This window comes from Aquificaceae bacterium, assembly GCA_037481935.1.
GTDB lineage: Bacteria > Aquificota > Aquificia > Aquificales > Aquificaceae > Pampinifervens.
On sequence record JBBFKQ010000010.1, the window covers coordinates 1 to 51,477 of the forward strand.

Below are 51,477 nucleotides of genomic sequence, written 5' to 3' on the forward strand. Positions count from 1 at the left end.
ATAGCTGAAACTTCTCTTTCCTTTTCAAAGGACTCCTCCAGTCATGACAACAGGAATTTTTCAGGAGCATAAATTAATCCCTCCTCCAGATACTGTCAAGTAGCGTCTATGGTTTTTCATCATTTATAGCCTCCTTCTGTTACTATCTTGCTAAAATCCGCAAACCTGTTGAAAAGTTTTTTTATTCTGTATAAGAGGGCAAGCCTGTTTTTCCTTATTTCCTCCCTGGGGTCCATTACCAGCACTTTATCAAAGAAGTTGTCTATGGGTTCTTTCAGAGCTGAGAGACTGAGCAAATCCTGCGTGCCCTCAAGCCCCCTTAAGGCTTCCCAGAGCCTTTTCTCTTCCTCTTCAAGAAGCAGCCCTTCTTTCACCATACCTTCCCCCCATTCTGGAGGCAGTATCCTCACTACCCTCCTGTAGGCTTCAGCTATATGTTTAAATTCTTCCTCCTCCCTCAGGCTGGCAAGGGTTTTTACCGTGTTTATCACTTCGTAAGGTCTCAGCGGATTTTTAACTTCAAGAACTGCCCTCACAAGGTCATAGCCATAGGGGTCAAGGTAAGCTTCAAGCCTTGCTTCAAGAAACTTTCTAACATCCTCATGGGACCCTTCAAGAAGTTGAGAAAGGTCCACATCCCAGCCAAAGGCATCTATTATGGCAAAGAGCCCATGGGCAAGTCTTCTCATACCATAGGGGTCTGAGCTTCCGCTGGGAGACTCACCCACAGCCATGAAGGTGCTAAGGCTATCAAGCCTGTCCGCAAGGGAGAGCACCGCAGAAATATGGCTGGAGGGCAGTGGGTCTGTTGGACGCACAGGAAGGTAATGCTCATAGATAGCAAGGGCAACCTCAGGGTCTTCGCCCTGCCTCAAAGCGTAAACATACCCCATGTATCCCTGAAGCTCATCAAACTCCCTCACCATCTGCGTCAGAAGGTCTGCCTTGCATAGCTGGCTTGCCCTCTCTATCTTTCTCTTCTTTTCTTCAGACAGCCCAAGGAGGTCCGCCAGCTTCATGGCAAGGGCTCCAACCCTTCTTACCTTCTGGAGCATACTGCCAGCCTTTGGATGGAAAAGGACTTCAGAAAGCCCGGGAACAAGCTCCTCAAGGGGCCTTTTGAGGTCCTCTCTGTAGAAGAAGAGGGCATCCTCAAGCCTTGCCCTAATCACCTTCTCGTAGCCTTTTACTATCACCCCATCCCTGGGATAGTTGTTGCTTATGGCTATGAAGTAAGGTAGGAGTTTACCCTCCTTCTCCACACAGAAGAACCTCTGATGGTGTGCAAGGACGGTCATTATGACCCTGTCTGGAAGCTCAAGGTAGCTTTCATCAAACTTCCCTACCACCGCAAAGGGGAACTCCACTAGGTTTGTTACCTCCTCCTCCAGACCCTCGGGATATAGAGGCCTTCCGCCAAGGGCATAGGCTTCATCCTGAAGGAAGGCAAGCACCATGCCAAGCCTCTCCCTGTAATCTGCAATCACGTAGTTGTTCCTTAGAACCTCCATATAATCTCCTGCCCTCTTCAGTTCTATTGGTCCTGGGGATAGAATTCTGTGGCCGAGGGTGAACCTGCCTGCCTTTACCCTTCCAAAGGAGAAGGGCAGAACTTCATCACCGTAGAGGGCGCATATCCACCTGATGGGTCTTGAAAATCTGAGGTTTGAGGAATCCCATCTCATGGTTCTCGGAAAAGGGGCAGACTGGAGAAGCTCCTCAAACTGCTGAGAGAGTCTTTCAAGAGGTGAGACTTCCCTTACCCTTCTCCTTATGGCGGTGTAGAGTCCCTCACCTTTATGAAGTTCAACAAGGTCCTCCATGTCTGCCCTGTTTCTTTCAAGAAAGGCAAGGAGCGCTCTTGTGGGCTTTCCCTCCTCATAGGCCACCTTGACGGGTGGACCGTAGATAATTTCCTCTCTCTCTGGGGCAATGTTTTCAAGGTTTTTTACAAAGAAGGCAAGCCTTCTGGGTGTTGCGAAGGCCTGTATATCGTGCCTGTGTAGAATCTGGGAAAGCCTCTCCTTCATATAGTTCAGAGCAGACAGTATAACACCGGCGGGCAGCTCCTCAGTTCCTATTTCTATAAGAAGGTCTTTCATACTATTCCCCCATAAGAGAAAGAGCTTGTGCAATGTTGGCAAAGTAAGTGTTGGGGAATTTCTCCTCAATCTTTTTCAGAAGAGCCTGTGCTTCCTGCGTCCTTCCCTCTTTCCTGAGCACCTGTGCCTTGAGCAGAAGGGCGCTCACATAGTTAAAATCTTCTTCCCTAATACCTTCCAACTCTCTAAGAGCCTCCCTGTTTTTGCCCTTCTTGAAAAGCTCATAGGCATACCTTTCCCTGTATAGGGATTGGAGCTCTCTGTCCTTCAGGCTCTTCACTACTTCATGAGCAACAGCCTCTTCATTAACCTTCACATCCTTTGTGTGTTCTGCCATGTATAGCTCGTAGGAGAGGAAAAGAGACCTGAAGGAGCTATCCTTTGAGGAAGCTGAATCTATCAGCTCCTTTGCCTTCATGTAGTTCCCCGCTTGCAGGAGTTTTCTTATTTCATACTCCTTGTATGCAAGCTCCTGAAGTTTGCGATTTGTGTAACTTTTCCAGAGAAGGAAAGCGCCCACAAGAATAAGGGGAAGGATTAAGAAAGCACCTACTCTGAGAATTATATCCCTCATTAACAAAATTATACACTCACAGGCTGTGGTCTGAGCCTGCTCTTAATGTCAAAGACCAGTGCGCTGGCCACAAAGATAGAAGAGAGCGTGCCCACCACAACGCCCACCACAAAGGCAAACATTATGTTGGAAAGGGCAGGACCTCCAAACAGGAAAAGGGTAAGGGATACTACAAAGGTGGTAAGGGAGGTCATCAAGGTTCTCGCAAGGGTCTGGTTTATGGAGGTGTCTATAAGCTCTCTGAAAGGTGTTCCCTTTCTTATGCGCAGGTTTTCCCTTATCCTGTCAAAGACAACCACCGTATCCGATACAGAATATCCTGCCACTATGAGGAGTGCTGCCACCACATCAAGGTTAACCTCCCTCTGGGTTATGGAGTAAGCTCCCACCACTATAAGCACATCATGAGCCAGAGCAACTATGGCGCCCAGTGCCCAGAGAGGCTCAAACCTGTATCCAAGATAGAGGAGTATGCCACCAATGGCTACAAGCATTGCCCATATGGCTTTCTGACGCAGTTCTGATGTTATTATACCCCCTATGCTCTCAGACCTTATGAGTTCATATTTAGAAAGCTTTTTCAGTTCCTCAAGGGCTCTTTCTGAAGGGTCTCCGAGCCTGAGCTTTACAATAACCGTCCCCTGAGCGGTGTCCTGAACCTGAAAGTGGGAGTAGCCCGCACCTTCCAGAAGCTTTCTCACATCTCCCACCTTCACAGGCTTTTCAAACTTCACCTCAAGAACACTTCCTCCTGTAAAGTCAAGCCCCAGGTTAAGGCCCCTGTAGGCAAGGGATAGAAGGCTCAGTAGCAAAAGGAGGAGGGAGACAAGGTATGCATAATACCTGAGGCTTATGAAAGGTATGCTTTTCATGTTTATAATTGTAGCATGCTTTATCTTCTGGCTCTGCTGGTGCCAGTTCTCTATTTTTTTAATCTTGGTGCCTTTCAGGTCTGGTCTCCCAACGAAGCCTTCTATGCAGACTCTGCACGCAGGATGCTCCAGAGTGGAGACTTCATAACACCCTACTACAACGGAGAGCTGAGGCTCAACAAGCCACCCATGACCTACTGGCTTGTGGCTACTGGATACTCTCTTCTGGGTGTTAACGAGTGGGGTCTCAGGCTCATGCATGCTCTCCTCGGACTGGGGACGGGGTTGATAACAATGCTAATGGCGAGGGAGCTCACAGGGAGCTGGAGAATTGGGCTTCTGAGCTTTCTTGTCCTTACCCTTTCTGTGCAGTTCTTTGCCAACTCTCAGTATGCATCTCCGGAGGTGCCCTTTACCCTCTTCATAACACTGAGCCTATACTTCTGGCTTCTATACTACAGAAGGGGGGTTTTCCTCCTTCTCCCTCTTGCCTTTCTTTCTTCTTCCCTTGCCATGCTTGTGAAGGGTCCTGCTGGCTTTGTGCTGCCAGCTGGTGTGGTCTTTTTTTACCTGCTCTTTACAAACCCTGGGGAGCTTCTCAGGCTCAGGTATTATATGCTTAGCCTTCTGGCCATAGTGCTGGGTCTGTGGTGGCATGTATATCAGATATTTACAAAGGGAAGCCTGTTCTGGGAGGTCTTCTACAGGGAAAATCTCAGGCGTGTGTATCATGGTGATGAGCCTTTTTACTTTTATCTTGCTGACCTGAATGTGAGCTTTCTGCCCTACTCCATACTCTTCTTCCCCGCCCTTGTATGGGTAGTCCTCAGGGTGAGGAGAGAATACGCTTTTCCTCTTGTGTGGTTTGCCTTTGTGTATGGACTTTTCAGCCTTGTAGCCCAGAAGATACCCGTGTATGTGCTTCCTGCCTTTCCTGCCCTTGCCATAATCACCTCTGGCTTCTTGATTTCTGAGGAGTGGGGAAGGGTTAAAAAAGCTCTGTCTCTGTCTGTTTCAGCCCTTGTGGTGCTCTTACTTTTTGCTGGCGTGCTTTTCTTCTCGCTCAGTCCTCTGTTGCTTCTTCTATTGCCCCTTCCTCTTCTTCTATTTCTGAGAGATTTCAGACTTTCTCCGGCAATGGCAGGTCTTCTGTTGATAGTATTTCTCAAGCTGGGGCTTCTGCCAGAGCTCGAAGAGAAAAGATGGGTCAGAGAGCTTGGAGAGTTTATAAGGAGGCTTGACCCTTCTGCAGTTAAACCAACTTACGAGGTGGGGCACTTTCACCATAGCCTACCCTTCTATGCGGAGAGAAGAATAATAAGGGACAGACAGCCAGAGGCAGGCTCGCTTGTAATTTTCAGGCTTGGGTCCTTTGAGGGCTGTAAGCCAGTAAAAACCTTCAGGCTCTACACAGGTTCAGAAAGCAGGCTCTTCAGGTTCCTCATGGATGCCCGCGGGGATAAAAGATTTGAAGACTTTGGCGTCTGCCTTTACTGACCGGGCACCTGAATCACTATAAACTCTGCCCTTCTGTTGGTAAGCCTACCAATGGGTGTGGCGTTGTCCGCTATGTATCTTTCCTTTCCAAAGCCTGCTATTTCTATCCTCTCTGAAGGTATACCAGCTTTAATAAGGTAGTCTCTTACAGCCTGAGCTCTCCTTAGAGCAAGCCTGTCATTGTAAGCCTTTGGACCGATGCTGTCGGTAAAGCCCTCTATCCTTACTCTCACGCCAGGGTTTTCCTTGAGAGCTTTAACCACCTCATTAAGAAGCGGTATGTATTCCCTCTTTATGTTGTGTTTATCAAAATCAAAGTGAACCCTTGCGGTCACCATGAGGAGCTCTTCCTGAGGCTGAGGTGGCTTGGGAGCTGGAGCGGGAGGAGGAGCTGGTTCAGCCTTTGCAAGCTCCGGAAGGAAGGGCTTACCTGTGTAGCATTCAAGGTTTCCGTCCCTGGCTATGTTTACTTTCTGTATGGCAGTGTTTATTTCAGTCTGCGCCTTTCCGTAAAAATCCACAACCTTTGTAATGCTTGGCTGGGGTTTTGAGAGCTCGTAAGCCATGGCATCATAATAAACCTCAGCCCTTGCAAGCTCGGCGGGTGCACAGCTAAGAGCCCTGTTCTCTCTTGCATACTTGAGGCTTGAATTGAGAGAGCTTATGTCCAGCCCAAGACTCTTTTCATACTCAACCCTTATTCTTGAGCCTTCCTCCTCATCATAGTATAGTGGCTCACCATACTCACCGTATTCAACCTTCTTAACCCTCTTTACCTCTGCCTGCTCTATGAATTCAATGTTATCAAGCTCCACCCTTCCTGCCCTTGCCTTTGAAAGGGCACTGAAGCTCTTTACCATAAAGAGCCTTGAGCCAGCCTCATCCAGACTGGAAGCAAGGGAGTTTGCCACATCTCTGCTTGTCCTCGCCTTCTCAAAGTGATATGGGTCTTTGAGGTCAATTTCTGCTCTCTTTGCAAGCTCAATGCTTCTCTGGACCTGATTTACACCATCAAGAATCCTCATGTTAGAAAAGTCCTGTGCATAGAGGAGTGCAGAGCTCATGAGTAAGAAACCAAGCTTTTTCATGCTTCCCTCCTTTCTCCTTATTCTACAATAAAATTTTACACCATGAGGGCTGTTCTGCAAAGGGTAAAAGAGTCAAGGGTTCTTGTGGATGGCTCGGAGGTTGCACGCATAGGTGAGGGGCTCAACATACTACTGGGGGTTGGGGTGGGTGATACTGAAGATGACGTTAAAAAGCTCGTAGAAAAGATAATAAACCTGCGTATCTTTGAAGGCTCCTCCGGAAAGTTCAACCTTTCTCTTCTTGATATAATGGGCTCTGCACTTGTTGTATCCCAGTTTACGCTCTATGCCAACATAAGAAAGGGCAGAAGACCCAGCTTTGAGCTTGCAGAAAAGCCTGAGAGGGCAAGGGAGCTCTATGAGCTCTTTGTAGAAAGACTCTCGGAGCATGTGCCCACCCAGTGTGGTATGTTCGGTGCCATGATGGAGGTTCATATAGTCAACTGGGGACCTGTTACCATAATACTTGACAGCAAGGAGATTTAGAGTTCTATTTCTAAAAGCATGCTGAAGGGCACGGCTATACCGCTCAGGAAAAGGTGACCCGGTTTGAGGGTGGGTAACAACCTGACCTGGTCTTCGTAGGGATATTCAAAGAACTGTGAAACTGCGTTTATGTCATTCTGCGTTATCAGCCTGAAGATTGCCTGAGTGTTGAGTTGAGAGAGCACATACTTGCTCAAGTTTGCAGGTCTCTGAGAGACAGCCAGAAGACCAACTCCAAACTTTCTTCCTTCAAGGGCTATCCTCTTTGTCATACTTATGGCCAGGTTCTCCCTGCCTGCAGGAACCTCCGTGGCTCCCCTCTCTGGAGCAAAGTTGTGAGCTTCTTCAAGAACAAGGAGCCTTCTTGAAGGTTTTGACCTGGCAATGGACATTATCTCTCTGAGAAGGAGCCCCGTCATGTTTAGCCTGGTGTTTATGTTCACCACATCCCTGAGGTCTATTATGACCACATCAGCAGGTGAGCTGAGGGCTTCACCCAGCAACCTGAAGACTTGTGGTTGATTCTGGAGGACCTCTTCACCCATGTCTTTTGACAACATACGGAGCACTTCAAGCACCTCCTTTTTCAGTCCACCCTTAGAAGCCTCAAGGAGCATGTCTCCCAGGCCTCTTTCAGCATAAGCGGAGAGTCTGAGGTCCGGTTTTATGTAAGTCCTCATGTGGGTGAGGAATGTCCTTTCCTCCTCACCTTTCTCCTGAAGTAAAAGTCCATATTCTCTAAAGAGCTCCTTTATATCCTCCACCCATAGAGGAAGAAGTGTATAGGGTATTCTTACGTGGTGAATTCTGCTCTCTTCAATTCTGAGCTTCTGCCTGTACTCTCCGAACAGGTCAAAGACAAAGGTTTTGCATACAGCGGGTGGCGTGTTTTCAATGAGCCTTGCCACAAAGGTGGTCTTTCCAGAGCCTGTGGTCCCGAGGATAGCCATGTGCATGGAGCTTATTTTTGCAAGGTCCACATAAACTGATACTGGCCTTCCCACAAGGTTTCCAACCCTCACAGGCAAGTCCATTGAATAGCCAGAGAGGTTTGTTTTCATAACCCTCTTGAGGTCCTCATCCCCCTCTCTTACAGGAAGAAGCTGGTCACCCGGACGAAGACCGGAGAGGGGTGTGCCAAAGTAGCCCTCCTCTTTTTCTCTGAGCTCAAGGAGCACCCTGACCTTTCCCATAAGACCAGACGCCCTGAGAGAGGTTCTGAGGTAGGCAACAGCCCAGACCCTGCTTTCAGAGGGACCCTCTAAGGATTCTGGCTGACCTGTATGGGTGTATACCTTTGTGAGCTTGCACAGAAGCCTTCCATGCTCCCTTTGAGCCCACAGAAAGGACTGCTCTGGGAGGTTTTCAAAGAGAGCCACCACCGCCTCTGTGGAAGATTCAACGGACAGAACAACCGCCACCGTATCCTCAAAGAGTCTTACAGACCTTCTTTTGTAGTCCTCAAAGAGCTCAAGAAGCCTCCTTGCCTCCTCTCCATGCAGGGCGACCATGACCTCTAAATTGCCATCCTCCTCAAGTCCCGGTCTTGTGAGGTTTGCAGAACCCACAAGGGCTAGTCTGTCGTCTATCAGTATGAGCTTCGCATGAAGCTTTTCGTTTATGTATAGCTCAGCACCATACCTTTCAAGAGCTTTAAAAGTGCCCTCTCCCGTTATGCTCAAGTCCCTAAGCTCCCCGGCTCTGAGTATAACCTCAAGCCTCACACCTCTAGGAAGCACCTCGAGGAGTTTTTCAAGCATGCACTGGTCAATCCAGGGAGAGGCTATCTTCAGGCTCTTGCTGGCTGTTGCCACTTCCCTTCTGAGTATCTCAAGATATTCCTTCATTCTGAAACTCCACCCAGTTTCTGAAAACCCTCACAAGCTCAAGTGTTCTACTTCTAAGGTTATCCAGAGTTCCCCTGTTCTCCAAAATAAAGTGGGCGTATCTGAGCTTTTTCTCTGGAGGCATCTGATTTTTCCACCTTCTTTCAAAGTCTTCAGGACTGTAGCCAGCTCTCAGGGCTCTATCTCTGCATACCTCATAGGGTGCATACACCAGAAGAGTTGCATGGTAGTTTCTGTAGGTGCCCTTTTCCACGAGAAGGCTTGCCTCAACAACTACCACACCCTTTTCTGGAATTTTCCTGAACTCCTCTTCAAGCCTTTTGTAAAGGGCTATGTGGGTTATATTCTCTAAAAGCCTGAGCTTTTCAGCGTCCTTAAAAACCATGTCAGCAAGCCTTTTCCTGTCAATTTCTCCACCTTCATCAAGTATTTCACTGCCAAAAGCCCTTACCACCTCTGTGTAGACCTCACCCCTTTCTTCGTAAAAGCTCCTTATAATCCCATCTGCATCAAAAACCTGAAAGCCCGCTTCCTGAAAAAACCTTCCCACAGTGGACTTGCCCGAGCCAAGGTTTCCCGTCAGGGCTATCTTTAGCATTAAGGGATATTTTAAACTGGAGGTGCTGACATGAAGAGGCTTTTTGCTGTGCTATTTCTTATAAATCTTAGCTTCGCTGTGGAAGGAGAGCTCATTTTCAAAAACTCCTGTATGAGATGCCACACCGATAAGGACAAGAAGCCACTGGGCTATCTGAAGGAAAAATATAAAGGCAAGCCGGAGGCGGTTGCGGAGCTCGCCAGAAGGTGCCCATGGGGTCAGGGTCTGTCGGAGATGGAGATAGAGCTGGTGAGCAAGTGGCTGGCGGGTGTTAAGTAGAATGCGTTAATATATTCTCCATGCTAACACCTTACGAGGATGCACTGGAGCTGCTACTCGAAAACACAGAACCCTTGCCCACTGAAAAGATTTTCCTGTGGAATACCCTTGACAGAGTGCTTGCAGAGGACATAAAGGCGGATACAGACAAGCCTCCCTTTGACAACTCTGCAATGGATGGTTATGCGGTCAGAAGTGAGGACATCTCAGAAGTCCCTGCAAGGCTCAGGCTTGTGGGAGAGGCTCCGGCGGGTGGTGATGCGGACATAAGAGTGGAAAAGGGCACAGCGGTAAGGATATTCACCGGGGCTCCCATACCAGAGGGTGCGGACACGGTGGTGCCCGTGGAGTTTACAAAGCTTGAAGGAGAGTATGTGCTTGTGGAAAAGTCCCTAAGAAAGGGTGCCAATGTAAGACTGAGGGGTGAAGAGATAAAAGGAGGTGAGGTAATCCTCCAGAGGGGGACAAGAGTCAGAAGGTATGAGGTTAGTCTTATGGCTTCTGTGGGCAGAGTAATGGTGGAGGTCTTCAGAAGACCGAAGGTTGCCATCCTCTCAACGGGGGATGAAATAAGGGAGCTGGGAGAAGCCCTCGAAAGGCCCTCTCACATAAGAAGCTCCAACAACCATGCCCTGTATGCGGGGGCTTTAGAGCTTGGGTGTGAAGTGGTTCACTTAGGGATAGTGAGGGATGAGCCTGAGGAGATAGAAAGGGTGCTCAGGGATGTGGAGAGCTTTGACATATTTGTAAGCACGGGAGGCGTGTCTGTTGGTGATAAGGACTTTGTGCAGAGGCTCGTAAAGGAGATGGGCTTTGAGGTCCTCTTTCACAAGCTCAGGATAAAGCCTGCAAAGCCAGTGCTCCTTGCAAGAAGGGGCAGGAGCCTCTTCTTCGGTCTTCCTGGAAACCCTGTTTCCTGCATCATGGCTTTTGACCTTCTTGTAAAGCCTGCCATAAGGAGGATGCAGGGATTTCAGGAGTGCAGACCGCCTCTATACAGGGCGGAGCTGGTGAGGGGCTTTTCAAGAAAAGATGCGGAAAGAAGGGAGTTTGTGAGGGCAAGATTCTGGCAGAGAGATGGAAGGCTCTTCTGCGACTACTCCCCAAAAACCCAGTCCCACATGCTCACCTCCTACGTGGATGCCAACTGTTACATGGTGGTATACGAGGACGTGCATGAGCTTAAGGCAGGGCAGGTGGTGGACATAATCCCCTTTGACTGGTGATGGGAAAGAAGGAGATAGAAAGGTTAAGAGGGCAGGTGCTTCAGACTCTGGGAGAAAGGCTAAACATGGAAAAATGCCTTCTTCTGCTGTATGGCTCAACCGCTCTGGGAGAGGATACGGAGCTTTCCGACATAGACCTTGCACTGGACTGTCTTGAACCCCTTGATGACAGGCTGTTCCTTGAGATTGTAGAGGAGCTGAGTCTGAGAGTGGATACACCCAGAAAGATTGAGCTGGTGGAAATAAGAAGGCTTTCGGAAGAGTTCCTTGAAAGTATCATAAAAGGAGCGGTGCTATGGCATGTGGGGAGAGACTACTTAAAAAGCTGGTTCAGACAGAGAAGGCTCTGAAAAAGCTGGAAGGGGTAAGGGCTCTTGAGGAAAGGCTTGAAGAGGAGCTTCTCTACGAAGTGGCTACAAAGAGGTTTGAATACACCTTTGAAAGCCTGTGGAAGACAATAAGACTTTTTCTGCTTGAAAAGAAGGGGCTTGAGTGCAACTCACCCATGGATTGCCTAAAGGGCTTTTATTCGGTGGGTCTTCTCAGCAGGGAAGTTGCGGAGAAAATCGCAAAAACGGTCAGGCTCAGGAACGAAGTGGTCCACATCTACGACTTTTCTCTTGCGGGGAGAGCATATGTAGACATAAACTCAACCGCACTGCCCCTCTTCAGGGCGGTGGTTGAAAGAATAAAAGAGGAGTGCCAGAAGGAGGATTAGAGCCTTATAACAGTCTTTTTCCTCTCCATGTAGCCCTTTCTCAGCCTGTAGCCCTCCTCAGGATAAAGCCCATAAAAGAGGTTCTGCACATGGTTTCCTTCCACAAAGAAGCACCACCTTTCGAGAAAGCTCCCCACCACGAGGCTTGCAAAGGTTATGGCGTAGAAGGTGTAGTTATAGTTGCCAGTAATCCAGGAGTAGAGCACCAGAAAGAGGGGAACCACGAAGGTGAGTATGTATGCAACGGGAAGAACAGAGCCCAGAAGGTCTTTCCCTTTTTTGTAGTAGAACTCCGTGGTGCAGTAGTTATCGGTGGTGCTACCCGTGTCAAGAACCCTGATTGGTCTGTTGTGAGGAAGGTTGAGGGCTTCGTTTATGGTGGGTCTTGATATGAGAAACTGTCTTATGTTAAAGGCTATCCTGAAGGCAAGACCCAGGGACAGGAAAAGGAAGGTAAGGAAAAGGTAGGCGGGAATAAACTCCGGTCTGTAGTGGTAAGTAAGAGCCAGAAAGGCTGAAGAGCCAAGCATGAGATACATATTGAGGTAGTAAAGAACTGTGAAAGATGTGTTCCACTCAAGCACGAACTTGTTGCTGGCATATATCATGGCAGTAGAGAGGGCTGAAAGCCAGCCGAGGATAAAGGTTGTTATTCCAAGCAAGTGCTGCAAAAAGGGCTGTGCGTTAAAGTAGTAAGAAAGCCCATACAGAAGTAGGGTAAAACCATAAGCCCCGCTGAAGACTGCCTCCCTTGAAAGCCAGGAGGTGTGAAAACGTCTTATTGCCTTCCACGCTCTCAACTTGTGTCCAAGGTGAAAACTTGCCCCTATAGCACCCAGACCTATGAGAATGAGAGAAATGATGAGAGATATAAGAACCGCATTCCTGGGCATGGCAGTGTTTCTGCCAAAGAGAGTGAGAAATTCCATAAAGTAGGTAAAGGTAAAGAGGCCTATAGAAACACCGGCGGTAAGGAAAAACCATATAAGAGAGACTGGTGGGTGCATGCTTAACCTCCTACATGATGTCTTCTTAAAACTTCAAGGAAGAGCGGGTTATCGTGCTTTAAGAGGTGTTCATCCACATGAACCTTTGTTTCTGTCCTTGGTAGATAGTGATTGCCGGGGTTTGTTCCCATATCAGAGAAGAGCACGAAGCCGTTTCGCTCCTTTATAACTCTGTATACTTCACTTTCTGGGTCTTCTATGTCCCCAAAGAACCTCGCCCTTGCAGGACAGGTAAGAACACAGGCAGGTCTTCTATGTTCTGGTGGCAGGGACTCGTCGTATATCCTGTCTATGCAGAGGGTGCACTTTTTCATCACCTTGTCCGCTTCATCAAACTCCCTACAGCCGTAGGGGCATGACCAGGAGCAGAGTTTACAGCCTATGCAGTCATCGTAGTTTACCAGCACTATACCATCCTGCTCTCTCTTATAGCTGGCTCCAGTTGGACAGACAGGCACACAGGGCGCATCCTGACAGTGCAGACAGGACTTGGGAAGATGAAAGACCTGCGTGTTGGGAAATTCACCCATCTCATAGCTCATTATCCTGTTATACCATACGCCCTGTGGTTCCTTTCCATAGGGGTCAAAGTCGGAAAGGGGACCAAAGGCAGCTTGAGTGTTCCACTCCTTACAGTTGGTAGCGCAGGCATGACAGCCAACGCATGTGTTTAGGTCTATTACAAGGGCAAACTGTGCCATGCCTAAGCCTCCTTATTAATTAGCTGTTTTAGAGATAAAAGTTTTTGAAAAAGTTTAGTTGACAATTCTTTCATTCTCTTAAGGTTTTCCGCATCAGTTTCCTTCCTGTTTTCTAAATCTATTTGCATGCTAATCTCATGAAATTCACAGTGAATACTCTCTATCTCTTCCAATACAGCCATTACATCTTCTGGAAGTTCCCCCTTTACTGGAGCTACCAACTCATCCCACCTTTTGCCAAAATTACAGCTATGGCAGTCCTTGTGCTCAAAGGGTTTGCCTTCCTTTATAGCTCTTTCCAGCTTGTTTATGTAAAGAGCGTGCTGAGATATGTAAATGTCCGCATCCTTTACCAACTCAGAAAGCTTAGTCAAAGGCATCGCTTACACCTCACCAAATACTTCTTTCAGGTCTAAATCTATACCCAGAAGTTCAGACTTTACAGAGCCCTTTTCTTTTGCTTTGGATATGAGCTTAAAGCCTTCTTGGGAGTTGGCGTAAACCTCAAAGGTCTTTCTTTTTGGGTCTACAATCCAGTATTCTTTAACGCCTGAGCGCTCATAAACTTCTTTTTTCTCCGTCAGGTCATAATAGGCTGTTGAAGGTGAGAGTATTTCCACAACAATGTCAGGTGCTCCTTCTATACCTTTTTGGCTTATCTTTGCTTTTGAACCTTCAAGCAACACCACTATATCAGGCTGATAGGCGTTCTCTTGGTCAAGGTAGACATCAAAAGGAGCTATAAAAACTTTGCCTTTTTTTGTCTTTTCCACAAGCTCGTATAGCTTAATAAAAAATCTCTTCTCTGTTTCTTGATGCTCATAACCTGGCGCTGGGCTCATGATAAGCTCTCCCTCAATAAGTTGATAAGGGCTACCCTCTGGCAAGCGCTCGTAGTCCTCAATGGTGTATCTTTTCTTTTCTACTACCTTCACGGCTTATACCTCAGGACGGGCACCCACCTTTCTTCTATATAAGGTAGAGGTTTTACCTCAAACTGGGGTGCGGTTTCTGGCGTTTGGTCTTGAGCTTTATAAACCTTTACCTTTGTGTCAAACCAGGCAAGGTGGCCAGTGATTGGGTCTCCGTAGTAGATTTCTTTTCCTCCTATCTTTATGCTGTGGGGTATAACATGGTTCAACAAAAAGCCCTCATGGCCCTCTTCGGCCTCTGGCTTGAGGCCCCAAGCTCCCTTCATTTTACCTATGGCGTTCCAGGTCCATACGGAGTTGGGTTCTGTGGTTTCTGTCAAAAAGACCTGGCATTTTACCTTTCCTATCCTTGACTCTACCCAAACCCAGTCTAGGTGCTTTATGCCAAGCTTTTCCGCCGTTTTTGGGTTCATGTAAAGGTAGTTCCTTGAAGATATTTGTCTTAGCCATGCGTTTTGTGAGTCCCAAGAGTGGTACATCCATTGGGGCCTTTGTGTAAAGGCATAAAGGGGGTAGTCCTTTCCGGAAACCTCTTCCTCAAAGGGTGGATACCAGAAGGGTAGAGGGTCAAAGTACTTTATAAGCCTTTCCCTCAATATGGGGTCGTTGGGTGGTTGGTTTTTGCCCTCCCATAGGCCTTGGCCGGCAAGCCTAAAGGTCTGCAAGGTCTCAAGGTAGAAGTTAAAGATTATGGGCGCCACCTTTTTCATAAAGCCTACGCTTACTGCCCATTCTTGGTAGTCTTTGTTAACATGCCTGTAATATCTCATGTTTTCCGGGAGCTTGTAGTAGAAAAAGCCCTTATTCTTTATGTACATTTCAAGCTGGTTGGGGTTTGGTTCTCCTACAAAGTGCTTGTCTCCGTTTTTGCCACGCCATCCTGCCAAGGCTCCCACTCCCGGCCTTATCTGCCAGTTTATAAGAAAGTCCTTAAAGTCCTTATACTTCCTTGAACCATCTGGGTTTACAAAGCCAGGAAGCTTGAGCCTTGAGCCAAGCTCTACCATCACATCTCCCCAGCCTCTCACGTCGTAGCCGTTTGCCACAGGGTCTATAATAGGATGCCTGAGGGCATCCACTGGACCATCCACCGCGGAAGGCGGCCTGTCAAGAAGCGAAAGGGAAAACCATTGCTCAAGGTATGTGGCATCTGGGAAAACCAAGTCGGAATAAGCCACTTGCTCGCTGTAAAAGGCATCTATGGTTATCACCTTTGGAATTATGTAATTGCCAGCTGGGTCTGTGGCGGTTAAGGCTTCTATTATGTAAGGAATATTTTGGGAAGAGTTCCAAGCCATATTTGCCATGTATATCATCAAGACTTCTATGCCGTAAGGATTTCTTTCATATGCAGCAGGGATAACGTTTTGAATACAGCCATGTGCTGTAAGTGGGAACCACCAGCTATAAGCATGGTCTATTCTAACTGGGTTGCCTTTCTCATCCACTAAAAGGTCATCTGGGCTTTGTGGATATCCAAGATGCGGTCCTGGGTAAACCTCTCCATACTTTATCTCATCGGGCCTTGTGATCTTATAAGGCTTCGGTAGGTCCTCAATGTGCTTTGGATAGGGTGGCTTGTTGAGGAAGCCTCCGGGCACATCTACCACTCCTAGCATCATCATAAGAAGGAAGATGGTCCTGGCCGTCTGAAAGCCGTTGGTGTGGGATGCCACTCCTCTCATAACATGGAAGGATACGGGCCTTCCTATAACCTTTTTGTGCTTTCTTCCCCAAACATCCACCCACTCTATAGGAAGCTCTATGGGGTGGTATAGGGCTATGGTGCCCATCTCCTTGGCTATCCTTTCTATGTCCTTGGCGGGTATGCCCGTTATCTTCTCTACTTTTTCTGGGCTATAGTCTTTTACAAGCCTCTCTGCAAAGATCTCAAAGGCTGGTCTTACCCTGTAGCCCTCTGGCGTGGTAAATTCACCTATAAAGGCAGGGTCTAAGTCCTCTGGCACTACCCTGTCTGCAGGCTTAAAAGACTGGGACTTTTTGTCAAAGACCATGGGCTTGCCTTCCTGGTTCCTATAAAAGAGTCCATCCTTTGGAGTGCCGGGAGCCTGAATTACAAGCCAAGATGCGTTGGTATATTCTCTTAGAAAATCCCAGTTTACCAGGTTGTATTTGAAAAGCGCATGCATTATACCCATAAAGAAGGCGCCATCTGTGCCCGGTTTTATGGGTACCCACTCGTCCGCTACAGCTCCATAACCCCACCTTACGGGGTTTACCACCACAAACTTTCCACCCTTTCTTTTCATCTCTTGAATGCCAAGCTTGAAGGGATTGGAAGAGTGGTCTTCGGCCACACCTATAAGCATAAAATACTTGGTGTTTTCAAAATCCGCTTCTCCAAACTCCCAGAAGGAACCACCGATAGAATAGAGGCCCGCTGCTGCAATGTTAACAGAGCAAAAACCACCGTGTGCTGCCCAGTTAACCGTACCAAGCTGGGATGCAAACCAGCTGTTTATCTGTTGCATTTGGTCCCTTCCTGTGAAAAAGGCTATCTTGTAAGGTCCCTTTTTGCGAGCTTCCTCAAGCCACTGGGTGGCTATCTGAAGGGCTTCTTCCCACTCAATCTCCCTGAATTGCCCGGAGCCTCTTGGACCAACTCTGAGAAGTGGTTTTCTTAGCCTTGCAGGGCTGTATTCCTTCATTATGCCAGAGGAACCCTTGGCACAGAGAACACCTTTGTTGGTAGGATGGTCGTCGTTGCCCTTTATGTATGTCACTTTATTATTTCTTACATATACCTCTATACCACACCTGCATGCACACATATAACATGTGCTGTAGGCTTTTCTGTCATAAAAGCTACCGCCTATCTCCATGGTAGACCTCCTGTGAAGTTATAAAATAAAACTTTTTCACAGTCTTTCCCTTTCAACCTTCTTATATGTTTATAAGCCCGGCTTATTACTCCTATAAGCCTGTCTTATGTAGATATTAAACCCTCACCTCCTTTACCCACCCCCAGTTCTTCAGAGTCCATTCCACAGTCCTTTTTATACCCTCCTCAAGGCTCACCTGAGGCTTCCAGCCAAGAAGACTCTCAGCCTTCTGAATGTCCGCCCATGTGGCTTTCATATCAGCTTTGTGGAAATCTTTTAGCTCAAGCTGTGCCTTTTTGCCCGTGTATTTTTCTATGAGACCTATAACCTCCAGTAGAGTGTGGGGGTTGTTGTTGCCCAGGTTTATTATCTCGTAGCCTAGGGGCTTTGTGGCCAGTATGGTTCCCTCTGCAATGTCGTCAATGTAGGTAAAGTCCCTGCTCTGGGAACCGTCGCCAAAGACCTCAAGTGTCTTCCCTTCCAGAACCCACTTTATGAACCTGAAGATGCTCATGTCAGGCCTTCCTGCAGGACCGTAGACGGTAAAATATCGAACCACAGACACATCTATGCCATACAGGTAGTGGTATGTGTAGCACAGCACCTCTGCAGACTTTTTGGAGGCAGCGTAGGGCGATATGGGTGTGTTCACCGGCAGGTCTTCCCTGAAGGGCATGGGCTGTCCTGCATAAAGGGATGAAGTGGAAGCGAGCACAAACTTTTTTATGCCCCGCTCCCTGCAGAGCTCAAGGAGGTTGAGAGTTCCCAGCACATTGGTGGTAAAGTAAACTTGGGGGTTTTCTATGGAATACCTGACCCCTGCCCTTGCCGCCTCGTTTATCACACAGTCAAAGGAATGCCTTTTAAAGGCCTCTTCCAGTGAATGCCTGTCCTCAATATCCATATGGTAGAAGGTAAAGTTCTCATACTCCTTCAGAAGCCCCAGCCTGTATTCCTTCAGCCTTGTATCGTAGTAATCGTTCATGTTGTCCACGCCAACAACTTTAAAACCCTTTTGAAGGAGCTTCTCTGAAACCTTCCACCCTATAAAGCCCGCACAGCCGGTGACCAGAAAGCTCTCCATGGCTTAGAATTTTAACATGCCCCTTGAAATCTACGAATTTTTGCTGAAAAAAGGCTTAGAGAGAAGACCTGTGCAGGAAAAGTTCTTCAGCATTGTCCTGTCAGCCATAGAGGAGGGAAACAACTGCGTGAAGGTCATTCAGGCACCTACAGGAACGGGAAAGACCTACGGCTATCTCATACCCCTTATGGAAAAGGGGCAGAAGGCCATAATCTCCACGGGAACAAAGCTCCTTCAGGAACAGCTACGCAGAGACATAGAAACTCTGAGGTCTTGTTACTTATACATCTTCGGCAAGGAGATAAGCTATCTTGTTATGAAGGGCAAGAGCAACTATCTGTGCCTTGACAGGTATTACGATCTGCCTCTGGAGAAAAGACCGGCTGAGCTGGAGATGGCTGTGGAGGGGAGCTGGGATGGAGATTTTGAATTTGTGAACCTTGAGACAGAGCTCAGAGAGAGGCTGTGTGTGGATGATGACTACTGCACGCCCCACTACAGGCAGACATGCAGTTTCAGGCAGGATTGCTACTACTGGGGAAGGTTAAAAAGGCTTGAAAGGCAGGCGGACCTTCTTGTGGTAAACCATGCCCTCCTGAGCCTGAAGGAGTTTGAAAACCCTGAAGAAAGGGTGCTGGTGCTTGACGAAGCCCATGAGCTTGACAGATACATAACCAGCAGTCTCACATCAGGGGTATCCCTTTATACCCTCAGAGTGGACATAATGGGCAAGGTGCTTGATTTTCTGAAGGAGGCAAGGTTTGAGCCGGAGGAATTTTTCATAAAAAACTTTGAGAGGCTCTTTAAGGAACAGAAGGAGGAGCTCCCGCTTGAGAGCCTTCAGCCTTATGCAGAAGCCTTTGAAAAGAGCATACTCTCACCACTGCTATTTTTCCACAGGACCATAAGGGAGAACCTTATATCAGAGCTCACAGGCTTTATCACAGACAGAATTTTTGTGAGCCTTACTTTTAAGGATTATCTTCTCAAGAGCGGTCTCGTTGACTGGGAAAGATACCTTGACCTGAAGGCAAACCTTGAGAAACCAACTGAAGAAGAGGAAAGGTGGATAAAGAGGCTAAGAAACTATGAGCTTCTCACAAGAAGACTGCAGAAAGTCAGAGAATTTTACAGAATCATGAAGGAAGACCCTCCCGGTATGGGATACCTTGTGGGCAGGCGATTCAGTAAAAGACTTCAGACTTTCAACTACTGGCTGGAAGTGTTCCCAGTTTTTCCGGCGGGACATGTAGATTTCACAGAATACAGGGCTGTAATAATAACCTCTGCCACCGTTGAACCCGAGGATATAAGGCAGACTCTCGGAATAAGCGGAGAATACTACGAGCTGGAGCATACCTTTCCCTACGAGAGGGTCAATTTTCTCCTTTACTCTGCAGACCCGAGAAAAAAGGAAGAGTGGGAGAACTGCCTCAAAGACGCCTACAGATACCTGAGAAGTTTACATGAGAGAGTGCTTGTGCTTCTTACTAACAGAGAACACATAAAGCTCTTTGAAAGGGAGGAAGGGGTTGCCTTTCAGGGGGATGAGCCCCTGTCCGGTCTTCTTGAAGACCTGAGGTCCGGAAGGATAAGTGCACTGGTCGGTCTTGACAGCCTCTGGTTTGGGGTTGATGTAAAGGGTGAGAAGGGGATCCTCATGGCAAAGCTGCCCTTTGAGAGCCCCGAAGAGCCAATAACCTTTCACAGGATAAGGTTTCTGAAATCTGCGGGACTTGACCCCTTTGAATACCAGAAGAGAAAGGCTCTCATAAAGTTCAGGCAGGGTATAGGCAGGCTCATGAGGAGCAGGGAAGACAGGGGCACCATAGTGCTCTGCGACAGGAGAATATTCAGGTTCAGAGAGTTTCTCAGGGCTCTGGAGGAGCTGGGCATCAGGATTAAGCATATAAGCACATAAATATGCCTTATCTCCTGCTCCAGAGGTTTTATAGCTCTTCCAGACTCGCCCCTTATATTTTTCACAAGGAGGTGCGTATATGGACAGAAGGGGCTTTTTCAGATGGTTATCCTTGCTTGCTTCCGTGCCTTTAATTAACAGAGTAGGACAGGCAAGCCCGCAGAGGCTTGACATGTCTCAGGTAAAAAGGGAGGCAGAGGTTGGAGTTATCTACCACTGCGACTTTCCTCAGGAGGACAGGTTCAGGACCATGCTCAGAAATATAGGCAACCACCTTTCTGTCTATGACTTTAACCCTATGAAAATAAAAATCGTGGTGGTAGCTCACGGACCTGGAGTGAAGTTCTTTATGAAGGACCTGTCGGGCAGTCCATGGGAAAAGGAAACCATAAAGATTCAGGAGCTTTACGAAGAGGAAAAATCCCTCTCCATGTATGGTGTAGAGTATCTCATATGCAACATAACCCTTCAGAGGCTTAAGCTGGATGCCAGCAAACTACATGAATTTACGAAGATAGTGCCATCAGGTGTCGGCATAGTAGGACACCTTCAGGCTGTTGAAAGATTTGCTTACATAAAGGTGCAGTAGCCTAAAAGCCGAAGGTCATGGGGATGTCCATGTTCACATCCTTGACCTCTTTTATGTCAGGAAATTTATTCCTGAGAGCCCTCTCTATGCCTGCCTTGAGCGTAAGCACGGACATGCCACAGCCTGAGCAGGCCCCCACCATTCTCACAAGCACAGTGCCATCCTCCTTTATGTCCACCAGCTCCACATCACCCCCATCAAACCTGAGGGCTGGCCTTATCTCATCAAGAACCGCTTCAACCTCTTCCCATGTGGGCATTGCCATCTTTTTCCTCCTTTAAAAAGTGTATAAACTATAAGAGTATGCAAGGGGATAAGTCCATCAATGAGGAAAATCAATATGTGGTGATAGGAAAGGTGCTTGACACGTACGGTCTGAAAGGAGAGCTAAAGGTGCAGACTTATCTGGAAAGAAGGCACTGGTCAAAAATAAAAAGGGTTTTTCTCAAGCGTAAGGGAGGTGAGTATGTGCCCTTTTCCGTGGAATACACAAAGCCCCACGGCAAGGACCAGCTTATTCTGAAGTTTGAAGGCTTTAATGCTATTGAGCAGGTGGAGGCCTTCAGGGGGGCAAAGATTTTTCTTCCAGAGGAGGAGCTTCCCAAAAAGAAGAGGGGAGAATACTATTACTTTGAGCTTGAGGGGCTGGAGGTTCTTACAGAAAGTGGGAAGCAGGTGGGAAGGGTTTCGGGCATCATTGAACAGAAGCCTTACGACCTTCTGGAGGTGGACGGAGGAAGGCTTTACATACCTTTCGTGGAGGCGCTTGTGAAAGATGTAAGGTTAAAGGAGGGGAAGGTCATAGTAAAGGATATACTGGCTGAGCTCTAATGCCTCCTTGCCCATGTTATGGGACCAAAATGCACCTCCATACCTGCCTGACCTATGACCTCTGAAAGGGATGGGTGGGAATACATGGACTTGGAAAGGAAGTCCACCCTTAGGTCTGCCTTCATGAGGTGAACAACCTGATGGAGAAGCTCACCCGCATGAGGACCAAGTATATGACATCCCAGCAAGCGTCCATCTTCATCCACCACAAGCCTTACAAAACCCTCGTTCTCCCCGTCATCCATAGCCTTTGGGTTTGACACAAAGGAGACAACGCCAACCCTTACCTCGTGCCCCCCTTCCTCCGCCTGGTCTTCTGTGAGCCCCACGCTGGCAATCTCGTAGGCGGAGTATATTATCTTTGGAACAATCCTTTCATCCCTGACCATGTCCTCCTCCCCCAGCATGTGGCTTATGGCTACCTTTGCCTCATACATGGACTTGTGGGCAAGCATGAGGGGTGAGGTTATGTCTCCGCAGGCGTATATGTTGGGGATGCTCGTCTGACAGAACTGGTTTACCTTTATAAAGCCTTTGCTGTCTTTCTGAATACCCACCTCTTCAAGTCCGATACTTTCCGTGTTTGGCTTCCTGCCCACCCCCAGGAGGATAAGGTCTGCACTCACTTCTGAACCATCGGAAAGAACAGCCCTGATACCACCCTCCGAAGGCTCCCAGCTCTCAACTGTAGCTTTCAGCTTTATCTCCACCCCAAGCCTTTTTAGCTTCCTTGCGAGGTATCTGGAGGATTCCTCGGGAATATCCGCAGATGGAAGAAGCCTGTCTTTCAGTTCCAACAGAAGCACCTCAGAGCCATACATCCTGAATATGTAGGCAAACTCCACACCCACTGCACCACCGCCCACTATCAGGATTTTCCTGGGAAATTCCTCAAGGGACCATATCTGGTCTGTGTCGTAGACATACCTTCCATCGGGCACAAGGTTTCCCAGGGAGGAAGTAGAAGAGCCCGTTGCCAGCAGGATGTATCTCCCTCTGAGTTCAATGCCCTCTGGCTCCACCACCACCGTATGGCTGTTCTTGAGAACTCCCCTTCCATAGAAGATGGGAATTTTGAGATGCTCTGCAAACTTTTTGAAGTTTTCCCTTATGGTGACCACCACCCTGTCCCTGCCCTTTTTGAGTTCCTGCATACTGAGCTCGTATCCCTTTAGGAATATGCCATATTCTGGAAGCCTGTGAAACTTATCAAGCATGTAGGCTCCATGCCTCATATACTTTGAGGGTATACAGCCCCTGTTGAGGCAGTTCCCTCCCACTGTCTCTGGGCTCAGCTCCACAAGGGCAACCTTCATACCCCTTCTGTGGGCATACAGTGCCCCCTCGTATCCACCGCTGCCTGCGCCCACTATAACAAGGTCATACATCCTTTCTCTTCCTCCTTTCCCTGTATACTGCCTGCCTGCATTGCCTTATTATGGTGCGATACTTGTAGTAAACGGAAGGGACCTTTATGGGCAATCCGTAATACCTCTCCAGCATAAGCATAATCTCCTCTGTGGTTACATACCTGTGGTTTCTTATCAAGCCCTTTATGTATTTCACTATACGGGTTTCCTTCATGGGTCCTTGATATTTTAACAGGCTCTGGTATACGCCTTGATGAGCTTTGTCATTGTATGCCTCTGACAGAGGGCATAAAGTCTCAGGAGTATGACTCAGGAGCAGTGGGATTTTGTAAATGTGCTCGTAATAGTGGCAAGGTTTGTTCAGGTTTTTGGTTTCTTCTTTGCCATACTCATGCTGGTAAAAGAATTTCCCCTTGGGCACACCTTTCTTGTTTTCGCCATAAATCTGGTAGGCTTCTTTGCCATACTGACTGGTGTGCTCATAAAAGCTTTCTCCCTGCCAGAAGTTCTTATGGCGGATGCGATAATTATTGGTCTCAGCCTTGCTATATTCATGAAGGCTTACAGGGTAAAGAGGCTCAGGGAGAAGTTTCCACCACCGCCCAGACCCCACACCCGATGTCCAGTATGTGGCAGTTTTGTAAACCCTGAAGGAGATTACTGTGTGCTTATGGACAGCAAGAGTCTTCTTTACTTTGATAGAAAGGAACACATGGAAGCCTTCATAGAAAACCCCCAGCTTTACAGGGTTTCAAAAGAGATTAACTACGATGGTGTGAGAAAGATATGCATAAACAAGGAAGAGGGATGGAAAGAATGGGGGCAGAGCCCCCAGCGAGTTACTTCACAAAATCCCTTAGAGCTTCATAGGCCTTCATAGCCTTTTCAAATCTTTCGTTGATAACCTCCCAGTTGAGGTTCTGAAGAAAAGCATCAATGTAAGGGGGTCTTTTGTTCTTCTGGTCCACGTAGTAGGCGTGCTCGTAGGTATCAAGAATTATGATAGGTATGAGGCCTGTGTAGTTATAAACGTTATGAGCGTCAAGGCCATTTATTACTAGCCTTCCGGAGAATATATCCAGACCAAGAAGAGCCCATCCCCTGAAAGCTATGCCCGTTGCCTTTATCTCCTGAATACAGGCATCCCATGAACCAAAGTCCTCCTCTACCTTCTTCTTGAGGGCTTCTGATGGCTGTCCTTTTGCACCAAGATGACCGAAGTAGAGCTCATGAAGCACAACTCCCATGTAGTTGAAGGTTTCCTCCACTTTGAGCTCTCTGAATTCAGAGTAATTCTGGTTTGCCTTGCTTCTGTCTGAAAAGCTCAGATCTGCCAGCTTTTCCTGAATTTCGTTGTATTTTGCCACATAGCCTTTGTAGTGGGCTTCAAAGTGTGGCTCTATCTGCTCGTTGGAAATTCCGTTGAGGTTTGCTGGTTTGAGATGGTCTTTGGGCTGCACCTTATGCACTGGCATGGTTCACCTCCTTAAGGGTTTTTAAGAGATTATAACCCTTCTCTGAGACCACCTTCTATGAGAAAGCTCAGTATCCATGCCTGTGCTGGTGCATTTGACCCCCCATTCCTTTCCTTACAGGTGCCTGCACCTTCACTTCACCGGATTTTTCAAACTTGAGAGTGAGCTCTACCGTGTCGCCCTCCTTCAGTGGCTTTTTGAGGTTTATGAGCATTATGTGAAGACCGCCTGGCTTTAGCTCTACTTTACCACCAGCCGGAACCTCAATAGCCCTTACCCTTCTCATTTTACCTTCTGCAGTTTCATGAAGCTCAGTTATCTCAGAGGCGTTGTTAGAGGCATCAAGAAGTCTGTCTGCCTCCTTACCCTTGTTTTCAATCACCATATAGGCTGCGGACATCTTGGAGGTGGGAGGCACCTCTCTTACCCATGCATCCTTTAACTCAATCTTTGGCTGGGCTAGAGCGACCACTGCAAACGTAAGAGCGCCTGAAAGCACTTTTTTCATGACTTCACCTCCTGAGTGAATTTAAAGAAAATTTTAAAGGTCAGTTTATGAAAAGTCAATGAAAACCAGCCCGGCGGGAGTCGAACCCGCAACCTTGGGATCCGTAGTCCCACGCTCTGTCCAGTTGAGCTACGGGCCGTATGGATTATATTATATGCCATAATGCTTAAGGAAACCATAGACCCCCTATCTCTACAGTATGAGAATTCTCGCAGATACTTTCGAGAATTCCTCTCCGAAAGGGAGCATATCCTTCCACATTTAAAGCCAGATAAAACTCCTGTGCTCCTTATGGACCTGCAGGGTATAAAGAGCAGATACATTGAGGTAAAGTATCACTTTTCCCAGTTTAAGGTTTACTACGCAGTCAAAGCCAACGACCACATGGATGTTCTTAAAACCCTTGCAGAGCTTGGCTCTGGCTTTGAGGTAGCTTCCTCTCAAGAGCTACAGAAAGTTCTTAGCCTGGGAGTAAAGCCAGAAAGGGTCATATCCAGCAATCCCATAAAGCCCATGGATTTCATAGATTACGCCTACAGAAAGGGGATTAACAGGTTTGTGGTGGACTCTTTTACTGAGGTGGACAAGATATCAAAGGTAGCTCCCAGGTCAAGAGTTTATGTGAGGCTGGTGGTTCCCAACGAGGGAAGCGACTGGCCACTTTCAAAGAAGTTCGGCGTGGATGTGGATATGGCCCTTGATATATTAGAATACGCACAGAATAAGGGTCTTGTGCCATATGGCATAACCTTTCATGTGGGCTCGCAGTGCAACAACTTCAGAAACTGGCTAATCGGTATAAAGAGGGTAAGTGAACTCTGGCAGAAGTCAAAACTCAGAGGGCTGAGGCTTCAGATGCTAAACATGGGCGGAGGTATTCCTGTAAGATACACCTACGAGGCCCTCAGGATAGAGGATATAGCCTACTACGTAAAGGGTCTTTTGCAGAAGTTCATGCCCTCTCTCCCCCATGAGCTTCAGATAGAGCCAGGAAGGGGCATTGTGGGAGACCAGGGCATAATGGTCTGCAGAGTTATAGGAAAAGCGAGGAGAGGTGATGAGAACTGGCTATACATAGACACGGGCGTCTTTAACGGGCTTGCGGAGGCTCTGGGGGGAATAAGATACCCCTTCTATCTGGAGAAGGAGGGAGAGCTTAAGGAATGGACTATTGGAGGTGTCTCCTGCGACAGCATGGATGTGGTGGCACGCATGGTGCCGCTGCCTGAGCCAGAAGTTGGGGACTACTTATACATACTCTCCGCCGGTGCCTATACTACTGTTTACGCAGCAGACTTTAACGGCTTTCCAGAGCCTGAGGTTCTGTGCCTCTAAAAGTAAGGGAGACCGTTCCATCTGCATCGCTGTTCACATATACCCATGACCTGAGAAGAGGTTCAGAAAGCTCAAGAAAGGTTTTATCAACTACGGGCATATTTAGCAGAAGTAGCGTATTTTCAGCAAGCCTGAGCATGTATTCCATATCTCTGGATGGTATCACCTCCCTGTAGCCCATGAAAAGCACGTTGGGGTTCATGTAAAAGGCATCCTTAAGACCCTCTTCAAAGGTGTCAACATCCACGCCGACCTCCCTCTGAATTACAAGAGACTGCCCATGCCTGAGCAGGAAGGTAAGAGGCGACTCAAGAATGAACACAACCCTGCTGTAGTTATCACATATATTCTGCAGAAGGGAATATATGAGCGTGTTCACAAGGGCATGATTTTTCCCCTGAAATACAACAAAGCCAGAGCTGTATAGCCTCAATATCTCATCAAGCCTTCCGGCACTATTTTTGTCAGGGCACAGCCTGCCAAGGGGCGGTATATGGTAGGGTGTTTTAAGTATGTAAACCACATAGCTACCCCTCTGGGTTATGTATTTGACCCTGAACCTTCCCACATTCTGAAGACCAAAGGAAAACATCCCCTCCCTTCCAAGTGGACCCAGAGCAAAGGGTGTATGGCTTCTGAGGGCAACCAGCGTATCCCTTATGTCCTCAGGGGTGAGAAGGGCGTCGGATACCTTTATGAGTTTCTGACCCCTCTTTTCCGTTATAAAGGCCTTTGGCACCAGGTATACCTCTGTTATATCCTCGCTTGCACTCAGATAACTTATCAGGTGTGGCACATAGTTCATCCTATCTCTCCTTGTTGATAATCCTCATAGCAGGGTCAGCAGTAAGAATTATATTATGCCTAAACTTCAGGAGGAGAAAATGGCAGTAAAGGATGTTATGGAGGCTCTAAGGGATACGGTTGTTAACAACTCAAGGCTCTCTGAGCTTGTCAAGGACATAAAACTTATAGGTAGAACCCTTGAGATAGTCTACAGGCTTCCTCAAAAGGGGCTTGAGGAAGATATAGTTGAAAAGACAAGAAATGCCCTTGAGAGGGTGCCTGATGTAGAAGACATCAAGGTAAGGTTTGTGGAGGATGTTCCTGCACAGCCTGTCATGGGTGCACCTGCCTTTACCAGAAGGAGGGTGCCGGGCATAAAGCATCTGATAGCAGTGGGCAGTGGAAAGGGCGGCGTAGGAAAGTCCACCGTATCTGCAAACCTTGCCCTCGCCCTTTCAAAGCTGGGCTACAGAGTAGGTCTTCTTGATGCGGACATATACGGACCAAGCATCCCCACCATAATGGGGGTAAAGGGTGAAAGGGTCCATGTGGATGAAGGAAACAGGATTATACCGGTGGAGAAATACGGAATAAAGCTGCTGTCTATAGGCTTTTTACTTCCCTCCGAAGATACCCCGGTTATATGGCGTGGTCCCATGCTTATGAAGGCCCTGACCCAGTTCCTCTTTGACGTTAAATGGGGAGAGCTTGATTACCTTGTTCTTGACCTTCCGCCTGGCACGGGGGATGTTCAGCTCACACTGGCTCAGAACGTGCACATGGGGGGTGCAGTGGTGGTTACAACTCCTCAGGATGTGGCTCTGGCGGATGTGAAGAAGGCGGTTGCCATGTTCAAGGAGGTTCAGATACCAGTTCTGGGTGTTATAGAGAACATGGCATACTTTATCTGTCCCGACAGCGGTAAAAAGTATTACATATTTGGAAAGGGAAGGGTGGCAGAATTTGCGACCGCATACGGACTGAAGATCCTTGGCTCCATACCCGTTGACCCTGAGCTTGCGGAGACTTCAGACCTGGGGGTGCCCGTAGTGGAAAGCCATCCCGACTCAGACACCGCAAGGGCCTTTATAAGCATAGCAAAACTTATAAGCGACATAACAGAAAGGAGGTAAAAAATGTTTGTAAAAAAAGCAGGAAAAAGGGTTGTTTACCTTGACCACATAGCCACAACGCCTGTGGCAGAAGAAGTCCTGCATGCCATGCTTCCCTACTTCAGGGAAAACTTTGGAAATCCCACATCCCTGCACAGTTTTGGACAGGTGGCAAAGAAGGCCATAAACGAAGCCCGTGAAAAGCTGGCAAGTCTTACCAACGCAAACTCTCCAGAGGAACTCATCTTTACTTCTGGTGGTATAGAGGCAAACAACCTTGCCATAAAGGGTATAGCGGAGGCATATGAAAAAAAGGGAAGGCACATAGTCACCACAGAGATTGAACACCACTCTATTCTCCACCCCCTCAAGAGCCTTGAAAAGAAAGGTTGGGAAGTTACATACCTAAAGCCCGATAACTACGGCCTCATAGACCCTCAGCAGCTGGCTGATGCCATCCGGCCCGATACGGTGCTGGTGAGTATAGGACATTCCAACAGGGAAATAGGAACCATACAGAACATAAAGGAGCTTGTCCGGGCTGCAAAGGAGAAGAACCCAAAGGTTATATTCCATACGGACGCCTGCCCCACACTGGGACACTACCCTGTAGACCTTAAGGACTGGGGCGTGGATGCTGCATCCTTTACCGCCCATCTCATGTATGGACCCAAGGGCGTGGGAGCCCTCTGGACGAGGAAGGGCGTGAAGATAAGACCACTCATTGAGGGTGGAACTCAGGAAAGGGGGGTCAGAGCGGGAACTGAGAACGTGCCGGGCATAGTGGGCTTCGGCGCTGCATGCGAGCTTGCCATGAGAGAATTATCTGACAGGATGCAGAGGCTGTCTTCTTACAGAGACAGGCTCAGAAAGGGTCTGGAAGAAAGGCTTGAGATGATAGAGTTTACTGGGCATCCCATCCAGAGATTACCACACCACCTATCTCTGATCGTGCATCTTATAGAGGGGGAGGCTATGCTTCTCAGGCTTGACCTCATGGGCATAGAGACGGCCTCTGGTTCCGCCTGTGTATCCCTCGCCCTGAAGCAATCTCATGTGCTCTTTGCGGTAGGTGTTCCAAAAGAGGTGGCAAACGGCTCCATAGTTTTCAGTTTTGGAAGGGAAAACACGGAGGAAGACGTAGAATACGTTATAGAGGAGTTTCCAAAGACAGTGAAACTGCTCAGAGAGCTATCTCCCTTTAATCCTGAGAACTGGGAGCAATATGTAAAGGGTAAAAAATGAAGATTCTGGTTCACATCTGCTGTGCTCCTGATGCGGTTTACTTTCTCAAAAGGCTGAGAGAGGACCATCCTCATGCACAGCTTGTGGGCTTTTTCTACGACCCCAACATCCACCCCTACGAAGAATACAGACTGAGGCTTCTGGAAACCCACAGGGCCTGCAGGGAGCTGGGCATAGAGCTCCATGAAGGTGAGTATGACCTGGAAAACTGGCTATCTGCGGTAAAGGGCTATGAGGAGGAGCCAGAAAGAGGCAGGAGGTGCGCCATATGCTTTGACTACAGGCTTCTCAGGAGCCTTGAGTTTGCAAAGGAGGTGGGTGCAACCCACCTGACCACAACCCTTCTCATGAGCCCCAAGAAGGAGTTTCTCATGCTAAAAGAAAGTGGTGAAAAGGTATGTGAGGGCTCGGGCATACAGTTTCTCCCTCTGGACTATCGCAAGGGTGGTGGCACTCAGGAGATGTTCAGGCTCTCTAAAGAGCTTCAGTTTTATCATCAGGACTACTGCGGATGCATTTACGGACTTTTCAAACAGAAAAAGGGAGATGTGCACTGGGACCTCCTATCTTCTGGCGGAAGGAGACCTGGAAGCAAAGAGGAGCTGAGTTTTATAAAGGAGATAAGGCTCTTTGCACAGGGTGAGCTTGGTCTTTCCTGCAGGGAATGGGAGTTTGGGTTCATAAACTGGCGGCTCCTTCAGGGAAGGCTGGAGGTAGCAGGTCAGACAGTCCCTTCCTTTGTCCGACCCTACTCTCCTTCCATAAAAGGTCTTCTGAAGGCGGACCCGGAAGAGAAGGTGGGAAGGGTCATATACTTCAACAAGGGAGGTCTAAAAGTTATACTCACAGAGGGGCTCAGAGACGAGCCTCTTGATACGCCAGACAACCTCTGCAGTCCCACCTTTCTTGTGCCAGAAGATTATGAGGAGCTTCTTCTGAAAAATCGTGTTTCAGCCACACTTCAGACGGAGATAGTCCCAGAAAGGTCTCTTCTTTTAATTATTGGCAGCACAGAGGCTGAGGAAATAGTCCACCTGCCTGCAGATACCCTTCAGGATGGAAGGGGTATAAGCATGGACTGGCTCAGGGAGTTTCTCTCAAGGGGGCGGAGGGAAATTGCTATAGGAAAAAGAGCTTACCTTGTAGCCGGCGCCAGCAGTCTGGGAAATCCTGGCATAAGATACTTTGAGGAGAGAACGGGCAAAAAGGTCAGCAGTCTTCTCTGTAATCAAAACTTTTAGACTCAAGCCATAGCACATCCATCTCCTGAAGGGTCATATCCTTTAGCTCCCTGCCCATCTCTCTGGCTCTCCTCTCCATATACCTGAACCTTTTTTCAAACCTGTCGTTGGCCTTCTGCAGGCAAAGCTCGGCGTCCAGCCCCAGAAGCCTCCCAAGCTCCACCACCGCAGTGAGGAGGTCGCCCAGCTCGTGCTCCAGCTCTCTTCTATCTCCCAGAGCCATGGCTTCTTTTAACTCCTGTAGCTCCTCCATGAGCTTCTCTATGACCTGCTCGGGTCTTTCAAAGTCAAAACCCACAAGGCTCGCCCTGTCCTGAAGCTTCTGAGACCTCATAAGAGCTGGAAGATTTCTGGGAACACCATCAAGGACGCTCTCCCTTTCTCTGAGCTTTCTCTCCTCCCAGTTTCTGAGAACCTCTTCCGGGCTTTCACAGCCAAAGACATGAGGGTGGCGGTCTACGAGCTTTTTGCTGAGCCCTTCTATCACATCCTTTATGTCAAAGGCAGACCTCTCCTTAGCTATCTGAGAGTGGAAAACCACCTGAAGCAGAAGGTCTCCAAGCTCTTCTTTCAGCTTCTTGTCATCACCCGAGTCTATGGCATCAAGGAGTTCATAGGCTTCCTCTACAAGGTATTTTTTCAGGCTCTGGTGTGTCTGAGACCTGTCCCAGGGACATTTTGAGCGTAGCTCTTCCATGATATTCAGGAGTCTATCAAAGGCTTCCATGGGCTATATTATAGTCTATGCTGAGAGAGGCTCTGAAACTGCTTTTCCTCATAGTATCCTACAACTTCATACTTCATTACCTGTCCACCTTCCTGCCAGTCCCCCTATTCCCCTATCAGATGGAAGATATTCTCATGGTAGCATCCTTTGTTTCAGCTCTTTACCTGGCCTGGCTTTTTGGATACAGAGAGAGAACAGTAATCTGGCTTGCATACGTTTCCCTCTTTCAGGTTGTAGGACTTTCATTCTTGAGAGAAGACTATGAGGTCATAACCCAGTTTCTTCCACCTCTTTTGCTGACCGTTTCCCTTATATGGCTTTTTGAATCTCCCATGGAAAGAAGAACGAGAAGGCTTGAGGAGGAAAGAAGGAGGCTTGAGGAAGAGCTTAGAAGGAATGACGCAGAACTCAGAAGACTTCTTGAGCAGATAAACCTTTCAAAAGACCTCGCAGAGAGGCTTTCCAGGGAGAAGGAGATCATAGAGAGGGAATTCAGAAGGCTGAGGGAGGAAGAGCTCGCAGAGAAGGAAGAGCTTGAGCGTGAGAGGGAAATTCTGGTCCAGAAGCTTCAGGAGAATCAGAGAAAACTCACTGAATACACAGATAGGCTTGAAAGACTTACAAAAATAAACAGAGAACTCTTTGAGATGCTCGAAGCTATACAGGATGTAGAGCCAAAGGGAGGAAAAGAGGAAGTATCAAGATTAAGACAGGAGAGGAAAAGGCTTTCCAGAGAGCTCATACAGATGCAGGAACTTTTAGAGGAACTATCAAGAGAAAACATGGAGATAAGTAAAAAATACGAGGACCTCCTGAAGAAGTTTGAACAGGAAAGGAGAGAAAGGGAAAGGCTTGAGGTGGAGGTAGAAAACCTTCTCAAGCAGGTAGAGAACAGGAAGGAAGTCTATGAGGAAGTGTTTTCCTTCCTGTTTGAAAACATAGAGTTTGAAGAGAGAGCGATAAGGGAATTTTTGGAGCTTGACAGGGTTGCAAAAAGGGAGTTTCTCAGAGAGCTCATGCTACTGAACATGAAGGACAGGGACGAGAGGTTTGAGGTCATGAAGGGATACAGAAATGTCTTCAAGTTAAAGCCCATGGGCGGGAGGATATACTTTACCTTTGGTGGAGTAAAAAGATGGAAGGTGATAGGCATGCTATGGGGTGAGGAGGACAAGACCAAGGACAGATACGCCAGGGAGCTTCTGGTAAAATATAAGGATTAAAGGAAATCAATGAGGAGGTAGTTGATGAAAAGCCTGAAAGACGCTATTGAAAGGCTTTTGAGCTTCAGACCCGATGGTTACATGGTAACAAACCTCTATCTCAGGCTTGGAGTGGAGGAAAGAACTGACAGAAAGTATCTCAGGACCTTTAAGGACCTTGTTAAAGCTCAGAAGGAATACTCAGAAGGATGGGGACTCAAGGATGATGTGCTGAAGTCCGTTGAAGAGGACTTTAAGAAAATGGAGGCCTTCCTTTCAGAGCCTGAAAACCTCAAGGGATGTAGGGGTATTGCCCTCTTCTCCTCATCCGCCAGGGGACTCTTTGAGGTCATAAAACTCCCATACACTTACAGAAACAGACTTATGCTATCCCAGGACCCTTTAATAAGGGAAATAGCCACCATTGATGAAGAGCTTGGCAGGATAGGAATACTCCTTATAGACAGGAAGCATGTGAGGTTTTTCCTCATGGACCTTGAAGGAGTTGAGGAGGTTCTGGACTTTGTAGAGCCTCTGGCAACGAGAGCACACAGGTTCCACTCTGGGGGAAGTATGCTGAAGGGTGCAGAGGGCACCATGAAGTTCTCCATGCCATCCAGAATAGGTGGTCCAGACATGGTCCAGCACTCCTTTGGCGAATACAGGTTTAACATGAGGATAAAGGAAGAAAGGCACAGGCTTTTCAAGATTGCAGGAGATGCCCTCATGGAGGCATGGAAAGAGAGCAAGTTTGACAGGCTAATAATTGGCTCTGACAGAGAAGATGTAAGAGAGATTGAGAACCACCTGCACCCATACCTTCTGGAAAGGCTTGTGGGATACATAAACATTAACCCCTCCTACGTGGAGGACACAGAGCTGAAAGAAAAGGTTTACCACTTGCTTATCCAGAAGAGTAGAGAAGAAGAGTTTAGGCTGCTTGATGAACTCAAAGAAATGGAGGGCAAGGGTCTTGCAGTCAACGGCACTTCAAAGGTTCTCCAGCAGCTATACAATGGTAATGTTCGGCTCCTTCTTGTCCCTGAGAGCTTTCATAAGCCAGGCTATGTCTGTGAAAGGTCCCGCCTCCCACTCTTAGAGCCAGAATGTCCTGCAGAGGAAAAGGTGTATGCTGTGCCTGATGTAATAAATGAGGTGATTGAGCTTGCCCTAGAGGAAAGAGCCAGAGTGAAGACAGTTCTCTCGGAGGAGGTCCAGAAGAGGATAGATGGGCTTGCCTGCTATATGCGGTTTGCTCTATGAACTATGAAAGGGTCCTCATATTCATAGACGGCTCCAACCTCTTTCATGCCATAAGGTATATGAACATAAAAATAGACTATCAGAAGCTGGTAGAGTTCCTCAGAGAGGACAGAAGGCTAATAAGAGCTTACTTCTACGGTGCTGTGCCCCAGGAAAAGGACATAAAAAAGAACAGCCCCGAGTGGGAAAGCTATCTGAGACAGAGGAGGTTTCTTGAAGAGCTCTCACTCCAGGGCATAAAGGTAAAACTGGCGAAGCTCAGAAGACTTCCCTCTGGTGAATACATAGAAAAAGAGGTGGATATAATGCTGGCAACAGACATGCTCAGCATGGCATACATGAACACCTACGACACTGCGGTGCTGGTAAGCGGAGACAGCGATTTCTCCTATACGGTGGAAGAGGTGCAGAGGATAGGTAAAAGGGTTGAGAACGCCACCTTCAAAAGGACGAGCTCTTACCACCTCCGGAAAGTCTGCGACAGGTTTCTGCTCCTAGACGATTACATGGACAGGTTTGTGGTGGAGGAAAAGATAGAGCTAACTCAAGAACTCAGCTTCTGGGAGAGGATAAGAAAGTTATGGAAAAGGTAATCTGTCTGAAGACAAGCCAGAGTGGTTGTCTGAAAGGCCTGAAGTGTGTGGAAGAGTTAAAAGAACCTTCTGTGGTCACTGTTGGGAATTTTGATGGCGTTCATAGGGGACATAAACATCTTCTGGAAAGGGTTATATCAAGGGCAAGAGAAAAGGGGCTGAGAAGCCTTGTCCTGTCCTTTTACCCCCATCCTCTCAAAATACTGAGCCCGGCGCAGGCACCCTGTGAGCTCACGGACTTGTGGGAAAGGGCAAAGCTGATGGTTGATGAGGGGGTGGACTGGGTTGTCTTCGTGAAGTTTGACAGGAGGTTTTCAAGGCTCTCCGCCGAGGAGTTTATAAGGGAGGTTCTCTGGGAAAGGCTAAAGTGCAGGCATCTTGTGGTAGGCTACGACTGGAGGTTTGGATACAGACGCGAGGGTGAAATAGAGCTTGCCAAGGAGCTGGGAAGAGAAATGGGTTTTCATGTGGAAGAGACTGAGCCTTTCAGGATAAACGGTCATGTGGTAAGCAGCACTCTGATAAGAAGACTGCTACACATGGGAAGGCTTAAAGAGTCTGCTCTTTATCTGGGGAGGAACTATGCCCTGAGAAGAAGGGTTGTAAGTGGAGACAGAAGAGGTTCCTCTCTTGGCTTTCCAACCGCAAACCTTGAAAATACAGAAAACCTCTGCCTAAAGGAGGGTGTGTATGCAGTCAGAGTTGAAGATAATTTCATGGGTGTTGCCAACTATGGGGTAAGACCAACCTTTGGAGGAAAGAGAAAGGTTCTTGAAGTCCATCTCCTTGACTTTGAAGGGAACTTGAAAGGTAAGGAGATAAAGGTGGAGTTCCTGAAGTTTATCAGAGAGGAGAAAAGGTTCTCCAGCCCGGAGGAACTAAAGAGGCAGATAGCTCAGGACATATCAGCTGTCAGAAGCCTCCTGGGATGAGTAGCCTATATAGAGGACTTTGCCAGCTTTTGTAAGTCCGAAGGACCTTTCCATTCTATCCCTCAAGCCCTTTTTGTTCTCCAGAAAATCCTTAAGAGTTTTTGGCTCTCCGTGGGCTCTCAACATGTATTCTTTTACCTCTCCGTTTTCAAAATGAATCCTTACTGGAAGACAGTAGAACTTGGAATTTTCACCATCGTGGCATCTTTCTATTTCTCCGATTACCTCAATGCGAAGGCTTTTTGCCACTATTTCCATGGTTGTATATTTTAACCCATACCCAGTTCTTTTAGCTTCCTCCAGAGGGTGGTTCTGTGCATGCCGAGCATCTTTGCCGCAAGGCTTCTGTTTCCTCCCACCTGTTCAAGAATCCTTTTTATTCTCTCTCTTTCTTCATCCCGGTCGCCCTCTGCAGCTTCCACCTCTATCTGAATGTCTTCCACATTTATGAAACTCCCCCTGCAGGTGATGACCGCACGCTCTATAATGTTTTCAAGCTCCCGCACATTACCGGGGAAGTGGTAGGAAAGGAGAAGCCTCAGGGCTTCAGAAGATATTCCTCTTATCTTTCTTGAGTATTTTCTTGAATACTTCTCTAAAAAGTGGTTCACAAGGGCTGGTATATCTTCTTTCCTCTCTCTGAGGGGAGGTAGATACAGTCTTACAACGCTTAGCCTGTAGTAAAGGTCCTCTCTAAATTGCCCCTGTCTTATCAGTTCCCTGAGGTTTCTGTTGGTGGAGGCTACTATACGCACGTTTGCCCTTCTTGTTCTGGTATCTCCGAGCCTTTCAAACTCCTTCTCCTGCACCAGATGAAGAATCTTCGCCTGAAGATGCATGGGCATATCACCAATCTCGTCCAGAAACAGGGTGCCACCATCCGCAAGCTCCACCTTGCCGGGTTTGTCTTTGACCGCACCAGTGAAAGCTCCCCTCATGTATCCGAATAGCTCTGCCTCAAGAAGGCTCTCGGGTATGGCGGCGCAGTTGACCTTGACAAAGGGACCATCCCTCCTGGGAGATAGGTAATGTATATATCTTGCAAGAAGACTCTTGCCAGCGCCCGTCTCTCCTTCAAGAAGGATGTTCACATCATAATCTGAGACGGTCTTTACCGTGTCCAGCACCTTCTGGAAGGCGGGACTCTTGGTTATGATGGTTTCCTCCTCACCCAGCTCACATATAGATACCTCGTTAACCACATAAAGAGATGCCACATAACCAAATCCAGAGGACATGGGAGAAATGAGAAGAGATGCTCTTTGCCTTCCACAGGGTGTTTCCACGAATATGTCTGCCCTCTCGCCCTCTGGAGGGAGCTCCTGAAGGGAGAGGTTTATAAGCTCTTTTATGTTTCTACCTGCCAGTGTTTCTCCTTCCTCTCTACAGAGCATCCTTCTTGCAACCCTGTTATGCTCCACCACATTGCCCTCTGGGTCAAGCACCAGTATGGCTTCCACTATGGAGTTCAGTATGGTTTCCTTGTATGTTCTCTGACGCTCGGCCTCCACTATACAGTGAACCACGTTACTCACATCTCTGAAGACCTCAAGAACCCCCACAAACCTATCCCCTTCGTAAAGGGGCGACATGCTCCAGCAGGCATGCTTTGAACTTGATGTCTCCACGTCGTAGACCTGAACCCCTTCCCCCTCCTCCCTTACATACCCAAAGGGGCAGTTTTTGCATATGGAGAAAAGGCCTATACAGCTTTTCCCTTCAAGCTCCTGAACTCCCAAAAGCCTCTTTGCAGAGCTGTTGGCATATACCACATGAAAGTTTTCATCTATTACAAGAACACCGTCAAAAAGCCCCTCAAGGAAGGAAAAATCCATAGCAAAATTATAAATCCCAGCTTGTGGGCACCTTTGACATCATCCTGAGGCTCTCCTCAAAGGCTGACATGTATTTCATGGCGGTTATCATGGAACCCTTGAACTTCAGCCTTTTTGTCAACATTGCTGCACGGGGACCCATATCCCCAGTTGCCAGCTTTTTCCAGTTTTCCGGGCTTGCCCAGAGCTCAAAGTCATATTTGTGGGCGTTTGCCCTTCCGGCGGATTTTGCCACACCCTTTTCCACTATAAGCTCTACTGCATCGCCCTCTTTACCCTCTATGAAATACTTTATGGTAGCGGAAAAGTCCTTGAGGTCAGATTTGAGCTTTTCGTTTCTGTTCCATTCTTCCATGTAAGCCCTCATCCATTCTTCTGACAGAAACCTGTGCATTCTTAACCTCCTATTCTAGTGAAAGTATCCACTGGACTATCTGTCTTGCTTCTGCTTCTGGTATTTTCTGCGGTGGCATGGGCACATTACCCCATACACCGGCGCTGCCTTTCAGAGTCTTCTCTGTGAGATAATCCACTGTATCCTGTCTGCCTTTATACTTCTTGGCTATGTCCGTATAACTGGGTCCCACCTTTTTTGCCTTCACATCATGGCATGCCATACATCCCCTCTGCCTTGCCAGCTGTTCACTGGCATAGAGACTACTCAAAAACCCTCCCACCAGAAAAGCACTAATAAAGAGGGTTCTCCACATACTGGCCTCCAGTAATAAAAAGGAGGGAAGGCTCAGGACCTTCCCCTGTGGCGGTCACTTGCCTGCCTCTTCCCTGAGTGCCTTGAAAACCTCGTTGAAGGAAACTTCGTCGTTGTTTACAAAGACGCCCACGTTACCCATTACGCATACGGAATATTTAGGACCGGTAAGAGCCCATCCATGCAGTGGGGTCCACTCCTGACCGGAGAAGGCTGTGTAACCGTCTGCCTGCATCTTTGCCATCATGTTGTTTGCGGCGCACATCTCCGCTGCCATTGCTGCGTGCTCTTCGGAAATGTTGCCCTTGTAGGCAACCAGCTTGCCGTCGTTGGTAAACTCTCCTGCAGCCCAGACACCTTTAATTTTCATAAGCCTGTCAAGGTTTACCATGGCTTTCACCTCCTTTTAGATATACTTGGAAAGGGTTTCAAAGGTCTTGTCAAAGTCCGCCTTGTCAAGCTCTACAAATACGCCCACGTTGCCCATTATGCAGGCAGCGTATTTACCGCCAGCAACCGCAAAGCCATAGACTGGATAAAAACCATCCTGACCCGTGTAAGCACTCCAGCCCTTCGCCTGCATGTTGCCCATGAGCTTGTTGGCGGCACACATCATGGCTGCGATTTCTGCAGCCTTTTCTGTTATGTTTCCATAGTAGGCAAGCAGCCTACCATCATCGGTGAACTCTCCTGCTGCCACTGCACCGGGCAGCGACATTAAGTCTTTGAGCTTGCTGAGTGTTGCCATGATTCCACCTCCTTTAAAGGTTTTCATTTTATACATATGCAAACAGAGTGCCATACTGAGCTGTTTTTAAAGCAAGGAATATAAGGTCTTTTAAAGGAGTATGTCTTAACTCATATGTTGCATGTTGCAACAGTGGTGCAACATAGGGCAGGACTTGAAACTGCTGAAAGACGGCATAAACTTTTACCCTTATGGTAAGAGAGATACTGACATTCCCTCATCCTGCTTTGAAGACTCCAACTAAGAAGGTGGACGCCATAGACAGGGAGATAAAAGAACTTGTCAGAGATATGTTTGAGACCATGTATCATGCGGAAGGTGTGGGGCTTGCTGCCAATCAGATAGGGGTGAGCCTTAGAATTATGGTGATAGACACCACGCCCAAGAAGGAGAGCCCACCTCTGAAGCTGGTTCTTATAAACCCGGAGGTTATATCCGCAGAGGGAAACACAAAATACAGAGAGGGTTGTCTTTCTTTCCCTGGGCTTACGGTAGAGGTAGAAAGGCACAGCAAGTTAAGGGTGAAGGCTCTTGACCTGAATGGGGAAGAGAAAGAATACGAGCTTGAGGGCTTTCCTGCCATAGTTTTTCAGCACGAGATGGACCACCTTTTGGGTATAACATTCCTTGACAGGTTGAACGGGCTGAGGAAAAGACTGGCTCTTGAAAAATACTCAAAGCTTCAAAAGCAGAGAGTATGAAAGTGGAGCTTGTGGACTTTTATCCCTTTGAAGTGTCCACAAGGAAACCACGCCTTCTTGCCTACGCAGATGTAAGACTTGATGGGAAGATACTTATAAGGGGGATAAGGCTCTATGAAGCAAGGAACGGGGGCTTCTTCATATCCATGCCTGAGTATAACCCTGAGACAAAAAGGGCGATGGTGGAAGTGGAGGATAAAGAGCTTCTGGAAAGGATAAGAAGAGTATTGGTAGACCAATACAAAAACATTATCTCTCAATCTTGACGTGGTTTCCTGAGTGGTGTATACTTACAACCGCAGGAGGGGTCATGAGACTTTCCTGTGATATAGAGTTGAAGAGGGGCGTGGAGGTGCCACATAACTTCAGGCAGGGACTTTTGTCTCTGGTCAAAGAATCAATAAAAAGGAGCTCAGAGGATGGTGAGCTGTTTTATAGGGTCTGGTACTCTTACAACAGACAGAAGCCTTTTACTTTCTCTGCTTTTTTCCCTTTGAAAAGGGTAAAAGGAAAGTCAATTCTTGATGGGGATTTCTTTAGTTTTAGCCGCCAATTGTGGGATTGAAAGGTATCCGCTAAATAGTCCTGTAATTCTTACAGGTGAGGTTTTAGCTGCCAATTTTGGAAGCCTCCGGTTTAGAGTCGTAAGAGAGATTAAAATATGGTAGTGCCCGTTGATGTTGACCAGCTTTTTCAACTCACAAACTTGGTGGGTATAGTTACATTTTCAGTAGCTGGTGCCCTCAAAGGAATAAGGGAAGGGCTTGACCTTCTTGGAATAGCCACTCTAGGTGTGGTAACTGCTCTTGGTGGAGGTATGCTCAGGGACATAATGGTGGGAAAGATTCCAAACGCTCTCCTATCACCCTATGACATGAGCCTTGCCCTTTTGGGTGTTCTCATATCACTGCTTCTTCACACAAGAATCAAAAGACAGCTTGAAAACAGGTATGCCTTTCTCTTACTTGATGCCGTAGGGCTGTCAGCCTTTACCACCACGGGTGCTATTCTGGCTTACAGCACAGGTGTGTCCTTTTATGGTGTTGTGCTCCTCGCCACCATCACTGGCGTAGGTGGAGGTGCAATAGGGGACATACTTCTCAGACGGGTCCCATGGGTGCTGAAAGAAGACTTCTACGCCACATGTAGCATAATCGGGTCAGTGGTCTTTTATGTAAGTATGGAAATCATTCAGAATATTACCCTTTCCTCACTAGCATGCACCCTCAGTACCCTCATACTGCGTATACTTGCAATTGTTTATGGGTGGAGGCTGCCGAGGATTGTGAGAGGATAGCTAATATAATAGCAATTATATTAACACAGACGGAGCGGGTCTGTTTAACTGACATCTGTTGACATCTGACATCAGACATTATAAAATTCTGTCAAAATATTGAAAGGAGGCTGTCATGGAGAATGACAGGGGATTTGTCAAAGTGAAGGCATCCGAATACGCCCAGCTCATGGACCTGTCTCTCAACACGGTAAAGAATCGTATAAGGGCCGGGGTCTTGAAGGGAGGCAAGGAGGAAGATGGTATATGGTATGTTTACCTTACTCAGGAAGAGCTGGAACACATAAGAGGTTTTAGAGAGGTTCAGGAAGATAGAAACAGGAGCCTTCAATCAAACCTTGAGGGGCTGAAATCAACCCTTGAAGGTAGTTTAATAGCCACATACATGTCCGCACTTATGCAGAAGGAACAGCAGAAAGAACAACTTCTTCATGAACTCTCAAGTCTTTATACGCTCCTTGCTATAAGGGAGAAGGAGATGGAGTTTTTATTGAAAGAGCTTGAAAACACTAAGGAAAGATGCAGAGAAAAGGAGCTGGAAAACCAGAAGTTAAAGGGGATAATAGAAGAGAAGGAAGAAGTAATCAAAAGGCTTCAAGAAGAACTGAGAGAGAAGGAGCATATTCTGAACCAGAAGGAGCTGGAACTCCAGAGGGTTGTGCTGGACAAAGACAGAGAGTTACTAAGCAAGGAAATGGAACTATCTACCCTTCGCATGGAACTGGAGAAGAGAAAGAAGAAGGAATAAAATTAATAAGACCATGGACGGGCTTTTAGACCTCTGGGTTAAGAGCCTGAGCAGGACAAAGAGCCAAAGGACTGTAATCACCTACAGCATGTGTCTTGCCTCTTTTCAGAAACATGTAGGTAAGGGCATGAATCTTCTCGAAATTGAACCCATGAAGGTTTTTTCATACATTGACTCCTCTGAGCTTTCTGTAACCTCTCTTCTGACCCACCTCTCTGCTATAAAGCATTTTTATAAATTCGCCTTTAGAAGGGGATGGCTTAGCAAGGAACAGTTCTCCGAGCTTGAAGCAGTTATTGAAGAGATAAGGGAAGACCTTTCAGGCTCCAGGTCGCAGAAAAGCCCGAAAGCTCTCAGCAAGGAAGAATTGAGCAAAATCTTTGAAACGGTAAGAAATACAAAGTACGAGCGTGTATATAGCCTTCTTCTATACAGTGGTATAAGGCTTTCTGAATATGCCCAGCTCAGAAGGGAGTTCTTTCAGAGGGACAGGAACAATATATACTGGCTGAGACTGCCTGCGGAGGTAACCAAGAGGGGGAAGGAAAGACTGGTTCCCATAATGGGTCCATCAAAAGAGGAGACCATGAGCATAAACGAAAAGCTTGATTACTGGCTTCAGGATTACGATGCTTTCATTATGGTAAAGGCAGGTTCTTTGCAGGTCTATACCAACAGGCTTTCTCAAAGACTGGGCATTCCCTTTTCTGTGCATAGCTTCAGGCATACATACATAACGAACCTTGTAAACTCAGGCTTTCCTGCAGAGGTGGTAAAGGAGTTTGCAGGACACTCAAATGTAAAGACAACCATAGACATATACTACCGTTTCAGTCAGGAGAGGGCAAGGATCATGGTGGAGAACTTTCTCAGATGAAGTTCTTTGTTTTCACCATCTTCCCTCAGGTCATTGAATGCTACGCCAGCTACGGCATAGTAAAACAGGCTCTAAAAAAGGGTGCCCTTGAGCTTTTTGTCCTTGACCTGAGAGACTTTGCTCACAAGAGACAGGTGGATGATAACGCCTACGGCGGACATCCGGGTATGGTGATAAAGCCAGAGCCTGTCTTCGGAGCATACGAGCATGTAATGAAAAACTTTGGCAAGCCCCACACCATAATCCCACAGCCTTGGGGCAGAAGGCTCACTCAGGCAGACCTTGACAGGCTATCAAAGTTGGAGAGCATTGCAGTCATATGCGGGAGGTATGAGGGGCTGGATGAGAGGGTCAGCGCGCTGGCGGATGAGGAGCTATCCTTAGGGGACTTTGTGCTGGCTGGGGGTGAGCTTCTGGCTCTTGTGCTTCTTGAAGGCATAGCAAGGCTTCTACCGGGAGTCCTTGGCGAGCCTGAGAGTATAAGAAAAGACTCTTTCAGAAGATGGCTGGGTGCACCCGTATACACCAGACCTGCAGAGTTCATGGGGATGAAGGTGCCTGAGGTGCTTCTCTCGGGCAACCATCAGCTCATAAGCCTGTGGGAGCTGTGGCACTCCATAGAGAGAACCTTCAGGCTCAGAAGAGACCTTATTCCGGAATACATGAACAACTTAGAGAGCTCCATGCTCTCATCTATAATGGAAGGTAAGAGATTTGAAGAGTGGCTGGAGGAGGTGGGTTATGAAAGAGCTGTTAAGAGCCTTCAGAGCGTGCAACTATCTGGCTGTGGGGATGATTTATCTGAGGGACAATCCCCTTCTGAAGGAGCCCCTCAAGAGAGAACACCTTAAGAGAAGACTGCTGGGACACTGGGGAGCAAGCCCCAACATAAGCCTTGTGTATCTGGCTGCAAGCTATACACTCAGAAGATACTCTGTGAACTCCCTTCTTGTGGTGGGTCCCGGACATGGAGCACCCGGATACATAGCGCCTCTCTACCTTGAGGGAACTCTTACCAGCTTCTATCCGGAGTTTTCAAGGGACGCAGAGGGTATGAAGAAACTTTTTAAGTCCTTTTCCTTTCCCGGTGGTCTTGGTAGCCACTGCACTCCCGAGCTTCCGGGCTCCATACAGGAGGGAGGAGAGCTTGGCTATAGCCTATCTCACGCCTTCGGTGCTGTCTTTGACAACCCTGACCTCGTGGCAGTTGCCATAGTGGGTGATGGTGAGGCGGAGACTGGACCGCTCGCCACCGCCTGGCATTCTAGCAAGTTCCTCAACCCCCAGAGGGATGGGCTGGTTTTGCCAGTGCTATCACTAAACGGCTACAAGATAAACAACCCCACCCTGTTTGCGAGGATTCCAAGGGAAGAGCTCATAAGCCTTCTGAGAGGCTACGGCTATGAGCCCCTCTGGGTGGAGGGAGAGGAGCCTGAAGAGGTGATGGGTCAGATGCTTCAGGCTGTGGAGACCGCCTTTGAAAGGCTCATGGAGCTCAGAGGAAAGGCTATAAGACCCGTGCTTCCCGCCATAGTCCTCAAGACTCCCAAGGGATGGACTGCACCAAAGGAATTTAGGGGAAGATACATTGAGGGCTACTGGAGGTCCCATCAGGTTCCCCTGTCAGAGGTGCACGAAAATCCCGAAAGCCTGCGTCTTCTTGAAGAGTGGCTCAGGAGCTACGGACCTCAGGAGCTCTTTGACGCAGAGGGAAAGCCCCTCATAGACTGTCGTGAGGTCTTTCCCGAGGAGGGCAGAAGGCTTGGAGACACGCCCTACGCCAACGGTGGACTGCTGAGAAAGCCCCTTGAACTGCCAGAGGCCGAGAGGTTTGAGGTGGAAAAGTTTACACTTCACAGCAACACTCTCCCTCTGGGATACTATCTGAGGGAAGTTCTGAAGAGAAATCCCCGCAGCTTCAGGGTCTTTGGTCCTGATGAGACCGCCTCCAACAGACTCCATCCCACCTTTGAGGAGGGAAAGGCATGGATGCTGGAAAGGCTACCGGTAGACGAAGACGAAGGTCATCTCAGCCCCGTGGGCAGGGTGATGGAGATGCTCTCAGAACATACGGTGGAGGGCTGGCTGGAGGGATACCTGCTTACAGGCAGGCATGGAATTCTGAGCACCTACGAGGGCTTTGCCCCCATAATAACCTCCATGGTAAACCAGTTTGGAAAGTGGCTGGACATTTCACTGGATGTGCCATGGAGGGCACCCATAAGCTCTCTCAACCTCCTTCTTACCTCCGTGGTCTGGAGGCAGGACCACAACGGCTTTACCCATCAGGACCCCGGGTTTATAAACAGCATAGTGGACAAGTGGCCCAATGTGGTCAGGCTCTACTTTCCCTGCGATGCTAACACCCTTCTGGCAACTGCGGAGCTGTGCCTTAAATCCACCAACAGGGTAAACATCATAGTGGTGGACAAACAGGTCCATCCCCAGTATCTGAGCTATGAGGGGGCTTATAGGCATGCCATAAAGGGCATAGGAATATTTGACTTTGCAAGCACGCACACGGATAGAGAACCCGATGTGGTGCTCGCAAGCTGTGGTGACATACCCACCAAGGAGGGGGTATGTGCCTCTTTTATTCTGAGGGAGTTTTTCCCCGACCTTGCCATCAGGTTTGTGAACGTGGTCAACCTCTTCAGGCTTACTCCCGATAGCGAGCATCCCGACGGTCTCCCCGACAGGGACTTTGACGCCTACTTTACCACAGACAGACCCATAATCTTCAACTTCCACGGATATCCGTGGCTTATACACAGGCTCACCTACCGCAGGAAGAACCACAAAAACCTCCATGTGAGAGGCTACAGGGAAAACAGAAGGTTCGGCATAGACGCCACCCAGATACAGCCCTTCCTCAGGGGAAGGGGTGGTATTACCACGCCCCTCCAGCTTGCCATAATAAACCAGATAGACCGTTTCAGTATAGCCATAGACGTGATTCAGAGAACGCCCACACTGCAGGCAAAAGGAGGAAAATACATAGACCTTCTAAAGGACATGCAGATAAGGGCTTTAAAGCATGCCTACGAGGAGGGAGTAGATGACCCGGAGTTTTCCGACGAGAACTTTCTTGTGCCTGAATTACGGAAGTTCCTCCCTTAAGTATGCTATGTTTTCTGAAGATAGGGAGCTTCTCAGACAGAAGAAAAGTCTGACATGCATAGAGGAACTGCCATCTCTAATACACCAGATTGCAGAAAGTCTGCCAGAGCACCCTCAGTATGTCCTCCACAGGGTAGTGCACGGCATGGAACACGAAAGCCCCATGCGGATAACAGAGGAGACGCTCAAGATTCTGGAAGAACTCACCCGCATAAACCCCCTCCACAACTCCATAGCTTTTGAGGGCATAAGTTTGAGCCTTCAGCTTTTTGGAAATAGCGAGCATTACGCCATTTTTGACACAGACTTTCACAGGAGCATACCCGAATACGCAAGGCTTTACGGAGTGGACTACCAGCTATACAGCCAAGGCATAAAGAAGTATGGCTTTCACGGCATATCTTACTCCTACCTCCTGAGTAAATCTGAAGAGCTTCTCAAGAAGAAAAGTCCCAGCCTTATAATGATGCACTTGGGGCAGGGGTGCAGCGTCTGTGCGGTAAAGGAAGGTGCGTCGGTGGATACTTCTATGGGTTTTACGCCCCTTGAGGGCCTTCTCATGGTCTCAAGACCTGGGGACGTGGATGCGGGTGTCCTTCTTTACATGCTCCGCTCCGGAATGCCAGTGGAAGAGCTGGAAAGAAAACTCTACCGGGAGGCTGGTATAAGAGCCATAGCGGGAGTTTCCAGCTTTGAGGAGCTCATGGCTATGAAAAAAGGAGGAGATGAAAGGGCAGACCTTGCCTTCAGGGCTTTCCTTCACAGGCTTGTAAAGTATGTGGGTGCCTACTGGTTTCTTCTTGAGGGGAATGTGGATGCTCTTGTGTTCTCTGGGGGCATAGGGGAGAACAGCCCTGAAGTGAGAGAGGAGCTCTGTAGAAGGCTTGCCTTTTTGGGTGTAAGGCTTGACATTGATGCAAACAGGAAGAGCTGTAAGGTGATAAGCTCAGAGGAAAGCACCATAAAGGTCCTTGTGCTGAAAACGGATGAAGAGTTGCAGATGGTCAGCATACTTGCGGAATACCTTGAAGGTAATAAAATCATATAGCATGGAGCTCTTATACAACATAGTGGACGAAAGAACCGCAAGCATTCTTGAAAAGCAGGAAAGGGACAAGCAAAAGTTGTTGAGTTATTTTCACCGGCTTGAGGAGAAGCAGGAAAGAGATAAACAGGAGCTAAAGGCGGAGATAAGACATCTCAACCAGAAGTTTGACAACATGATAAACCTGTTTGTAAGTTTATTAACACAGAAGAATAAGGAAAAATAGAGGAGGCAGTCATGCGATACCTGAAGCTGGCTTTTTTACTGGTCTTTATTGCCTACGCCATGGCGCCGGAGATGAAACTCAGAAGAGTGCAGAAGGACATTTACATGGTCCGGGGTGTGGATGCACTGCCTTCTTTAGAAAACAGGGGCTTTATGTCCAATGCCTTTGCAGTGCTTACAGAGGAAGGCTGGGTGGTTGTAGATGCCCTTTCAACTCCTGAGCTTTCAAGGGAGTTTGTGCAAAACCTGATGAGGGTAAAGAAGGCTCCCGTAAAATACGCCATAATAACCCACTACCACCCAGACCACTGGTATGGAGCGAAGAGCTATAGAGACCTCGGAGCCAAGATTGTGGCTCATAAAAAGCTGATGGAGTTCTACCAGTCGGGTGAGGCAAGGCTTGCCCTTGAGGGTGCAAAGCAGAGGTTTGGAGAGCTCTTCAAAAATGTGGACCTTGTCCCACCTGATGTGGTAGTAGAGGACAGGTATACGTTGAAGGCAGGGAGAAAGACCTTTGAGATAGTTTACATGGGACCTGCCCATACGGACAACGACCTCGTAGTTTACATGCCCACAGAGAAGGTTCTGTTTACGGGAGACCTCGTGCTGAAGGACCGTATTCCCTTTATGGGAGACAGGGGGGCGAGCTCAAAGGGGCTTGTGGAAGCTCTTCAGAAGATAAAGAAGATGGACGCAAAAGTTCTCCTTGGAGGACACAACGAGCCCATGGATATGTCCGCCGTTGACTTTACCCTTGGCTATGCGCAGTTCCTCAGGGAAGATATAAAAAGGCTGAAGGAACAGGGCAAGAGTATAGACGAGATAAGAGAAGCCCTGAAAGACAACCCCTACAGAAAATATGTCATGTATGATGCTTTCCACAATGCCAACCTTTTCAGGATAGACTCAGAGCTTGATATGGAGGAGTGATGAAGGTAGGTGTTATAAGCCTTGGCTGTGCCAAGAATCTTGTGGATACGGAGGTGCTCCTCGGAAAGTTGAAGGGCGGTGGTGCAAGATTGGTAAGCGACCCTAGAAATGCGGATGTTATAGTGATAAACACCTGCGGTTTTATAGAGCCTGCAAAGGCGGAAGCCATAGAAACAATCCTGGAGTTTTCTGAAAAGAAGAAGGTTATAGTAATGGGCTGTCTGGTGCAGAGATACAGAGAAGAGCTGCAGAAGGAGATTCCAGAGGTGATGGCATACTTTGGAACAGAAAGCTGGAATGAAGTGCTGAAGTTCCTCGGTCTTGAGTCTGCAGAGAGGTCAGAAAGGGTTCTTACCACGCCCAGTTCCTATGCCTATCTGAAGATTGCTGAAGGATGCAACAGGCTCTGCTCCTTCTGTGCCATTCCTCTCATAAGGGGGAAACATCGCTCAAAGCCCATGGAAGAAGTCCTCCGGGAAGCCAGATATCTGGCAGAAAGGGAAGTAAAGGAGCTGTGCGTAGTCTCTCAGGACACCACTTACTACGGAAGGGACATCTACGGAAAGGGTGCACTGGTAAAACTTCTGCAGGAGCTTGAAAAGATAGAGGGCATAAGGTGGATAAGGCTCCTGTATCTGTATCCCACAGAGGTAGAGGAAGAGCTCATCTCCCTTATGGCTGATTCTGAAAAGCTACTTCCTTACTTTGACATGCCCCTCCAGCACATAAGCTCCGAGGTGCTCAGAAGCATGAGAAGGGGCTATGACGAGTCCTTTGTAAGGGGGCTTGTAGAGAAGATAAGGAAAAAGCTTCCTCAGGCGGTGCTGAGAACCACCTTCATAGTGGGCTATCCCACAGAGACCGAGGAGGACTTCAGGAGGCTTTTAGAGTTTGTCTCCGAGGGGCACTTCCACTGGTTAGGTGTCTTTACCTACTCTCAGGAGGAGGGCACGCATGCTTTTCCTCTGGGAGACCCCTGGTCGGCGGAGGAAAAAGAAAGAAGAAAGACAGAGCTTCTCAGCCTTCAGGAGAGCATAACTCGTAAGAAAAACGAAGAGTTTGTGGGCAGGGAACTTGAGCTAATTATTGATGGTTTTGATGATGAGTTTGGCTATATTCCTGTTGGCAGGATATACGCTCAGGCACCAGAAGTGGACGGAATAACTTACTTAGAGACAGAAGGAGAGCTAAAGACCGGAGATATGATAAGGGTAAAAATCACTCAGGTGGGAGGGTATGACCTTGGGGCTGTGGAGTGCAAAGATTGAATACGTCCTGCCTTCTCTCCTCCTGACTCTGCTGTTTCTCCTTTGGTATTTTGGCTATGGCAGGCACAGGCGTGAGCTCTTTGACTTTTACAACTCCATAGGGGCAAAACACACGGGCTACAGGTGGCTTATCTTTCCCGTTGCAGAGCTTGAAGCTGATGGCAAGAAATTTAGGCTTTTCACAGAGGGAGGACGGGGGCTTTATGCCTTCAAAGTAAGCCTTGAAGTTCAGGCACTGGGCTACCTGAGGCTCTGGCGTGGGGGTCTCCTGGACAGAATCCTTTTCAGAAGGCGGTATATGGAAGGAATCTTCGTGGAGTATGAGGACAGCCAGTGGGCTGAGAAGCTACTTGGCAGGGAGGATTTTAAGGATATGGTCAAAAAGCTCTTTGACCTGCCCGGTCTGAGCTCTGTTGAGATAAAGGGCAAGAAACTCATCCTCTGCTGGCATCTGGGCGGTATGGACAGGTTCAGAAAGGTGGTGAGCAAGGAGGCAGTTTTAGAAGCCTTTAAAATAATGGCAGACCTTGGAAAAACCATAGACGCCGTGCCCTCTGCAGAGGTCTACAGAGAAACTCTCAGGGGCTGGCTCACTCTGAAGCTACCGATCTTTGCCACCATACTCTTGAGCATTGCGGGCTTTTTTCTTGGCTTTTACAGGTATGACCATGTCTGCGACCATGAAATTCTGCTGGCTGGCTTTAAAATACTGATGCCCATTGTCATTCTCTACACAGCCTCTGTTCTTTTCCTGACTGGAGGTCCCACGCTCGGGCAGAGGGTGATTCTTAAGACTTTCTTTATCTGTCTGGTATGCATACCCATGATAAGCCTCTTCTTTCTCACTTGGGTGAACGGATACTTTGACAGGTCTGAGCCAGAGTTCAAAAGAGATACAATAGCAAGAAAATACCACCTTATCAGAGGTGGGCACAGAGTGGTGCTCGCAGAGCTTCATAAAAGTAAGTGGTGTGACAGCTTTAAGGTCTCTGAGGGTTTCTACATGAGGGCACAGGTGGGAGACAGAGTGGAGTATGCAGTCAAGAGAGGTTTTCTTGGCGTGAGCTGGCTATACAGAAAACTGAGTTTAACAGAGTGAAATATGTCATAAACTTTTGCATAACTGCCTGGCTTGCCTTAAAATAATAGCCCACTATGGGCATAAAGAAAGTAGACAGGAAGGCTTTTCTTAACCTGTTGGAAACAGTTTTGTTCGTGGACTTTATAAAGGGTCTTTCCGTGACCCTGACAAACCTCTTCAGGAAACCCATAACCACCAACTATCCTCTGGAAAAGCTCACCCCCCCAAAGCGATACAGAGGAGCTCACGGACACTTTGTCTGGGACGGCACTGAGCCGGACTCTCTAAAAGCCATAGAAAAGTTCATGAGCTACGAGAAGGGCAAGAGCAGGTGCGTTGCCTGTTATATGTGTCAGACCGCCTGTCCCATGCCCACTCTTTTCAGGATAGAGGCGGTGCAGATGCCCGATGGCTCAAAGAGGGTGGTGCGTTTTGACATGAACCTGCTCAACTGCCTTTTCTGCGGGCTATGCGTGGATGCCTGTCCGGTTGGCTGTCTTACCATGACGGACCTCCATGAGCTTGCGGGGTATACGAGGCGAGAGGGCGTTCTCAGGATGGGTGAACTTGAAGAAAACGCCATAGACTGGAAAAAAAGAAGGGGCTCTGAGCCAGACCGCATATGGATAGATGACCAGCACAGGGAAAAGCTCTGGGGGAAGATTCAATGGAGTGGCTGATTTTTGCCTTCCTTTCTGTCTGGGCAGTGCTCTCAAGTATGGGGGTGCTTTTTCTGAAAAACCCAGTTCATGCCATACTTTCCTTTATAAGTCTTATTCTTGCAGTGGCTGGTATGTTCCTGCATATGAGGGCTGAGCTTCTGGCAGGCCTGCAGTTAATCATATATGCGGTTGCCATAGTGGTCTTTTATGTGCTGGTGATAACCACCATACCCTGGGAAAAGGTAAAGAGGTTTGAGGGCTTTTACAAAAGGGAGTTCTTTTTTGGCTTTCCCCTTCTCCTTGCCAGCTTTGCCCTCTTTGCTTACGCCATACTGAAGGGAAACTTTGCCAGAGTTGGAACTGCTGGAGCTGACAATGTAAAAGAGGTGGGTAAAAGCCTATTTTCCACTTACCTCTTTCCTCTTGAAGTGGCTTCTGTTATACTATTGACCGCCATGATAGGAGCCATACTTCTCGGGAGGAAAGAGGAGTGACCATAGAAAAAGCTTATATGCTCATAAGCATATTTTTGTTCCTTTCTGGTCTTCTCGGTGTTATCATAAGGAAGAACCTTATAACACTGCTTATAAGCACAGAGCTCATGCTGAACGGAGTGAATCTAGCCCTTGTGAGCGTGGACAGGATTGTGGGTGGTATAGAGGGGCAGGTATTTGCCCTCTTTATACTTGCCGTGGCTGCCTCTGAGGTGGCAGTGGGGCTTGGCCTCATAATTGCCCTCTTCAGACTTAGGGGCTACGAGGGTTCTTCTGAGATAACACACCTGAGGGACTAAAATGGAAGGTCTGGTGGTTCTTTTTTCACCCCTGATAGCCTTTGTGGTCATTGCCCTCCTTGGCTCAAGAATGGGTGATATGGCTTCTGCTGTGCTCTGTATCCTGGGAGGTGCCTTCTCCTTTGTCTTCTCCCTCTGGGCTACTTTCAAAGCCCTAAATGAGCCCTTCTCTGTTAAGCTCTACAACTTTCTGCCTATGGGTGATTATACTCTCTCCTTTGGTCTTCTCTTTGACCCCCTTTCTTCTATTACCGCCTCTGTGGTCACCTTCGTGGCTACTCTTATCTTCATCTACTCCGTAGGCTATATGCACAACCTTTTTGGTCAGTGGACTTTTAAGTTCTACGCTTATCTGTCTATGTTTCTGTTTGCCATGCTCCTTATCGTGCTCTCTGATAATTTGCTGGGTATCTTCTTTGGCTGGGAGGGTGTGGGTCTTGCTTCTTATCTTCTT

General features: G+C 47.9%; 58 protein-coding genes, 1 tRNA gene and 1 pseudogene. 34 read left to right on the top strand and 26 right to left on the bottom strand.

Annotation, left to right across the window (positions count from 1 at the left end; genetic code table 11):
* Window positions 1–119: 119 nt before the first annotated feature.
* The 3 genes from glyS to secF are packed head-to-tail and all read right to left on the bottom strand — an operon-like array spanning window position 120 to window position 3,548.
* The gene (glyS, locus tag WHS43_08485; GenBank protein MEJ5339674.1) at window positions 120–2,102 is read right to left on the bottom strand and encodes a glycine--tRNA ligase subunit beta; all 1,983 of its coding nucleotides are present in this window, start codon (window positions 2,100–2,102) and stop codon (window positions 120–122) included.
* Window position 2,103: 1 nt separating this feature from the next.
* Window positions 2,104–2,676 carry a tetratricopeptide repeat protein gene (locus WHS43_08490; protein ID MEJ5339675.1) on the bottom strand — a complete coding sequence of 191 codons (573 nt, stop codon included), beginning with the start codon at window positions 2,674–2,676 and terminating at the stop codon, window positions 2,104–2,106.
* Between the two features lie 8 nt (window positions 2,677–2,684).
* Window positions 2,685–3,548 carry a protein translocase subunit SecF gene (gene secF / locus WHS43_08495; protein MEJ5339676.1) on the bottom strand — a complete coding sequence of 288 codons (864 nt, stop codon included), beginning with the start codon at window positions 3,546–3,548 and terminating at the stop codon, window positions 2,685–2,687.
* Between the two features lie 15 nt (window positions 3,549–3,563).
* Here secF and WHS43_08500 point away from each other — a divergent pair, with 15 nt between their 5' ends.
* Complete coding sequence (locus WHS43_08500) at window positions 3,564–5,045, top strand: glycosyltransferase family 39 protein (GenBank protein ID MEJ5339677.1); 1,482 nt, start codon at window positions 3,564–3,566, stop codon at window positions 5,043–5,045.
* Here WHS43_08500 and WHS43_08505 read toward each other — a convergent pair.
* Window positions 5,039–6,133 (bottom strand): OmpA family protein, encoded by a 1,095-nt coding sequence (locus WHS43_08505; protein MEJ5339678.1) that lies wholly within the window; start codon window positions 6,131–6,133, stop codon window positions 5,039–5,041. The genes WHS43_08500 and WHS43_08505 overlap by 7 nt on opposite strands.
* Window positions 6,134–6,175: 42 nt before the next feature.
* Between WHS43_08505 and dtd the strand changes: the two genes are divergently transcribed.
* A complete protein-coding gene (gene dtd / locus WHS43_08510) occupies window positions 6,176–6,619 on the top strand; it encodes a D-aminoacyl-tRNA deacylase (GenBank protein MEJ5339679.1) in 444 nt (147 codons plus the stop codon).
* On the opposite strand, the gene WHS43_08515 is transcribed toward dtd, so the two are convergent.
* Both WHS43_08515 and coaE read right to left on the bottom strand, forming a co-directional pair.
* The gene (locus WHS43_08515; protein ID MEJ5339680.1) at window positions 6,616–8,466 is read right to left on the bottom strand and encodes a DUF87 domain-containing protein; all 1,851 of its coding nucleotides are present in this window, start codon (window positions 8,464–8,466) and stop codon (window positions 6,616–6,618) included. The two genes, dtd and WHS43_08515, sit on opposite strands and share 4 nt — an antisense overlap.
* Entirely contained in the window at window positions 8,450–9,064 is a 615-nt protein-coding gene (gene coaE, locus WHS43_08520; protein MEJ5339681.1) for a dephospho-CoA kinase, read from the bottom strand. The genes WHS43_08515 and coaE overlap by 17 nt, the downstream gene beginning before the upstream one ends.
* Window positions 9,065–9,094: 30 nt before the next feature.
* Here coaE and WHS43_08525 point away from each other — a divergent pair, with 30 nt between their 5' ends.
* Genes WHS43_08525 through WHS43_08540 form a run of 4 tightly spaced genes read left to right on the top strand, consistent with a single transcriptional unit; the run spans window position 9,095 to window position 11,287 of the window.
* Window positions 9,095–9,343, top strand: coding sequence for a cytochrome c (locus tag WHS43_08525; protein MEJ5339682.1), 249 nt, complete (start codon window positions 9,095–9,097; stop codon window positions 9,341–9,343).
* A gap of 20 nt (window positions 9,344–9,363) precedes the next feature.
* The gene (gene glp, locus WHS43_08530) at window positions 9,364–10,569 is read left to right on the top strand and encodes a gephyrin-like molybdotransferase Glp (protein ID MEJ5339683.1); all 1,206 of its coding nucleotides are present in this window, start codon (window positions 9,364–9,366) and stop codon (window positions 10,567–10,569) included.
* Window positions 10,569–10,919 carry a nucleotidyltransferase domain-containing protein gene (locus WHS43_08535; protein MEJ5339684.1) on the top strand — a complete coding sequence of 117 codons (351 nt, stop codon included), beginning with the start codon at window positions 10,569–10,571 and terminating at the stop codon, window positions 10,917–10,919. Before glp ends, WHS43_08535 begins: the two co-directional genes overlap by 1 nt.
* On the top strand, window positions 10,865–11,287 hold the full coding sequence (locus WHS43_08540) for a nucleotidyltransferase substrate binding protein (GenBank protein ID MEJ5339685.1): 423 nt from the start codon (window positions 10,865–10,867) through the stop codon (window positions 11,285–11,287). The genes WHS43_08535 and WHS43_08540 overlap by 55 nt, the downstream gene beginning before the upstream one ends.
* Here WHS43_08540 and sreC read toward each other — a convergent pair.
* The 6 genes and pseudogenes from sreC to WHS43_08570 form a co-directional block, all read right to left on the bottom strand.
* Window positions 11,284–12,294 (bottom strand): sulfur reductase subunit SreC, encoded by a 1,011-nt coding sequence (gene sreC, locus WHS43_08545; GenBank protein ID MEJ5339686.1) that lies wholly within the window; start codon window positions 12,292–12,294, stop codon window positions 11,284–11,286. The genes WHS43_08540 and sreC overlap by 4 nt on opposite strands.
* A gap of 2 nt (window positions 12,295–12,296) precedes the next feature.
* Window positions 12,297–12,995: a sulfur reductase subunit SreB gene (gene sreB, locus WHS43_08550; GenBank protein MEJ5339687.1), complete on the bottom strand. Its 699-nt coding sequence runs from the start codon at window positions 12,993–12,995 to the stop codon at window positions 12,297–12,299.
* Window positions 12,996–12,997: 2 nt separating this feature from the next.
* On the bottom strand, window positions 12,998–13,375 hold the full coding sequence (locus WHS43_08555) for a CZB domain-containing protein (protein ID MEJ5339688.1): 378 nt from the start codon (window positions 13,373–13,375) through the stop codon (window positions 12,998–13,000).
* Between the two features lie 3 nt (window positions 13,376–13,378).
* Window positions 13,379–13,930 carry a Uma2 family endonuclease gene (locus WHS43_08560; GenBank protein ID MEJ5339689.1) on the bottom strand — a complete coding sequence of 184 codons (552 nt, stop codon included), beginning with the start codon at window positions 13,928–13,930 and terminating at the stop codon, window positions 13,379–13,381.
* Window positions 13,927–16,865: pseudogene (gene sreA / locus WHS43_08565) on the bottom strand (sulfur reductase subunit SreA). Before sreA ends, WHS43_08560 begins: the two are co-directional and overlap by 4 nt.
* A 20-nt stretch (window positions 16,866–16,885) precedes the next feature.
* Window positions 16,886–17,854, bottom strand: a complete 969-nt coding sequence (locus tag WHS43_08570) for an SDR family NAD(P)-dependent oxidoreductase (GenBank protein ID MEJ5339690.1) — start codon at window positions 17,852–17,854, stop codon at window positions 16,886–16,888.
* Between the two features lie 16 nt (window positions 17,855–17,870).
* On the opposite strand from WHS43_08570, the gene WHS43_08575 reads away from it, so the two are divergent.
* Together WHS43_08575 and WHS43_08580 are read left to right on the top strand one after the other, a co-directional pair.
* Window positions 17,871–19,775 carry an ATP-dependent DNA helicase gene (locus tag WHS43_08575; GenBank protein MEJ5339691.1) on the top strand — a complete coding sequence of 635 codons (1,905 nt, stop codon included), beginning with the start codon at window positions 17,871–17,873 and terminating at the stop codon, window positions 19,773–19,775.
* Between the two features lie 79 nt (window positions 19,776–19,854).
* Entirely contained in the window at window positions 19,855–20,364 is a 510-nt protein-coding gene (locus WHS43_08580; GenBank protein MEJ5339692.1) for a DsrE family protein, read from the top strand.
* Between the two features lies 1 nt (window position 20,365).
* Here the strand turns inward: WHS43_08580 and WHS43_08585 are convergent, their stop codons facing one another.
* Window positions 20,366–20,629 carry a NifU family protein gene (locus WHS43_08585; protein ID MEJ5339693.1) on the bottom strand — a complete coding sequence of 88 codons (264 nt, stop codon included), beginning with the start codon at window positions 20,627–20,629 and terminating at the stop codon, window positions 20,366–20,368.
* A gap of 80 nt (window positions 20,630–20,709) precedes the next feature.
* On the opposite strand from WHS43_08585, the gene rimM reads away from it, so the two are divergent.
* On the top strand, window positions 20,710–21,195 hold the full coding sequence (gene rimM, locus WHS43_08590) for a ribosome maturation factor RimM (GenBank protein ID MEJ5339694.1): 486 nt from the start codon (window positions 20,710–20,712) through the stop codon (window positions 21,193–21,195).
* Here the strand turns inward: rimM and lpdA are convergent.
* Together lpdA and WHS43_08600 are read right to left on the bottom strand one after the other, a co-directional pair.
* Window positions 21,192–22,583, bottom strand: coding sequence for a dihydrolipoyl dehydrogenase (lpdA, locus tag WHS43_08595; GenBank protein ID MEJ5339695.1), 1,392 nt, complete (start codon window positions 22,581–22,583; stop codon window positions 21,192–21,194). The two genes, rimM and lpdA, sit on opposite strands and share 4 nt — an antisense overlap.
* Window positions 22,576–22,779, bottom strand: a complete 204-nt coding sequence (locus tag WHS43_08600; GenBank protein MEJ5339696.1) for a hypothetical protein — start codon at window positions 22,777–22,779, stop codon at window positions 22,576–22,578. Before WHS43_08600 ends, lpdA begins: the two co-directional genes overlap by 8 nt.
* 90 nt (window positions 22,780–22,869) lie before the next feature.
* On the opposite strand from WHS43_08600, the gene WHS43_08605 reads away from it, so the two are divergent.
* Complete coding sequence (locus tag WHS43_08605) at window positions 22,870–23,445, top strand: hypothetical protein (GenBank protein MEJ5339697.1); 576 nt, start codon at window positions 22,870–22,872, stop codon at window positions 23,443–23,445.
* Here WHS43_08605 and WHS43_08610 read toward each other — a convergent pair.
* The 3 genes from WHS43_08610 to WHS43_08620 all read right to left on the bottom strand — a co-directional run bounded on the left by WHS43_08610 (window position 23,405) and on the right by WHS43_08620 (window position 24,687).
* The gene (locus WHS43_08610; protein MEJ5339698.1) at window positions 23,405–24,040 is read right to left on the bottom strand and encodes a superoxide dismutase; all 636 of its coding nucleotides are present in this window, start codon (window positions 24,038–24,040) and stop codon (window positions 23,405–23,407) included. The genes WHS43_08605 and WHS43_08610 overlap by 41 nt on opposite strands.
* A 67-nt stretch (window positions 24,041–24,107) precedes the next feature.
* Complete coding sequence (locus WHS43_08615; GenBank protein ID MEJ5339699.1) at window positions 24,108–24,548, bottom strand: copper chaperone PCu(A)C; 441 nt, start codon at window positions 24,546–24,548, stop codon at window positions 24,108–24,110.
* Window positions 24,549–24,613: 65 nt separating this feature from the next.
* Window positions 24,614–24,687 (bottom strand) — tRNA-Arg (locus tag WHS43_08620).
* A 23-nt stretch (window positions 24,688–24,710) separates the two neighbouring features.
* Between WHS43_08620 and WHS43_08625 the strand changes: the two genes are divergently transcribed.
* On the top strand, window positions 24,711–25,883 hold the full coding sequence (locus WHS43_08625) for a type III PLP-dependent enzyme (protein ID MEJ5339700.1): 1,173 nt from the start codon (window positions 24,711–24,713) through the stop codon (window positions 25,881–25,883).
* Here the strand turns inward: WHS43_08625 and WHS43_08630 are convergent.
* Window positions 25,846–26,688, bottom strand: coding sequence for a twitching motility protein (locus WHS43_08630; protein ID MEJ5339701.1), 843 nt, complete (start codon window positions 26,686–26,688; stop codon window positions 25,846–25,848). The two genes, WHS43_08625 and WHS43_08630, sit on opposite strands and share 38 nt — an antisense overlap.
* A gap of 79 nt (window positions 26,689–26,767) precedes the next feature.
* Between WHS43_08630 and WHS43_08635 the strand changes: the two genes are divergently transcribed.
* From WHS43_08635 to WHS43_08645, 3 genes are read left to right on the top strand one after another with little or no spacing between them, the layout of a single operon-like run.
* Window positions 26,768–27,802: an Mrp/NBP35 family ATP-binding protein gene (locus tag WHS43_08635; protein ID MEJ5339702.1), complete on the top strand. Its 1,035-nt coding sequence runs from the start codon at window positions 26,768–26,770 to the stop codon at window positions 27,800–27,802.
* Window positions 27,803–27,805: 3 nt separating this feature from the next.
* Window positions 27,806–29,026 (top strand): cysteine desulfurase family protein, encoded by a 1,221-nt coding sequence (locus WHS43_08640; protein MEJ5339703.1) that lies wholly within the window; start codon window positions 27,806–27,808, stop codon window positions 29,024–29,026.
* On the top strand, window positions 29,023–30,267 hold the full coding sequence (locus tag WHS43_08645; GenBank protein MEJ5339704.1) for an epoxyqueuosine reductase QueH: 1,245 nt from the start codon (window positions 29,023–29,025) through the stop codon (window positions 30,265–30,267). Before WHS43_08640 ends, WHS43_08645 begins: the two co-directional genes overlap by 4 nt.
* On the opposite strand, the gene mazG is transcribed toward WHS43_08645, so the two are convergent.
* Window positions 30,236–30,994, bottom strand: coding sequence for a nucleoside triphosphate pyrophosphohydrolase (mazG, locus tag WHS43_08650; GenBank protein ID MEJ5339705.1), 759 nt, complete (start codon window positions 30,992–30,994; stop codon window positions 30,236–30,238). The two genes, WHS43_08645 and mazG, sit on opposite strands and share 32 nt — an antisense overlap.
* 17 nt (window positions 30,995–31,011) lie before the next feature.
* Here mazG and WHS43_08655 point away from each other — a divergent pair, with 17 nt between their 5' ends.
* Genes WHS43_08655 through WHS43_08670 form a run of 4 tightly spaced genes read left to right on the top strand, consistent with a single transcriptional unit; the run spans window position 31,012 to window position 34,984 of the window.
* Window positions 31,012–32,217, top strand: coding sequence for a hypothetical protein (locus WHS43_08655; GenBank protein MEJ5339706.1), 1,206 nt, complete (start codon window positions 31,012–31,014; stop codon window positions 32,215–32,217).
* 24 nt (window positions 32,218–32,241) lie between these two features.
* Window positions 32,242–33,459, top strand: coding sequence for a peptide chain release factor 1 (locus WHS43_08660; protein ID MEJ5339707.1), 1,218 nt, complete (start codon window positions 32,242–32,244; stop codon window positions 33,457–33,459).
* Window positions 33,456–34,052, top strand: a complete 597-nt coding sequence (locus WHS43_08665; protein ID MEJ5339708.1) for an NYN domain-containing protein — start codon at window positions 33,456–33,458, stop codon at window positions 34,050–34,052. Before WHS43_08660 ends, WHS43_08665 begins: the two co-directional genes overlap by 4 nt.
* A complete protein-coding gene (locus WHS43_08670; GenBank protein ID MEJ5339709.1) occupies window positions 34,040–34,984 on the top strand; it encodes a bifunctional riboflavin kinase/FAD synthetase in 945 nt (314 codons plus the stop codon). Before WHS43_08665 ends, WHS43_08670 begins: the two co-directional genes overlap by 13 nt.
* Here WHS43_08670 and WHS43_08675 read toward each other — a convergent pair.
* From WHS43_08675 to WHS43_08700, 6 genes are read right to left on the bottom strand one after another with little or no spacing between them, the layout of a single operon-like run.
* The gene (locus WHS43_08675; GenBank protein MEJ5339710.1) at window positions 34,958–35,242 is read right to left on the bottom strand and encodes a hypothetical protein; all 285 of its coding nucleotides are present in this window, start codon (window positions 35,240–35,242) and stop codon (window positions 34,958–34,960) included. The genes WHS43_08670 and WHS43_08675 overlap by 27 nt on opposite strands.
* A gap of 11 nt (window positions 35,243–35,253) precedes the next feature.
* The gene (locus WHS43_08680) at window positions 35,254–36,819 is read right to left on the bottom strand and encodes a sigma 54-interacting transcriptional regulator (GenBank protein ID MEJ5339711.1); all 1,566 of its coding nucleotides are present in this window, start codon (window positions 36,817–36,819) and stop codon (window positions 35,254–35,256) included.
* 7 nt (window positions 36,820–36,826) lie between these two features.
* A complete protein-coding gene (locus WHS43_08685; protein MEJ5339712.1) occupies window positions 36,827–37,213 on the bottom strand; it encodes an SCP2 sterol-binding domain-containing protein in 387 nt (128 codons plus the stop codon).
* 10 nt (window positions 37,214–37,223) lie between these two features.
* Window positions 37,224–37,529, bottom strand: a complete 306-nt coding sequence (locus WHS43_08690; GenBank protein MEJ5339713.1) for a c-type cytochrome — start codon at window positions 37,527–37,529, stop codon at window positions 37,224–37,226.
* Between the two features lie 54 nt (window positions 37,530–37,583).
* Window positions 37,584–37,919, bottom strand: coding sequence for a DUF2173 family protein (locus WHS43_08695; GenBank protein MEJ5339714.1), 336 nt, complete (start codon window positions 37,917–37,919; stop codon window positions 37,584–37,586).
* Window positions 37,920–37,934: 15 nt separating this feature from the next.
* The gene (locus WHS43_08700; GenBank protein MEJ5339715.1) at window positions 37,935–38,276 is read right to left on the bottom strand and encodes a DUF2173 family protein; all 342 of its coding nucleotides are present in this window, start codon (window positions 38,274–38,276) and stop codon (window positions 37,935–37,937) included.
* A gap of 191 nt (window positions 38,277–38,467) precedes the next feature.
* On the opposite strand from WHS43_08700, the gene def reads away from it, so the two are divergent.
* The 16 genes from def to WHS43_08780 all read left to right on the top strand — a co-directional run.
* Window positions 38,468–38,977 (top strand): peptide deformylase, encoded by a 510-nt coding sequence (gene def / locus WHS43_08705; protein MEJ5339716.1) that lies wholly within the window; start codon window positions 38,468–38,470, stop codon window positions 38,975–38,977.
* Window positions 38,974–39,243 carry a septation protein SpoVG family protein gene (locus tag WHS43_08710; protein ID MEJ5339717.1) on the top strand — a complete coding sequence of 90 codons (270 nt, stop codon included), beginning with the start codon at window positions 38,974–38,976 and terminating at the stop codon, window positions 39,241–39,243. Before def ends, WHS43_08710 begins: the two co-directional genes overlap by 4 nt.
* A gap of 395 nt (window positions 39,244–39,638) precedes the next feature.
* Window positions 39,639–40,274, top strand: a complete 636-nt coding sequence (locus WHS43_08715; GenBank protein ID MEJ5339718.1) for a trimeric intracellular cation channel family protein — start codon at window positions 39,639–39,641, stop codon at window positions 40,272–40,274.
* Between the two features lie 115 nt (window positions 40,275–40,389).
* On the top strand, window positions 40,390–41,022 hold the full coding sequence (locus WHS43_08720) for a hypothetical protein (GenBank protein ID MEJ5339719.1): 633 nt from the start codon (window positions 40,390–40,392) through the stop codon (window positions 41,020–41,022).
* A gap of 13 nt (window positions 41,023–41,035) precedes the next feature.
* A complete protein-coding gene (locus WHS43_08725; GenBank protein MEJ5339720.1) occupies window positions 41,036–41,899 on the top strand; it encodes a site-specific integrase in 864 nt (287 codons plus the stop codon).
* Window positions 41,896–42,750 carry a tRNA (guanosine(37)-N1)-methyltransferase TrmD gene (trmD, locus tag WHS43_08730; GenBank protein MEJ5339721.1) on the top strand — a complete coding sequence of 285 codons (855 nt, stop codon included), beginning with the start codon at window positions 41,896–41,898 and terminating at the stop codon, window positions 42,748–42,750. Before WHS43_08725 ends, trmD begins: the two co-directional genes overlap by 4 nt.
* Window positions 42,641–45,019: a phosphoketolase family protein gene (locus WHS43_08735; GenBank protein MEJ5339722.1), complete on the top strand. Its 2,379-nt coding sequence runs from the start codon at window positions 42,641–42,643 to the stop codon at window positions 45,017–45,019. The genes trmD and WHS43_08735 overlap by 110 nt, the downstream gene beginning before the upstream one ends.
* Window positions 45,020–45,026: 7 nt before the next feature.
* Complete coding sequence (locus tag WHS43_08740) at window positions 45,027–46,067, top strand: acetate/propionate family kinase (protein MEJ5339723.1); 1,041 nt, start codon at window positions 45,027–45,029, stop codon at window positions 46,065–46,067.
* A gap of 1 nt (window position 46,068) precedes the next feature.
* Entirely contained in the window at window positions 46,069–46,290 is a 222-nt protein-coding gene (locus WHS43_08745) for a hypothetical protein (GenBank protein ID MEJ5339724.1), read from the top strand.
* 11 nt (window positions 46,291–46,301) lie between these two features.
* The gene (locus tag WHS43_08750) at window positions 46,302–47,219 is read left to right on the top strand and encodes an MBL fold metallo-hydrolase (GenBank protein MEJ5339725.1); all 918 of its coding nucleotides are present in this window, start codon (window positions 46,302–46,304) and stop codon (window positions 47,217–47,219) included.
* On the top strand, window positions 47,219–48,487 hold the full coding sequence (rimO, locus tag WHS43_08755) for a 30S ribosomal protein S12 methylthiotransferase RimO (protein ID MEJ5339726.1): 1,269 nt from the start codon (window positions 47,219–47,221) through the stop codon (window positions 48,485–48,487). The genes WHS43_08750 and rimO overlap by 1 nt, the downstream gene beginning before the upstream one ends.
* Window positions 48,456–49,586 (top strand): hypothetical protein, encoded by a 1,131-nt coding sequence (locus WHS43_08760; GenBank protein ID MEJ5339727.1) that lies wholly within the window; start codon window positions 48,456–48,458, stop codon window positions 49,584–49,586. The genes rimO and WHS43_08760 overlap by 32 nt, the downstream gene beginning before the upstream one ends.
* 56 nt (window positions 49,587–49,642) lie before the next feature.
* Window positions 49,643–50,248 carry an NADH-quinone oxidoreductase subunit I gene (locus WHS43_08765; protein ID MEJ5339728.1) on the top strand — a complete coding sequence of 202 codons (606 nt, stop codon included), beginning with the start codon at window positions 49,643–49,645 and terminating at the stop codon, window positions 50,246–50,248.
* The gene (locus tag WHS43_08770; GenBank protein MEJ5339729.1) at window positions 50,236–50,724 is read left to right on the top strand and encodes an NADH-quinone oxidoreductase subunit J; all 489 of its coding nucleotides are present in this window, start codon (window positions 50,236–50,238) and stop codon (window positions 50,722–50,724) included. Before WHS43_08765 ends, WHS43_08770 begins: the two co-directional genes overlap by 13 nt.
* Window positions 50,721–51,023 (top strand): NADH-quinone oxidoreductase subunit NuoK, encoded by a 303-nt coding sequence (gene nuoK, locus WHS43_08775; protein ID MEJ5339730.1) that lies wholly within the window; start codon window positions 50,721–50,723, stop codon window positions 51,021–51,023. Before WHS43_08770 ends, nuoK begins: the two co-directional genes overlap by 4 nt.
* 1 nt (window position 51,024) lies before the next feature.
* Window positions 51,025–51,477: NADH-quinone oxidoreductase subunit L (locus tag WHS43_08780; GenBank protein MEJ5339731.1), on the top strand; the 453-nt coding region annotated here is incomplete at its 3' end.

What these genes read in the sequence shown, in the direction of transcription:
- WHS43_08625 (MEJ5339700.1), top strand. Translation starts at nt 24,711, where the DNA reads ATGCTTAAGGAAACCATAGACCCCCTATCTCTACAGTATGAGAATTCT.
- WHS43_08635 (MEJ5339702.1), top strand. Translation starts at nt 26,768, where the DNA reads ATGGCAGTAAAGGATGTTATGGAGGCTCTAAGGGATACGGTTGTTAAC.
- WHS43_08570 (MEJ5339690.1), bottom strand. Translation starts at nt 17,854, where the DNA reads ATGGAGAGCTTTCTGGTCACCGGCTGTGCGGGCTTTATAGGGTGGAAG.
- WHS43_08600 (MEJ5339696.1), bottom strand. Translation starts at nt 22,779, where the DNA reads ATGAAGGAAACCCGTATAGTGAAATACATAAAGGGCTTGATAAGAAAC.
- WHS43_08710 (MEJ5339717.1), top strand. Translation starts at nt 38,974, where the DNA reads ATGAAAGTGGAGCTTGTGGACTTTTATCCCTTTGAAGTGTCCACAAGG.
- dtd (MEJ5339679.1), top strand. Translation starts at nt 6,176, where the DNA reads ATGAGGGCTGTTCTGCAAAGGGTAAAAGAGTCAAGGGTTCTTGTGGAT.
- WHS43_08670 (MEJ5339709.1), top strand. Translation starts at nt 34,040, where the DNA reads ATGGAAAAGGTAATCTGTCTGAAGACAAGCCAGAGTGGTTGTCTGAAA.
- coaE (MEJ5339681.1), bottom strand. Translation starts at nt 9,064, where the DNA reads ATGCTAAAGATAGCCCTGACGGGAAACCTTGGCTCGGGCAAGTCCACT.
- WHS43_08675 (MEJ5339710.1), bottom strand. Translation starts at nt 35,242, where the DNA reads ATGGAAATAGTGGCAAAAAGCCTTCGCATTGAGGTAATCGGAGAAATA.
- WHS43_08490 (MEJ5339675.1), bottom strand. Translation starts at nt 2,676, where the DNA reads ATGAGGGATATAATTCTCAGAGTAGGTGCTTTCTTAATCCTTCCCCTT.
- WHS43_08765 (MEJ5339728.1), top strand. Translation starts at nt 49,643, where the DNA reads ATGGGCATAAAGAAAGTAGACAGGAAGGCTTTTCTTAACCTGTTGGAA.
- WHS43_08605 (MEJ5339697.1), top strand. Translation starts at nt 22,870, where the DNA reads ATGACTCAGGAGCAGTGGGATTTTGTAAATGTGCTCGTAATAGTGGCA.
- trmD (MEJ5339721.1), top strand. Translation starts at nt 41,896, where the DNA reads ATGAAGTTCTTTGTTTTCACCATCTTCCCTCAGGTCATTGAATGCTAC.
- WHS43_08720 (MEJ5339719.1), top strand. Translation starts at nt 40,390, where the DNA reads ATGGAGAATGACAGGGGATTTGTCAAAGTGAAGGCATCCGAATACGCC.
- WHS43_08540 (MEJ5339685.1), top strand. Translation starts at nt 10,865, where the DNA reads ATGGCATGTGGGGAGAGACTACTTAAAAAGCTGGTTCAGACAGAGAAG.
- WHS43_08660 (MEJ5339707.1), top strand. Translation starts at nt 32,242, where the DNA reads ATGAAAAGCCTGAAAGACGCTATTGAAAGGCTTTTGAGCTTCAGACCC.
- WHS43_08610 (MEJ5339698.1), bottom strand. Translation starts at nt 24,040, where the DNA reads ATGCCAGTGCATAAGGTGCAGCCCAAAGACCATCTCAAACCAGCAAAC.
- WHS43_08715 (MEJ5339718.1), top strand. Translation starts at nt 39,639, where the DNA reads ATGGTAGTGCCCGTTGATGTTGACCAGCTTTTTCAACTCACAAACTTG.
- WHS43_08750 (MEJ5339725.1), top strand. Translation starts at nt 46,302, where the DNA reads ATGCGATACCTGAAGCTGGCTTTTTTACTGGTCTTTATTGCCTACGCC.
- WHS43_08535 (MEJ5339684.1), top strand. Translation starts at nt 10,569, where the DNA reads ATGGGAAAGAAGGAGATAGAAAGGTTAAGAGGGCAGGTGCTTCAGACT.
- WHS43_08760 (MEJ5339727.1), top strand. Translation starts at nt 48,456, where the DNA reads ATGACCTTGGGGCTGTGGAGTGCAAAGATTGAATACGTCCTGCCTTCT.
- glyS (MEJ5339674.1), bottom strand. Translation starts at nt 2,102, where the DNA reads ATGAAAGACCTTCTTATAGAAATAGGAACTGAGGAGCTGCCCGCCGGT.
- rimO (MEJ5339726.1), top strand. Translation starts at nt 47,219, where the DNA reads ATGAAGGTAGGTGTTATAAGCCTTGGCTGTGCCAAGAATCTTGTGGAT.
- WHS43_08665 (MEJ5339708.1), top strand. Translation starts at nt 33,456, where the DNA reads ATGAACTATGAAAGGGTCCTCATATTCATAGACGGCTCCAACCTCTTT.
- WHS43_08740 (MEJ5339723.1), top strand. Translation starts at nt 45,027, where the DNA reads ATGTTTTCTGAAGATAGGGAGCTTCTCAGACAGAAGAAAAGTCTGACA.
- WHS43_08700 (MEJ5339715.1), bottom strand. Translation starts at nt 38,276, where the DNA reads ATGGCAACACTCAGCAAGCTCAAAGACTTAATGTCGCTGCCCGGTGCA.
- WHS43_08640 (MEJ5339703.1), top strand. Translation starts at nt 27,806, where the DNA reads ATGTTTGTAAAAAAAGCAGGAAAAAGGGTTGTTTACCTTGACCACATA.
- WHS43_08515 (MEJ5339680.1), bottom strand. Translation starts at nt 8,466, where the DNA reads ATGAAGGAATATCTTGAGATACTCAGAAGGGAAGTGGCAACAGCCAGC.
- WHS43_08685 (MEJ5339712.1), bottom strand. Translation starts at nt 37,213, where the DNA reads ATGCACAGGTTTCTGTCAGAAGAATGGATGAGGGCTTACATGGAAGAA.
- WHS43_08555 (MEJ5339688.1), bottom strand. Translation starts at nt 13,375, where the DNA reads ATGCCTTTGACTAAGCTTTCTGAGTTGGTAAAGGATGCGGACATTTAC.
- secF (MEJ5339676.1), bottom strand. Translation starts at nt 3,548, where the DNA reads ATGAAAAGCATACCTTTCATAAGCCTCAGGTATTATGCATACCTTGTC.
- WHS43_08745 (MEJ5339724.1), top strand. Translation starts at nt 46,069, where the DNA reads ATGGAGCTCTTATACAACATAGTGGACGAAAGAACCGCAAGCATTCTT.
- WHS43_08500 (MEJ5339677.1), top strand. Translation starts at nt 3,564, where the DNA reads ATGCTTTATCTTCTGGCTCTGCTGGTGCCAGTTCTCTATTTTTTTAAT.
- WHS43_08690 (MEJ5339713.1), bottom strand. Translation starts at nt 37,529, where the DNA reads ATGTGGAGAACCCTCTTTATTAGTGCTTTTCTGGTGGGAGGGTTTTTG.
- WHS43_08695 (MEJ5339714.1), bottom strand. Translation starts at nt 37,919, where the DNA reads ATGGTAAACCTTGACAGGCTTATGAAAATTAAAGGTGTCTGGGCTGCA.
- WHS43_08735 (MEJ5339722.1), top strand. Translation starts at nt 42,641, where the DNA reads ATGAAAGAGCTGTTAAGAGCCTTCAGAGCGTGCAACTATCTGGCTGTG.
- sreC (MEJ5339686.1), bottom strand. Translation starts at nt 12,294, where the DNA reads ATGCACCCACCAGTCTCTCTTATATGGTTTTTCCTTACCGCCGGTGTT.
- def (MEJ5339716.1), top strand. Translation starts at nt 38,468, where the DNA reads ATGGTAAGAGAGATACTGACATTCCCTCATCCTGCTTTGAAGACTCCA.
- mazG (MEJ5339705.1), bottom strand. Translation starts at nt 30,994, where the DNA reads ATGGAAGCCTTTGATAGACTCCTGAATATCATGGAAGAGCTACGCTCA.
- WHS43_08575 (MEJ5339691.1), top strand. Translation starts at nt 17,871, where the DNA reads ATGCCCCTTGAAATCTACGAATTTTTGCTGAAAAAAGGCTTAGAGAGA.
- lpdA (MEJ5339695.1), bottom strand. Translation starts at nt 22,583, where the DNA reads ATGTATGACCTTGTTATAGTGGGCGCAGGCAGCGGTGGATACGAGGGG.
- sreB (MEJ5339687.1), bottom strand. Translation starts at nt 12,995, where the DNA reads ATGGCACAGTTTGCCCTTGTAATAGACCTAAACACATGCGTTGGCTGT.
- WHS43_08770 (MEJ5339729.1), top strand. Translation starts at nt 50,236, where the DNA reads ATGGAGTGGCTGATTTTTGCCTTCCTTTCTGTCTGGGCAGTGCTCTCA.
- WHS43_08680 (MEJ5339711.1), bottom strand. Translation starts at nt 36,819, where the DNA reads ATGGATTTTTCCTTCCTTGAGGGGCTTTTTGACGGTGTTCTTGTAATA.
- WHS43_08525 (MEJ5339682.1), top strand. Translation starts at nt 9,095, where the DNA reads ATGAAGAGGCTTTTTGCTGTGCTATTTCTTATAAATCTTAGCTTCGCT.
- WHS43_08630 (MEJ5339701.1), bottom strand. Translation starts at nt 26,688, where the DNA reads ATGAACTATGTGCCACACCTGATAAGTTATCTGAGTGCAAGCGAGGAT.
- WHS43_08655 (MEJ5339706.1), top strand. Translation starts at nt 31,012, where the DNA reads ATGCTGAGAGAGGCTCTGAAACTGCTTTTCCTCATAGTATCCTACAAC.
- glp (MEJ5339683.1), top strand. Translation starts at nt 9,364, where the DNA reads ATGCTAACACCTTACGAGGATGCACTGGAGCTGCTACTCGAAAACACA.
- WHS43_08725 (MEJ5339720.1), top strand. Translation starts at nt 41,036, where the DNA reads ATGGACGGGCTTTTAGACCTCTGGGTTAAGAGCCTGAGCAGGACAAAG.
- WHS43_08585 (MEJ5339693.1), bottom strand. Translation starts at nt 20,629, where the DNA reads ATGGCAATGCCCACATGGGAAGAGGTTGAAGCGGTTCTTGATGAGATA.
- WHS43_08580 (MEJ5339692.1), top strand. Translation starts at nt 19,855, where the DNA reads ATGGACAGAAGGGGCTTTTTCAGATGGTTATCCTTGCTTGCTTCCGTG.
- WHS43_08645 (MEJ5339704.1), top strand. Translation starts at nt 29,023, where the DNA reads ATGAAGATTCTGGTTCACATCTGCTGTGCTCCTGATGCGGTTTACTTT.
- WHS43_08505 (MEJ5339678.1), bottom strand. Translation starts at nt 6,133, where the DNA reads ATGAAAAAGCTTGGTTTCTTACTCATGAGCTCTGCACTCCTCTATGCA.
- WHS43_08615 (MEJ5339699.1), bottom strand. Translation starts at nt 24,548, where the DNA reads ATGAAAAAAGTGCTTTCAGGCGCTCTTACGTTTGCAGTGGTCGCTCTA.